General features: G+C 65.5%; 52 protein-coding genes. 24 read left to right on the top strand and 28 right to left on the bottom strand.

Annotation, left to right across the window (positions count from 1 at the left end; translation table 11 throughout):
- The 20 genes from FJY73_04505 to FJY73_04410 all read right to left on the bottom strand — a co-directional run.
- The coding region (locus FJY73_04505; protein MBM3319918.1) for a ferritin at positions 1 to 451 on the bottom strand (451 nt) is incomplete at its 3' end.
- A 93-nt stretch (positions 452 to 544) separates the two neighbouring features.
- The gene (locus tag FJY73_04500; protein ID MBM3319917.1) at positions 545 to 1225 is read right to left on the bottom strand and encodes an MBL fold metallo-hydrolase; all 681 of its coding nucleotides are present in this window, start codon (positions 1223 to 1225) and stop codon (positions 545 to 547) included.
- Positions 1226 to 1393: 168 nt separating this feature from the next.
- Complete coding sequence (locus tag FJY73_04495) at positions 1394 to 2512, bottom strand: aminopeptidase P family protein (GenBank protein ID MBM3319916.1); 1119 nt, start codon at positions 2510 to 2512, stop codon at positions 1394 to 1396.
- An 817-nt stretch (positions 2513 to 3329) separates the two neighbouring features.
- Entirely contained in the window at positions 3330 to 4442 is a 1113-nt protein-coding gene (locus FJY73_04490; protein MBM3319915.1) for an HlyC/CorC family transporter, read from the bottom strand.
- A 16-nt stretch (positions 4443 to 4458) separates the two neighbouring features.
- A complete protein-coding gene (locus tag FJY73_04485) occupies positions 4459 to 6261 on the bottom strand; it encodes an SLC13 family permease (protein ID MBM3319914.1) in 1803 nt (600 codons plus the stop codon).
- Positions 6262 to 6389: 128 nt separating this feature from the next.
- A complete protein-coding gene (locus FJY73_04480) occupies positions 6390 to 7055 on the bottom strand; it encodes an HAD-IA family hydrolase (GenBank protein ID MBM3319913.1) in 666 nt (221 codons plus the stop codon).
- The gene (locus tag FJY73_04475) at positions 7052 to 7474 is read right to left on the bottom strand and encodes a (deoxy)nucleoside triphosphate pyrophosphohydrolase (GenBank protein MBM3319912.1); all 423 of its coding nucleotides are present in this window, start codon (positions 7472 to 7474) and stop codon (positions 7052 to 7054) included. Before FJY73_04475 ends, FJY73_04480 begins: the two co-directional genes overlap by 4 nt.
- Positions 7471 to 9006: an NADH-quinone oxidoreductase subunit N gene (locus FJY73_04470; GenBank protein ID MBM3319911.1), complete on the bottom strand. Its 1536-nt coding sequence runs from the start codon at positions 9004 to 9006 to the stop codon at positions 7471 to 7473. Before FJY73_04470 ends, FJY73_04475 begins: the two co-directional genes overlap by 4 nt.
- 3 nt (positions 9007 to 9009) lie before the next feature.
- On the bottom strand, positions 9010 to 10512 hold the full coding sequence (locus tag FJY73_04465; protein MBM3319910.1) for an NADH-quinone oxidoreductase subunit M: 1503 nt from the start codon (positions 10510 to 10512) through the stop codon (positions 9010 to 9012).
- Between the two features lie 52 nt (positions 10513 to 10564).
- Positions 10565 to 12607: an NADH-quinone oxidoreductase subunit L gene (gene nuoL, locus FJY73_04460; GenBank protein ID MBM3319909.1), complete on the bottom strand. Its 2043-nt coding sequence runs from the start codon at positions 12605 to 12607 to the stop codon at positions 10565 to 10567.
- A gap of 3 nt (positions 12608 to 12610) precedes the next feature.
- Entirely contained in the window at positions 12611 to 12931 is a 321-nt protein-coding gene (gene nuoK / locus FJY73_04455) for an NADH-quinone oxidoreductase subunit NuoK (GenBank protein MBM3319908.1), read from the bottom strand.
- Complete coding sequence (locus tag FJY73_04450) at positions 12928 to 13428, bottom strand: NADH-quinone oxidoreductase subunit J (GenBank protein MBM3319907.1); 501 nt, start codon at positions 13426 to 13428, stop codon at positions 12928 to 12930. The genes nuoK and FJY73_04450 overlap by 4 nt, the downstream gene beginning before the upstream one ends.
- A complete protein-coding gene (locus FJY73_04445; GenBank protein ID MBM3319906.1) occupies positions 13425 to 14036 on the bottom strand; it encodes an NADH-quinone oxidoreductase subunit I in 612 nt (203 codons plus the stop codon). Before FJY73_04445 ends, FJY73_04450 begins: the two co-directional genes overlap by 4 nt.
- 7 nt (positions 14037 to 14043) lie before the next feature.
- Positions 14044 to 15162, bottom strand: a complete 1119-nt coding sequence (nuoH, locus tag FJY73_04440) for an NADH-quinone oxidoreductase subunit NuoH (protein ID MBM3319905.1) — start codon at positions 15160 to 15162, stop codon at positions 14044 to 14046.
- A 91-nt stretch (positions 15163 to 15253) separates the two neighbouring features.
- Entirely contained in the window at positions 15254 to 16375 is a 1122-nt protein-coding gene (locus tag FJY73_04435) for an NADH-quinone oxidoreductase subunit D (GenBank protein MBM3319904.1), read from the bottom strand.
- Between the two features lie 2 nt (positions 16376 to 16377).
- Positions 16378 to 16863: an NADH-quinone oxidoreductase subunit C gene (locus FJY73_04430; protein ID MBM3319903.1), complete on the bottom strand. Its 486-nt coding sequence runs from the start codon at positions 16861 to 16863 to the stop codon at positions 16378 to 16380.
- Positions 16864 to 16905: 42 nt separating this feature from the next.
- Entirely contained in the window at positions 16906 to 17406 is a 501-nt protein-coding gene (locus tag FJY73_04425; protein MBM3319902.1) for an NADH-quinone oxidoreductase subunit B, read from the bottom strand.
- A 20-nt stretch (positions 17407 to 17426) separates the two neighbouring features.
- Positions 17427 to 17837: an NADH-quinone oxidoreductase subunit A gene (locus tag FJY73_04420; GenBank protein ID MBM3319901.1), complete on the bottom strand. Its 411-nt coding sequence runs from the start codon at positions 17835 to 17837 to the stop codon at positions 17427 to 17429.
- 192 nt (positions 17838 to 18029) lie between these two features.
- The gene (trxB, locus tag FJY73_04415; protein MBM3319900.1) at positions 18030 to 18959 is read right to left on the bottom strand and encodes a thioredoxin-disulfide reductase; all 930 of its coding nucleotides are present in this window, start codon (positions 18957 to 18959) and stop codon (positions 18030 to 18032) included.
- Positions 18960 to 19023: 64 nt separating this feature from the next.
- Positions 19024 to 20526, bottom strand: coding sequence for a leucyl aminopeptidase (locus FJY73_04410; protein ID MBM3319899.1), 1503 nt, complete (start codon positions 20524 to 20526; stop codon positions 19024 to 19026).
- 213 nt (positions 20527 to 20739) lie between these two features.
- Here FJY73_04410 and FJY73_04405 point away from each other — a divergent pair, with 213 nt between their 5' ends.
- The 11 genes from FJY73_04405 (at position 20740) to FJY73_04355 (ending at position 31069) form a co-directional block, all read left to right on the top strand.
- Entirely contained in the window at positions 20740 to 22521 is a 1782-nt protein-coding gene (locus FJY73_04405; protein ID MBM3319898.1) for a metallophosphoesterase, read from the top strand.
- Between the two features lie 105 nt (positions 22522 to 22626).
- Positions 22627 to 23619, top strand: coding sequence for a DHH family phosphoesterase (locus tag FJY73_04400; protein MBM3319897.1), 993 nt, complete (start codon positions 22627 to 22629; stop codon positions 23617 to 23619).
- A 97-nt stretch (positions 23620 to 23716) separates the two neighbouring features.
- Complete coding sequence (locus FJY73_04395) at positions 23717 to 24136, top strand: cytochrome c maturation protein CcmE (GenBank protein MBM3319896.1); 420 nt, start codon at positions 23717 to 23719, stop codon at positions 24134 to 24136.
- Positions 24133 to 26139 (top strand): heme lyase CcmF/NrfE family subunit, encoded by a 2007-nt coding sequence (locus FJY73_04390; protein ID MBM3319895.1) that lies wholly within the window; start codon positions 24133 to 24135, stop codon positions 26137 to 26139. The genes FJY73_04395 and FJY73_04390 overlap by 4 nt, the downstream gene beginning before the upstream one ends.
- Positions 26136 to 26417: a hypothetical protein gene (locus tag FJY73_04385; protein MBM3319894.1), complete on the top strand. Its 282-nt coding sequence runs from the start codon at positions 26136 to 26138 to the stop codon at positions 26415 to 26417. The genes FJY73_04390 and FJY73_04385 overlap by 4 nt, the downstream gene beginning before the upstream one ends.
- Entirely contained in the window at positions 26410 to 27405 is a 996-nt protein-coding gene (locus tag FJY73_04380) for a hypothetical protein (GenBank protein ID MBM3319893.1), read from the top strand. Before FJY73_04385 ends, FJY73_04380 begins: the two co-directional genes overlap by 8 nt.
- Entirely contained in the window at positions 27402 to 28121 is a 720-nt protein-coding gene (ccmA, locus tag FJY73_04375; GenBank protein MBM3319892.1) for a heme ABC exporter ATP-binding protein CcmA, read from the top strand. The genes FJY73_04380 and ccmA overlap by 4 nt, the downstream gene beginning before the upstream one ends.
- Positions 28121 to 28789 (top strand): heme exporter protein CcmB, encoded by a 669-nt coding sequence (locus FJY73_04370; GenBank protein ID MBM3319891.1) that lies wholly within the window; start codon positions 28121 to 28123, stop codon positions 28787 to 28789. The genes ccmA and FJY73_04370 overlap by 1 nt, the downstream gene beginning before the upstream one ends.
- Positions 28786 to 29487, top strand: coding sequence for a cytochrome c biogenesis protein CcsA (gene ccsA, locus FJY73_04365; protein ID MBM3319890.1), 702 nt, complete (start codon positions 28786 to 28788; stop codon positions 29485 to 29487). Before FJY73_04370 ends, ccsA begins: the two co-directional genes overlap by 4 nt.
- Positions 29484 to 29744 carry a hypothetical protein gene (locus tag FJY73_04360; protein MBM3319889.1) on the top strand — a complete coding sequence of 87 codons (261 nt, stop codon included), beginning with the start codon at positions 29484 to 29486 and terminating at the stop codon, positions 29742 to 29744. Before ccsA ends, FJY73_04360 begins: the two co-directional genes overlap by 4 nt.
- Complete coding sequence (locus tag FJY73_04355; GenBank protein MBM3319888.1) at positions 29741 to 31069, top strand: hypothetical protein; 1329 nt, start codon at positions 29741 to 29743, stop codon at positions 31067 to 31069. Before FJY73_04360 ends, FJY73_04355 begins: the two co-directional genes overlap by 4 nt.
- A gap of 57 nt (positions 31070 to 31126) precedes the next feature.
- Here FJY73_04355 and FJY73_04350 read toward each other — a convergent pair whose 3' ends face one another.
- The 3 genes from FJY73_04350 to FJY73_04340 all read right to left on the bottom strand — a co-directional run bounded on the left by FJY73_04350 (position 31127) and on the right by FJY73_04340 (position 33628).
- A complete protein-coding gene (locus tag FJY73_04350; GenBank protein ID MBM3319887.1) occupies positions 31127 to 31723 on the bottom strand; it encodes a hypothetical protein in 597 nt (198 codons plus the stop codon).
- Positions 31724 to 32150: 427 nt separating this feature from the next.
- Complete coding sequence (locus tag FJY73_04345) at positions 32151 to 32774, bottom strand: hypothetical protein (protein ID MBM3319886.1); 624 nt, start codon at positions 32772 to 32774, stop codon at positions 32151 to 32153.
- 230 nt (positions 32775 to 33004) lie between these two features.
- Positions 33005 to 33628, bottom strand: coding sequence for a hypothetical protein (locus FJY73_04340; GenBank protein ID MBM3319885.1), 624 nt, complete (start codon positions 33626 to 33628; stop codon positions 33005 to 33007).
- Between the two features lie 625 nt (positions 33629 to 34253).
- Between FJY73_04340 and aqpZ the strand changes: the two genes are divergently transcribed.
- Complete coding sequence (aqpZ, locus tag FJY73_04335) at positions 34254 to 34943, top strand: aquaporin Z (GenBank protein ID MBM3319884.1); 690 nt, start codon at positions 34254 to 34256, stop codon at positions 34941 to 34943.
- Positions 34944 to 35079: 136 nt separating this feature from the next.
- On the opposite strand, the gene queF is transcribed toward aqpZ, so the two are convergent.
- The 3 genes from queF to FJY73_04320 are packed head-to-tail and all read right to left on the bottom strand — an operon-like array spanning position 35080 to position 37163.
- Positions 35080 to 35448, bottom strand: a complete 369-nt coding sequence (gene queF, locus FJY73_04330; GenBank protein MBM3319883.1) for an NADPH-dependent 7-cyano-7-deazaguanine reductase QueF — start codon at positions 35446 to 35448, stop codon at positions 35080 to 35082.
- Positions 35449 to 35505: 57 nt separating this feature from the next.
- Entirely contained in the window at positions 35506 to 36147 is a 642-nt protein-coding gene (locus FJY73_04325; protein ID MBM3319882.1) for an MBL fold metallo-hydrolase, read from the bottom strand.
- The gene (locus tag FJY73_04320; GenBank protein ID MBM3319881.1) at positions 36144 to 37163 is read right to left on the bottom strand and encodes a radical SAM protein; all 1020 of its coding nucleotides are present in this window, start codon (positions 37161 to 37163) and stop codon (positions 36144 to 36146) included. The genes FJY73_04325 and FJY73_04320 overlap by 4 nt, the downstream gene beginning before the upstream one ends.
- Positions 37164 to 37440: 277 nt before the next feature.
- Between FJY73_04320 and FJY73_04315 the strand changes: the two genes are divergently transcribed.
- The 4 genes from FJY73_04315 to FJY73_04300 all read left to right on the top strand — a co-directional run bounded on the left by FJY73_04315 (position 37441) and on the right by FJY73_04300 (position 43614).
- Positions 37441 to 39063, top strand: coding sequence for a radical SAM protein (locus FJY73_04315; GenBank protein MBM3319880.1), 1623 nt, complete (start codon positions 37441 to 37443; stop codon positions 39061 to 39063).
- Between the two features lie 11 nt (positions 39064 to 39074).
- Positions 39075 to 41600 (top strand): TIGR03960 family B12-binding radical SAM protein, encoded by a 2526-nt coding sequence (locus FJY73_04310; protein ID MBM3319879.1) that lies wholly within the window; start codon positions 39075 to 39077, stop codon positions 41598 to 41600.
- Positions 41601 to 41634: 34 nt separating this feature from the next.
- Positions 41635 to 42360, top strand: a complete 726-nt coding sequence (locus FJY73_04305) for a metallophosphoesterase family protein (protein MBM3319878.1) — start codon at positions 41635 to 41637, stop codon at positions 42358 to 42360.
- Between the two features lie 102 nt (positions 42361 to 42462).
- Positions 42463 to 43614, top strand: coding sequence for an acyl-CoA dehydrogenase (locus FJY73_04300; protein ID MBM3319877.1), 1152 nt, complete (start codon positions 42463 to 42465; stop codon positions 43612 to 43614).
- A 92-nt stretch (positions 43615 to 43706) separates the two neighbouring features.
- On the opposite strand, the gene mtgA is transcribed toward FJY73_04300, so the two are convergent.
- Complete coding sequence (gene mtgA / locus FJY73_04295; protein MBM3319876.1) at positions 43707 to 44471, bottom strand: monofunctional biosynthetic peptidoglycan transglycosylase; 765 nt, start codon at positions 44469 to 44471, stop codon at positions 43707 to 43709.
- Complete coding sequence (locus FJY73_04290) at positions 44468 to 45100, bottom strand: thiamine phosphate synthase (GenBank protein MBM3319875.1); 633 nt, start codon at positions 45098 to 45100, stop codon at positions 44468 to 44470. Before FJY73_04290 ends, mtgA begins: the two co-directional genes overlap by 4 nt.
- 76 nt (positions 45101 to 45176) lie before the next feature.
- Between FJY73_04290 and FJY73_04285 the strand changes: the two genes are divergently transcribed.
- From FJY73_04285 to FJY73_04250, 8 genes are all read left to right on the top strand, one after another.
- Positions 45177 to 45479 carry a GIY-YIG nuclease family protein gene (locus FJY73_04285; GenBank protein MBM3319874.1) on the top strand — a complete coding sequence of 101 codons (303 nt, stop codon included), beginning with the start codon at positions 45177 to 45179 and terminating at the stop codon, positions 45477 to 45479.
- Positions 45480 to 45538: 59 nt separating this feature from the next.
- Complete coding sequence (locus FJY73_04280) at positions 45539 to 46324, top strand: thiazole synthase (protein ID MBM3319873.1); 786 nt, start codon at positions 45539 to 45541, stop codon at positions 46322 to 46324.
- A complete protein-coding gene (gene thiH, locus FJY73_04275) occupies positions 46321 to 47436 on the top strand; it encodes a 2-iminoacetate synthase ThiH (GenBank protein MBM3319872.1) in 1116 nt (371 codons plus the stop codon). Before FJY73_04280 ends, thiH begins: the two co-directional genes overlap by 4 nt.
- Positions 47429 to 47632, top strand: coding sequence for a sulfur carrier protein ThiS (gene thiS, locus FJY73_04270; protein MBM3319871.1), 204 nt, complete (start codon positions 47429 to 47431; stop codon positions 47630 to 47632). The genes thiH and thiS overlap by 8 nt, the downstream gene beginning before the upstream one ends.
- Before the next feature lie 519 nt (positions 47633 to 48151).
- The gene (locus FJY73_04265; GenBank protein ID MBM3319870.1) at positions 48152 to 48826 is read left to right on the top strand and encodes a DedA family protein; all 675 of its coding nucleotides are present in this window, start codon (positions 48152 to 48154) and stop codon (positions 48824 to 48826) included.
- Between the two features lie 197 nt (positions 48827 to 49023).
- Positions 49024 to 51138, top strand: coding sequence for a T9SS type A sorting domain-containing protein (locus tag FJY73_04260; GenBank protein ID MBM3319869.1), 2115 nt, complete (start codon positions 49024 to 49026; stop codon positions 51136 to 51138).
- A gap of 326 nt (positions 51139 to 51464) precedes the next feature.
- The gene (locus tag FJY73_04255) at positions 51465 to 51776 is read left to right on the top strand and encodes a hypothetical protein (GenBank protein MBM3319868.1); all 312 of its coding nucleotides are present in this window, start codon (positions 51465 to 51467) and stop codon (positions 51774 to 51776) included.
- A gap of 595 nt (positions 51777 to 52371) precedes the next feature.
- Positions 52372 to 53743, top strand: a 1372-nt coding sequence (locus FJY73_04250; protein MBM3319867.1) for a hypothetical protein, incomplete at its 3' end; no start/stop codon positions are given.

The following is a 53743-nucleotide window of genomic DNA, read 5'->3' as shown; positions in this document are numbered from 1 at the left end:
TCCCGGGAACCATGTCGCCGATCATCTTCAGCTTCTGGACGACCTCGTCCGCCGACGCTTCCTCCTCGACCTGCTCGGCGACGAACCACTGGAGGAAGGCGTGCGCGGGGTGATCCCCTTCCTTCGCCGCGAGGTCGAGGAGCTTGTGAATCCCGGCGGTGACCTTCTGCTCGTGCGCGTAGATGGCCTGGAACGCATCGAGAGGCGACTTCCACGACGAAGGCGGGGTCTCGATCGCGTCGAGAATCGGCTTCCCGCCCCGGTCGAGAATGAAGTGGAAGAACTTCATTCCGTGTTCGGTTTCCTCTTTGGTCTGGGCGTGCATCCAGTGCCCGAAACCCTTCAGGTTGCGGTTTTCGAAGTAGGAAGCCATGGAGAGATAGAGATACGCGGATGCGAACTCGTCGTTCATCTGCTTGTTGAGCGCCTTTTCCATCGATTTCTTCAGCATCGACATCTCCTTCGCCCTTTCGGGCGTCGTGCGCGAACGGGAATCCGTTTCCCGAGTCGCGCGCTTGTTATCGCGAAACGCCCGGAAGGGCGTCTACTCGATCGTTCCCACCGACGATTCCCGGAGAAACGGGTTCGATCGTCTCTCGCGGCCGATCGTTGTGTCGGGTCCGTGCCCGCAGTGGACGATCGCTTCGTCCGGCAGCGCGAAGAGCCGCCTGCGGATCGAGCGGAGCAAAGTCCCGTGCGAACCCCCCGGGAGATCGGTTCTGCCGATCGATCCCTCGAAGAGAGTGTCCCCCACGAAGACGCGTCCGCCGGCGACGAGGCTGACGCTTCCGGGCGAGTGGCCCGGCGTGTGCAGAACCTCGAGCCGGATCCCGCCGAAGTCGAGCACGTCTCCGTCGGAGAGACGGCGGTCCACGGCGGGGACGGTCGGCTCCGCCACGCCGAAGAAGCGCGCGTGCTCGGGCGCCGAGCGAAGAAGCGGCTCGTCCGCCTCGTGAAGAAGGAGCGGGATGCCGTATTTCTCCTTGAGCTCTTGAATACCGCCGATGTGATCGAGATGGGCGTGCGTGTTCACGATCGCGACCGGCTTCCATCCCCTCTCATCGATCCGTTCCGCGATCCGGTCCGCTTCGTCGCCCGGATCGACGACGACGCATCCCGAGCCTCCGGCCTCCCGCACCAGAAAGCAGTTCTCCTGGAAGGGGCCGACCACGATCCGCGCGACCTCGATCCGATCGCCCGGCGTCTCCCGCGGTTCGTTCGCCATCCTCCGCTCCTCTCGATGCGCCGCACGTCCGGTGTCCCCTCGCGGCTCAGCGCGAAGGCCGGCTTGCCGTCTCCGCGTCCGAGAAGCGGCTTGCTCCCTCGGGATGCGCGCGCTCCCTGTTGAATCTATGGCACGCCGAGGGCCTCGTCAAGAAACGGCCGGGGCTCTCTACACCTCGAGGATCTTGGGAGCGCGCGTGAGGTTCCGGTTCCCCTGAGGCGTGACGAGCGCCACGTCCTCGAGGCGAACGCCTCCGTGTCCCTTGTAGTAGAGACCCGGCTCCACCGTCACCACGTTCCCCGTCTGAAGCTGGAGCTGCACTTTCGAGACGCGCGGGGGCTCATGGATTTCGAGTCCCAGCCCGTGTCCGGTTCCGTGGATGAACCCTTGCAGCTTGCCGCCTTGAATGCCGGTCTTGAAACCTTCCGACTGAAAGTACTCGACGATCGCCTCGTGGACCTTATCGGCGCGCACGCCGGGCCGAATCATCGAGAACGCGATTCTTTGTCCCTCGCGCACGGTGCGGAACATCTTCTTCACCGTCTCCGAAGCTTTCCCCTTGACGACCGTCCTTGTGATGTCGGCGAAGTAGTAGGTGGCCTGCGAGCGCGGGAAGATGTCGATCACGATCGGCGTGTTCGCCTTGAGCGGGCCGATCCCGATGTTGTGCGGATCGACGGCCTGGTCGCCGCAGGCGACGATCGTCGAGGCGCCGAGGCAATCCTCCTCCATCAGGTCGAGATGGATTCGCTTGCGCACCATCTCGGCGGTGAGGGGGCGGCCGCCCACGTAGAGCGTTCCGCGGCGGACCGATGCGGAGGCGATCCAGTGAATTGCGTTCTCCATCGCCTTCTCGGTCTTCCTTTGCACGTCCGTGATCATGCGGACTTCGCGAGAGGTCTTTGTCTGCCGCTCGGGGACGAACGGGTCGGGCTTCACGCGGGTTATCACCCCTAGCTTGCGGAGTTCCTCGGCCGCGCCGACCGCGAACTGCGAGGGGACCTCGACCTGGCGGATCTTCTTCCATTTGAGAAGGGCCGCGGCGGCGGAGACGAGATCGGCCTTCCCCGCCAGCTCGTGGAGGCGGGAGAAGGGGAGGACTTCGTCGGCGATCGATTCGGAGGAGGCGCGGCCGACCTCGAAGTCGGTCACTGCGATCGTCGTCTTGCCCCCGGACTGCAAATAGATGAACGGGTCGCCGCTCGGGAAACGGGTCAGGTAGAGGAGATCGGCGCTCGTCATGCTGTCGGCGATGTGCAGAACCGCGGGTTTCTTCTTCGTGCTCATCTTCGTATCCGCCTTCGTGTCTTGAGTCCGCTTCTCGGACGATCCGTGGCCGGGTCGTCGCGATCTTCGTTCGCTTGTGCCGCCCGCCGTGGCTGCGTCGTCGGACGGCGGGGCTCTCCTTCGCGCCGCATGCGCGAGGGAGCTTCCTCGCCACCCCGCCGCTCTTCGCGACGGGAAGCCCCGGCTCGGTCGTGTCCGCGCCAGCTTCCGAGAACCAGAAGGATAGCACGGGACGGGCGAAGGGACAAGGAGAGGAGTCTTCGGGTTTCCTTCATGTCTATGGTTGTTCTACTCTGCGGCGTCTCCGGAAACGAGAAGGAACGAACCGGTCGGGAGAGCGGCGGGGAGAATGCGCTCGATGGCTCGTTCGAAAACCCTCCGGTCGGGATGTGGATCGCGGTTTGCACTCGAAGATGACGAACGGGGAGATCGCGGAAGAGAGCGCGTGCGTCGTCGATCGAGTGCCAACGCGCCCCGCGATACCCTCCGCGGCCCGCGCCTCGGCCTTTCCAGAGACGGAGAAGGCCGTTTCGGTGGAGAAGGTCGATCGCAAAGCGCCGGCAAGCGACGCGCACGATCTCGCGCAAGGCTTGCCTGCATCGCGGTTCTCCGGTGAGTGCGGAGCGGGGTCCTGGCCGATGAGCAATCCTGATTTCGTCGCTCCAACGGCCGTGCCGGCGACGGTTACGGCGTCGAGCTCGCTCACCGGTGCGGGCGGAAACGCCCGGACCGTTCCTTTCCATACGCGATCAATCGTAGCGGATTCGGCAACTTGGCAGGCCGTCTCTCTCCGAGCATCCGCGGTCCGCTCTCTCGACTAGGGTTCTTCGATGATCTCCTCGTCGATTCCGAGCGCCTTGGCGCGTTCCAACCACTGCTTGCGCGCCAATGCTCTCATGTCGACCACCGAGTCGGTCTCGTCCGTGATCTCCAAGCCCATCAAGGTCTCCACCAGGTCCTCGAACGTGACCAGTCCTCGGGTACCGCCGTGTTCGTCGATCACGATCGCGATGTGTTGACGGTGTTCGAGGAAGTTGTCCAATAAGGTCGACAGCGACATGGATCCGGGGACGGCGAGGATGTTTCGCTTCAACGACGAAAGGCGCTCCTCGTCGCGCCCAGCGGCCTTCTGCATCAGGATGTCCTGCTTGAGAGCAAAGCCCGTGACCTCGTCCAGGTTGTTCCGATAGAGCAGCAGGCGCGAGAAGGGGGAGCCGGCGACAAGCTCCAACGCCTCCGAAACCTTGGCCGTCTCAGGAATCGCGGAAATCACGGTCCGAGGGGTCATGATATCCGCCGTGCGGAGAGATCCGAGGCGAAACAGATTCCGGATGATCCTCGACTCCTTGGCGTGAAGGTGCCCGGTCGCTTCGCCGACACGGGCCATCGCGATGAACTCCTCCCGACTGAAGACGTGAAGCTGCTTTCCTCGCGAGATGGATTTCGTTATCAACTCCGTGATCCGCACGATGGGATAGAGAGCGAGGGTAAGACCGTGCACGAAGAACGCGGTCGGCCGAACGAGACTCGACCAGTAGACGGCGCCGATCGTCTTCGGGATGATCTCGGTAAGAAAGAGGATTGCAAGAGTCAGGACCGCGGAGAAGAGGCCGACCCATGCGCTCCCGAACAGGATGGTCGCCTGGGCGCCTGCTCCGACGGCGCCGACGGTGTGCGCGACCGTGTTCAGGGTCAAGATGGCGGCAAGCGATCGATCTACGTCTTCCTGCTTGAGGCGCTTCACGAGACCGGCGAGCCTCGGCCGCCGAACGGCCAGGTCTTCGATGTAAGAGGGGGTAATGGAGAGTAGAACCGCCTCCGCGATGGAGCAGAGAAACGAGAAGAGCAAGGAGAACAACACGTAGGCCCACAGGAGACCCCAGGGGGCGCTCGCGTCGGTGAGAGGGGCCGAAGGCGAATCAGGGATCATGCGCGCGTCTCTCCTCTCACCTGACCGGAAGCTCCACGAACGGCAACACGATCGGCACCACGATCATCGTGACGACGAAGATCAGCAAGTTGAGAAGAGCGCCTACGCGCGGGAAGTCGGCGAACCGATAGTTCCCCACGCCGTAGACCAGCACGTTCGCCTGGTGGCCGACCGGCGTCAGGAATGTGGTGGAGGCCCCGATCGCGATCGCCATCAGGAAGGGATGAGGCTCCAGCCCCATCGCCACCGCGATCGCCACGCCGATCGGCGCGGTCAACACCGCGGCAGCGGCGTTCGACATGACTTCCGTGATCGTCGTCGTGAAGAGGAACAGGCTCGCCATCACGACCAGCGGCCCGTGCGGCCCCGTCCGACTCACCACATGCTCCGCGAGCCAGCGCGCGGTCCCCGAGTGCTCGTCGTTCATGGCGATGCCGAGCGGCATCATGCAGGCGATGAGGAAGATCACCCTCCACTCGACCGCACGATACATGGTTTGAACGCGCACGCACTTCGTGAGCGCCATGAGCAGCACCCCGAGCATTCCCGCCACCGAGATGTGAAGCAATCCCGTCGCCGCCGTCGCCACCGAGAGGGCCATGATCGCGAGGGCCAACGGCGCCTTCTTCGACTCGCGCGCCTCGTGCTCGAGGCGGTTCGCGACCAGGAAATCTGCGCTCCTCGCCACCTCGCCGATCGCCTCGGGCGATCCCTGCACGAGGAGCACATCGCCCACTCGGAGCGGCATGTAGGTGAAGCGCTCCACGAGATCGCGCCCGCGCCGGCGGAGCGCGAGAACCAATACGTTGTAGCGGGAGCGCAGTTGGCCTTGGTTGATCGATTGACCGCGCAGGGTCGCGTTCGGGGCGATGACCACCTCGGCAAGCTCGATATCGGCGCCGATGAGCGCCGAGTCCTCGAACTTCGTCTCCGCGACAATTCGAAGCGGGCCGCTGCTCTTGCTCTGAAGAAGTTCCTCGATGTTCCCTTCTACGATGAGGCAGTCACCCATCTGCAACACCGTGGTCGGCGATGGAACGAACGCATGATCGGGAGCGTCCTTGCGACGAACGCGAAGGACCGAGAGCCCGAGCGTCTTGGGTAGGCCTGCTTCCGCGAGGGACTTTCCAATGAGCGAGCTTCCCTCGGGAACCACTACTTCGGTGAGGTAGTCCTGCAAATGGAAGCGCTGCGTCAGGCTCTCGGTCTCTTTTCGCACGGGGATGAGGAACCGTCCGACGAGCGCCATGTAGAGAATGCCGGTCGCCATCACCGCGAGCCCCGTCGGCACGAAGTCGAACATCCGAAATCCGCGAAAGCCCGCTTCTTCCATCGCCGTCGAACAGAGCAGGTTGGGCGGCGTTCCGATCAGCGTCGTCAGCCCGCCGAGGAGCGACCCGAAGGAGAGCGGGATGAGCAGCTTGGTGACCGGATACTCCAGCTTTCGGGCGACGACGTACATGGAAGGGAGAAGGATGGCGACCGCGCCGATGTTGTTCATGAACGCGGACATCACGCCCACGATCGCCATCACGGCGGCGGTCAGGAATACCGGGTGTCCGCCGCCCGCTTTCGTGATGACTCCGGCGAGGTGATCGGCGACGCCCGTGCGGATCAGCCCCGAGCTCAGGATGAACATCGCCAGAACCGTGATCACGGCCGGGTTGCTGAATCCGGAGAATCCCTCCTCGATGGTTACCGTGCGGGACAAGAGGAGCACCAGAAGCACGCCGAGCCCCACGAGGTCGGGCCGCACGACCTCGAGCGCGAAGAGGACGAGCGCCGAGCCGATCAGCCCAAGGACAAGGAAGTGCTCCATGCGCGTTCTTCTCGAACCTTCTCCGACGGGATTCGTTTCCGCTTCACCCGACTCTCGACGCCGGGAGGATATCATCCCTCGCGGGGCCGTGAACAGCCGGCTCGACGCGTTTTCCCTTCGGCGATCTTCTACCCGAACCGCCGGACGAGCATGTGGAGATCGTCGAGCAGGAGGTCGGGAGAGGAGGCCTCGAGCTCCTCGCGCGTGCCGAAGCCGCCGAGAAGAGCGACCGTGTAGACGCCGGCCGCGCGGCCGGTCTCGACATCGACCGGGAGATCGCCGGCGAGAATCCCCTCATTCGGCGAGCGCCCGAGCGTCCCGAGCGCGGCGCGCACCATGAGAGGCGACGGCTTTCGTTCGGCCGTCGAGTCCCCGCCGAACATAACCTTGAAGTATGAATCGATTCCGAGCCCCTCGAGCAGCCGCCGCACGAAGCGCTCCGGCTTGTTCGAGACCACGCCGAGGTCTCTCCCCGCGAAGTATTCGAGACACTCCCGCGCGCCCGGCATGAGGCGCGATCGGTCGAGGCAGTGCGCGTCGTAGTGGGCGCGGAAGAGGTCGAGCAACCGATCCGCCTTCTCGGCGTTCTCGCTTCCGATCGCGCGAAGAACAAGATGCTGAACGCCGCGGCCGACGAACGTCCGCACCTCCTCGAGGGACCGCTCGGGAAGGCCGAGCGTGCGAAGCGCGTGGTTCACGGAAGCGGCGATATCCTCGAGCGTGTCGACGAGCGTTCCGTCTAAGTCGAAGAGGACGAAGGAAATCGGAAGCCGGGGCGGAGAGACCGGGCTCATGAAAACCGCTCCCTCACGAAGGACGGGTTCTTCATCTTCGCCAAGAACTCCTTGTCTCCCTCGAGGAACGGCGCATCGCCGGCCTCCTCCGGGGCGAACCAGCGGAGCGCGCCGACACCGATCGCGAGCGGCTCCTCCCGCCATTCTACGATCCGATAGAAGTGAAGCTCCACCGTCTTTTCCGGGTATTCGTGTGTTCGGACATCGATCTCCTCGCCGATTCGCGCCTCCACGCCGAGCTCCTCGCGAAGCTCCCGGCGGAGGGCCTCTTCGTCGGTTTCTCCCGCCTCGACCTTCCCGCCGGGGAACTCCCATCGTCCCGCGCACGGCTTTCCTTCCGGGCGAAGCGCGGCGAGAAAGCGGCCGTCTCGAAAGGCGACCCCGGCGACCACGCGGACGAACGGCTTCTCGGGCTTCATGGTCCCGCGACCAGCGACCGGGAAGCGGCGGCGACCGCGTCGAGAACTCCGAATCGGAAACCGAAGAGAATCGTCGGGACGAGGAAGAGAACGATGAGCAAGATGTGGATTCTCGAGAGAGAGGGCACGCCCGGCTCCGCCGGATCGGGCGGGTCGAGGAACATCGCCTTGATGACGCGCGCGTAGTAGTAGAGCGAGACGACGGTGTTCAGGACGCCGACCACCGCGAGCCAGTAGATCTCCTCCTCGATCAGCGCGCGCAGGATCGCGAACTTGGCCACGAAGCCGGCCGTCGGCGGCATGCCGGTGAGGGAGAGGAGAAAGACGGTCATCGAGACGCCGAGGAACGGCATCTTCCATCCGAGCCCGCGGAAGTCCGCGATCGTCTCGCGCCTCTTGTCGATCGAGATCGCGATCACCACGAGAAACGCTCCGAGGTTCATGAATGCGTAAACGACCAGATAGAACAGGATCGCGTGGACTCCGGAGCCGCCGAGGACGACCGCGCCCATCAGCATCGTTCCCGCGTGGGCGATCGAGGAGTAGGCGAGCATCCGCTTCAGGTTGTCCTGTGGGATCGCGGCGAGGTTCCCCAAGGTCATCGTGATCGCGGAGAGGATCCCAAGGACGAGAGTCCAGTCGACCGAGCCGATCACTCGGAGCGAGTCTTCGCCGCCCGCCGCGAAGACCGAATGGAAAAAGCGGATGAGCACCGCGAGTCCCGCCGCTTTCGGGCCGACAGAGAAGAACGCGGTGATCGGCGTCGCGCTTCCTTCGTAGACGTCCGGCGCCCACATATGGAACGGGACCGCGGCGATCTTGTATCCGAATCCGGCGAGAACGAGCACGATCGGGACGAGAAGGTGAACGACCGGGATCTCGCCCCCCGCGATCGCTTCGCGCATCTCGAAGAAGCCGATCGAGCCGGTCATTCCGTAGAGAAAGGAAAGGCCATAAAGCATCGCCCCCGACGCGGCCGCTCCGTAGACGGCGTATTTCAGCGCCGCCTCGCTCGACCTTCGGTCTCCGCGAAGGAAACCGGCGAGGATGTACGAGGGGAGAGAGACCATCTCGAGCGCGAGGTAGACGAGAAGGAGGTTCGTCGAGGACGCGAGAAGCATCATCCCGAACGCGGTCCCGACGACGAGAGAGACGAACTCGCCGTGGTGAAGAGAGACGAGCGGCCGGTACGGATGGGCGATAAGAAGAACCGCCGCCGCGACCGCGAGAGAGAACCAGCGGAAGAAGACCGAAAAGGGATCCCAAGCGATCGCCCCTTCGAAGAGAAGAAGAGGGCCTTCGTAGCCGAGCGAGAGGAGCGCGGCGAGGGAACCGGCGACGCCGAGAATGCCGATCGCGAGCGTCCCGTCGCACACCGGGGATCTCCGTCCGATGGCGGTGGGCGGATCCGTCGCTCGTCCCCGCCCCGCGAAAAGCTCGAAGGCGATCACCGCGAGGATCGTCCCGACGAGAACGATCTCGGGGAGGAAGTAGCGGATGCTCTCGGCGTTCCCGAGGACCGTTCCGTTCATCCTTTACCCCCAAACCGCCCGCACGAGATGGCTCATCGACGAGTGCATCATCCCGAGAATCGGGTGCGGGTAGAAACCGAGAAGAACCGCGAGCGCCGCGAGCGGAGCGAGCGTGAAGATCTCGCGTCCGTCGATCTCCGGGAGCGCCGAGTATTTCTCGTTCAGCGGTCCGAGGAAGATCCGCTGGTACGTCCAGAGCATGTACGCCGCCCCGAGCACGATCCCCGAGGCAGAGAGGATCGTGAACGCGGGGAACGTGCGGAAGCCGCCGATGAGCACGAGCGCCTCCGAGATGAAGCCGGAGAGCCCGGGGAGCCCGATCGCCGCAAAGAAGGCGAGCGCGGAGAAGGTCGCGTAAACGGGCGTGCGGCCGGCGAGCCCGCCGAAGCCCTCGATCTCCCGGTGATGCGCGCGGTCGTAGATCACCCCGACGAGGAGGAAGAGCATCGCCGTGATCGTTCCGTGGTTGAACATCTGAAGGACCGCTCCGTTCATCCCCTGGACGGTGCCCGAGGACATCCCGAGAAGAACGAAGCCCATGTGGCTGATCGAAGAGTAGGCGATCAGCTTCTTGAGGTCCTTCTGCGCCATCGCGCAGAGCGCGCCGTACACGATGTTCACGAGCGCGAGAGCGGCGAGCGCCGGCGCGAACCAGCGGGTCGCCTCTGGGAGGATGGGATAGCTGATCCGGAGCATCCCGTAGGTTCCCATCTTGAGGAGGACTCCGGCGAGGATCACCGAGATCGGAGTGGGCGCCTCGACATGCGCGTCCGGAAGCCACGTGTGGAACGGGAAGATCGGCACCTTGATCGCGAAGCCGATGAAGAGGCCGATGAAGATCGCCTTGCCGAAACCGAGGGCGGTTCCGAAGAGGCCGATCGATCCCGACTCCACCGCTCCGTTCATGAGGCGAACCATGTCGAAGGTGTGGCCGCCCTTGAAATAGAGAGCGAGAATGCAAAGAAGCATGAGCACGGAGCCGAAGAGCGTGTAGAGGAAGAATTTGATTGCCGCATAAACCTTTCGGGGTCCGCCCCAGACGCCGATCAGGAAGTACATCGGGAGGAGCATGATCTCCCAGAAGAGATAGAAGAGAAAGAAGTCGAGCGCGCAGAAGACGCCCATCATCCCGACCTCGAGAAGGAGAAACATCGAGAAATACCCGCGAAGCCCTCGATCGATGCCGAACGAAGCGAAGATGCAGAGGAACGAGAGGAGCGCCGTGAGAAGCACCATCGTGACCGACAATCCGTCGATTCCCATGTAGTACTCGATGGAGAACGACTCGATCCACGGGTTCCGAACGACGAACTGGAAAGAGCCCGGCTCGTTGATCCCCGCGAGGGTTCGATCGAACGCTCCGTAGAGATAGGCGGCGAGCGCGAGGGGAACGGCCGTCCCCGCTGCGGCGGTCCATCGGATCGCGTTCTTCCGATTCTCCGGCAAGAGGAGGAGAATCGGGATGAAGAGAAGCGGCGAGAACGTGATCCAGGTCAGGATGTCCATGCTTCTACGATCCCTCTTCTTCCTGCCGCGGGACGAGCTTCTTCCCGCGGGTTCATGCTCCTCCGCCGAGGCCCAGGTAGAGGGCGATCAGCGCGAGGATCCCGCCGAACACGGCGAGAACGTACGTTTGTACCGCGCCGGTCTGCATCCGCCGGGCGCGTCTCCCGAGATCGATGGTCCCGTTCGCGAGCGCGTTGACGAGGCCGTCCACGAAGACGAGGTCGAACCAACCCGAGACGAGCGCGACAATTCGCCCGATCCATCCGGAGAGGTTCACGAGGCCGTCGATCACGAAATCGTCGAAAACGCGGAGCACGCGCGAAAGAACCAAGACGCCGCGGACCGCAGTCGCCCCGTAGATCTCGTCCACGTAGTACTTGTTCTCCACGAGCCGGTGAAGACCGCGCGCGCGGGCCGCGAGCCGGACGGGAAGATCCGGTTTCTTGATGTAGAAATGATAGGCGAGGGCGATCCCGGAGAGCGCGAGGAGAACCGAGACGGCCATGAGCAAGAACTCGAGCGCGTGCGACCCGTGCGCTTCGTGCGCCGTGATTGCCGGCTCGAGGTAATGATGGAAATGATTGCCGCCCCCGAGAACCTTCGGAATCCCCACCCATCCTCCGGCGACGGAGAGAACCGCGAGAAGGGCGAGCGGAACGGTCATGACGCGCGGCGATTCGTGGAGGTGCCGCTTCGCCACCTCGTCCGCCCGGCACTCTCCGAAGAAGGCGAGGAAGAGGAGACGGAACATGTAGAAGGCGGTCATCCCCGCTCCGAGCACGCCCGCCAGCCAGAGCGCCCAGTGTCCGTGCGGTCCGGCATACGCGTTCCACAGGATCTCGTCCTTCGAGAAGAAGCCGGAGAAGCCGGGGATCCCCGCGATCGCGAGGGTCGAGAGGAGCATCGCGAGAAAGGTGACCGGCATCTTCTTCCGGAGGCCGCCCATCTTGCGGAGATCCTGCTCGCCACCGAGCGCGTGGATCACGCTCCCGGCCGATAGGAAGAGACACGCCTTGAAGAACGCGTGCGTCATGAGATGAAAGACGCCGGCCGCGTACGCGCCGACGCCGACGCCGAGCATCATGGTTCCGAGCTGGCTCACGGTGGAATAGGCGAGAACCTTCTTGATGTCGGTTTGCGCGAAGCCGATCGTCGCCGCGAAGAGCGCGGTCGCCGCGCCGATCACCGCCACGACGGCGAGGGCTTGCGGCGCGAGCGAGTAGAGGAAGCTCATCCGCGCGATCATGTAGACGCCCGCGGTCACCATCGTCGCCGCGTGGATGAGAGCGGAGACCGGGGTCGGACCGGCCATCGCGTCGGGGAGCCAGACATAGAGCGGGATCTGCGCGGACTTGCCCGCCGCCCCGACGAAAAGCGCGATTCCGATGAAGGCGAGCGCCGGGACGCCGAGGATCGTGTCCCCCTGGAGAAGATGGATTCCCTCCGCCATCGCGCGGAAGTCGAGCGAGAAGACGCCGTGCTTCGCGAGACTCCACCAGAGGGCGAGGATTCCGACGAGGAACCCAAGATCCCCGATCCGGTTCACGAGAAACGCCTTCATCCCCGCGGCCGCCTTCTCCCGATCGGCGAACCAGAAGCCGATGAGGAGGTACGAGCAGAGCCCGACCCCTTCCCATCCGACGAAGAGAAGGAGGATGTTGTCGCCGAGCACGAGGAGGAGCATCGCGAAAACGAAGAGGTTCAGGAACGAAAAGTATCGATAGAAACCGCGATCCCCGCGCATGTAGCCGATCGAGTAGAGATGGATGAGAGCGCTTACTCCGGTCACGACGAGAGCCATCACCGCCGAGAGCGGGTCGAGAAGGAGCGAGAACGGAACGTGAAGGTCGCCGGCCCCGAACCACAGGTAGACCCGGTCCGCCGCGGCGCCCCCCGGCGGAAGGGCGAGCACCGCGCGCAGCGAGAGGAGGAAGGAAGCCGCGACGGTGAGGCATCCGACGGCGGCGATCGCCCGTTCGCCGAAACGCATCTGGATCTTCTTCCCGAAGAAGCCGTTCCAGGCGGCCCCGAGAAGAGGAAGGAGAACGATCCACAGGAGGCTCGTCTCGGCGATTCTCGCTCCGCTTTCGTGCATCGCCTACCCCTTCAGCTCTCGCAGGCGGTCCGCGTCGATCGACTCGACCTGCCGATAGATCGCGATAATGACGGCGAGAAGAATGACTGCCTCCGCGGCGGCAAGAACGATGATGAAGATCGCGAAGATCTGCCCGTCGAGAGGGTGCGTCCCCGCCGCGTTCTTCACGAAGCGGCCGAACGCGACGAAGTTCAGGGCCGCCGCGTTCAGAAGAAGCTCGATCCCCATCAGGATCGCGACGGCGTTCCGGCGGCTCGCGATCGTGACGACGCCGAGCGCGGCGAGGATCGAGCTGATGAAAAGGTACGACTCGAGCCGGTTCATCGGAGCTCCTTCCGGGCGATCGCCACCGCTCCGATGAGCACGGTGAGAAGCACGACCGACGCCGCCTCGAACGGAAGGAGATGCCGGCTGAGGAGGAGATTCCCCAGGGTTCGGATCGTCGGCTCCGCCGGACGCTCCTCGGCGAGGGGCCAGGAGATCCCGATCCCGAGGACGACGAAGAGGACGGCGAAGAGGACCGCTCCTACGAGAAGAACCGGCGCGAACGCGAAGCGCCCGGTCGTCGCTTCGGGCGTATGCGCCTTCTGCGTGAAGAGCACGCCGAACAAGATGAGCACGAGGATTCCGCCGACATAGAGGAGGATCTGGAGGACCGCGAGGAAGTCCGCGGCGAGGAAGCCGTACAGCCCGGCCATCCCGACGAGCGTGAAGAGAAGCGCGAAGGCGGAGTGAACGAGACTCCGTGAGAAGGCGACGACGAAGGCGGGAGCGACGGTCATGAGAGCGAAAAGCACGAAGAACAGGTCGCTCGGCTTCATTCCATATCCCCTTCCTTCGATTCCTCGCCCGCGCTCGGCGGATCCACTCGCTTCCCGCCCTCCGGCTTCGCGGCCGCCTCCGCCTTCTTCCTCGCCTTCTCCGCCTGCTCCTTCTCGTATTCCTCGCTCTTTCGAAGGACGGCTTCGCGTCGTTCGGGGGTTACGAAGCGAAGATGGAGGCGCGAGAGATCGTCGGTCGCCCCCTCGAACTCCTTTGTGAAGCGGATCGCCCCCGTGGGACACGGCTCGACGCAGAGCCCGCAATACATGCACTTGTAAAGGTTGATGTCGAAACGGGTCGGCTCCTTGACGCGCGCTGTCTCCTTGCCGTCGACGCCGGTCACCGAGTCCTTCGTGATCTTGACGTCCTCGATCACGATGCACTCGATCGGACACGCCTTCTCGCACGCCCGGCAGCTGATGCAGATATCGAGATCGACCTCGAGATGTCCGCGGTAGCGGTCGGGAAGCGTCTCTTGAATCCGCCTCGGGATCCGATCCGGATACTGCACGGTGATCGGCCGGCGGAAGAGATGCGAAAACGTGACGGCCATCCCGTCGAAGATCGATGTGCAAGCCTGCCGGATGTTCCTCACGTATGCGATCATGGCCGTCCTACGCGATAGGGCTTAGGCGAGGGCGTTCGACATCCGCGTCCTTCAGGTTCCTGCGCACACGAAGGCCGAAGAGCCCCAAGAGAGAGAGACCGACGAGCACGAGAATCCAAGAGGCGATCCGGCCCGCGGCGCTCCCCTCGGGAACGATCATCATCCAAACCGCCGTCCCGAGAACATTGAGAAACGAGAGCGGGACGAGGTACTTCCAGCAAAGGAGCATCATCTGGTCGACGCGGAGGCGCGGGAGCGTCCAGCGGATCCAGATGATGACGAACACGAGAACGAGCGACTTCGCGGCGAACACGACAATCTGGAGAAGGGTACGAGCGACTCCCTCGGCGATCGGGGGCACGTTCCAGCCCCCGAGAAAGGCGACGTTCACGACGGACGCGACCACGTAGAGGTTCGCCCACTCGGCGAGCATGAAGAACGCGAAGCGCATGCCGGAGTACTCGGTCGAGTAGCCCGCGACGAGCTCCGACTCCGCCTCCGGAAGATCGAAGGGGGTCCGGTTCCCCTCCGCGAGGTTCGCGACAAAGAAATAGAAGAATCCCGTGAAGAGGAAAGGACTCCGAAAGAGAAACCAGTCGGCCGGGCTCCATCCTTGGGCGCGGATGATTCCTTGAAGACTCAATGTTCCAGCGGCGATGACCACCGCGAGGAGCGATAGAGCGCCCGGAATCTCGTACGAGATGATCTGCGCCGCCGACCGCATGCCGCCGAGGAGCGACCATTTGTTGTTCGACGCCCAGCCGGACATGATGATTCCGAGCGGCACGAGGGAGGTGATTGCCATCACGTAGAAGGCCCCCACGTCGAGGTCGGCGATCACGAGGTGCTCGGAGAAGGGAAGAACGGCGAAGGCCCCGAAGAGCCCCGAAAAGACGAGATAGGGAGCCGCCGTGAAGAGGATTCGATCCGCGTCCTCGGGAATGAGATCTTCCTTGAGGATGCACTTCAACCCGTCCGCCGCCCACTGGAGGATCCCCTGCGGCCCCACTCGATTCGGACCGACGCGCGACTGCATGCGTGCGGCGATGCGCCTCTCCGCCCACGAGACGATCCCGGTGAACGGGGTCACGACCACCAGGAGGAGAGCGACCGCGAAGAAGAGCATGCCGAGGAAGTAGACGAGCTCGATCGCCCAATCCCCCGTCCATCCCCGGCTCTCGATGAAGCGGTCGAGAAGCTGCTGCACGATCCGTCTCCTACCGGTCGATCTCGGGCGCGACCACGTCGAGGCTCGCGATGAGCGCGACAAGATCCGCGACCATGAGACCGGGCGCGATCTTCTCCACGACCGACATCGCCGTGAAGCTCCCCGTCCGGATGCGCATCCGTTCCGCCTTTTCCGTGCCGTTCGACACGATGAAGAAGCCGAGCTCCCCGCGGGGAGCCTCCGACGCGACGTACACCGAACCGACCGGCGGCTTCACCTTGCGAATGCGGGTCCGGTATTCCTTTTCCTCATGCGGGAAGCGGTCGAGGCACTGGCGCACGATCTTGAGCGACTCTTCCATCTCGCGAACGCGGACGACGAAGCGCGCGTAGCAATCGCCGATGCAGCCGATCGCATCCCCTCCGATCGGGACCTCGAACGCGAGCTCCGGGTAGATTCCGTACGGGATCTCGCGGCGGATGTCCCAGTCGATTCCCGAAGCGCGGAGGTTCGGCCCGGAGATTCCGTACGCGAGCGCCGTCTTCCGGTCGATCACGCCGACGTTCACGAGCCGCTCGAGGAAGATCTTGTTCCCGGTGATCAGGCGGTTGAACTCGGGAATCATCTTCTCGAACGAGTCGACGAAGCGGCGGACCTTGTCCAGCCAGCCGTCCGGCGCATCGAAGGCCACGCCGCCGATCCAGACGTAGTTGTGCGTGAGGCGCGCGCCGCAGATCTCCTCGAAGAGGTCGTTCACGCGTTCTCTCTCGCGGAGCGTCCAAGGGAACGGGGTGATCGCCCCGAGATCCATCGCCATCGTGCCGAGCGCGACGAGATGGCTCGAGATCCGGTTCAGCTCGCCGACGATCGCGCGGAGGAACTCCGCACGCCGCGGCACCTCGATCTTCGCGAGCTTCTCGACGGCGAGGGCGTATCCCCAGTTCGCGTTCATCGCGCAAACGTAGTCGACCCGGTCCGTGTACGGCATGAACCCGAGGTAGGTCATCATCTCACCGATCTTTTCGATCGACCGGTGGAGATATCCGACGTCCGGGCGGCACGAGTGAACGACCTCTCCGTCGGACGTCAGGATGAAGCGGAGAACGCCGTGCGTCGAGGGATGGTGCGGCCCCATGTTGAGCGTCATGTCTTCGGTGCGGAGCGGCTTCATTCCTAGATCCCGTAGTTCCTCGTGTTGTCGATGTCCTGGTAGCGGAGAGGATCGACGTAATCCTTGCGGAGCGGATGCCCTTCCCAATCCTCGGGAAGGAGGAGCCGCCGGAGATCCGCGTGGCCCCGATACCGGATGCCGAGAAGGTCGTACGATTCGCGCTCGAACCATCCGGCGGAAGCCCAGATGTCCGAGATCGTGTCGATGACCGGATCCTCGCGCGGCACGTATGCGCGCATCGCCACCGTCCGTTTGTGCAGGAGCGAAAGCACGCGATAGACCGTGCAGAGCCGTTCCCCGCAATCGAGGCCGGTGAGGTGCGTGAGATAGTCGAAGCGGAGCGCGCCGTCGTCGCGGAGGAAGAGACAGACCTCGCGGACCTTCGGCGCGTCCACCACGAGGTGGGGCGAGTAGTGGCCCTCCTGGAGCTCGAGGACTCCTCCCGGCACTCCCTCGCGAAGGCGCGCGTCGATTTCCTCGATGTTCATCGTTCGGCTGTCCGGTCTTTCGTCCGCCGGTCCGGGCGGCGGCTATTCGTTTCCGTTCGGTCCGGGCGCTTTCGCGCGGCCGAGGTACTTCTCGTTTCGGATCCTCTTCTGGATCTCGAGAAGCGCCTCGGTCAGCGCCTCGGGGCGCGGCGGGCATCCGGGGACATAGATGTCCACGGGGATCACCTTGTCGATCCCCTTGAGGACGGAATACGCGTACGCGAAGAGCCCGCCCGAGTTCGCGCAGCTTCCCATCGAGATCACGTACTTGGGCTCCGGCATCTGCTCGTAGAGACGCTTCACGCGCTTCGCCATCTTGAGCGTCACCGTCCCCGCGACAATCATGAGGTCCGCTTGTCTCGGGGTGGCGCGCGGAACCGCGCCGAAGCGGTCGAGATCCGCGCGGGGACCGCCGGTCTGCATCAGCTCGATCGCGCAGCAGGCGAGCCCGAACAGGAGATACCAGAGCGAGGAGAGACGGCCCCACGCGAGGAGCTTGTCCACGTTCGTGACGAGCACCCCGTCCGGGAGCGACTGGTACATGCTGATCTCGCCGATTCTCTTCATCGTCCTCCCGGAACGTCTTCCGCCTCCGGTTCCTCCTTGTGCCAGGACAGCTCTCCCTTCCTCCATAGATAAACCAATCCGAGAAAGAGGATCCCGATGAAGAGGAAGATCTCCAGGAAGGCCGCGGCCGCCCGTCCTGATTCGAGCCATTCGCGGAAGACGACGGCCACCGGGAAGACAAGGGCGATCTCGACCTCGAAGACGAGGAAGATGAGCGCGAGGATGTAGAAGCGGAAGTTGAACTGGATCCGGCCCGCGCCGACGGGAAGCTCCCCGCACTCGTAGGTGAGGCCCTTGTCCCCCCCGGGGACCCGAGGGTGGATGAGGCGGCTCGCGAGGAGGGTCGCCCAGACGAACCCGAGGGCCACCGCGAGAAAGACGACGATGTTGGCAAGATCAAACCGCATGGGTGCCCGTCCCGTAACTCGCGTAAAATCAACTCTTGCCGCCTATGAAATAATGCGAAGGCGGCATCCCGCGATCAAGCGGAAAAGGGGCCTGTCGGCGAGGTGGCCCGTCCATCTCGCGGTGCAATCCTGAAACTTATTGTCTTTATGGGGGTTAGGGCTGACCTCTTCGGACGGGAAGCCCCTTTGCGGCTATCCTCCGGACTCGAGGAACCGCTCCGCCTCGAGGGCCGCCATGCACCCGCTCCCCGCCGCCGTGACCGCCTGCCGGTAGACGTGGTCCTGCACGTCCCCCGCCGCGAAGACCCCTGGGACGCTTGTCCGGGTCCCCCCGCGGGTCTCAATGTAGCCGGCCTTGTCGAGCGCGAGCCGCCCCTCGAAGATCTTGGTGTTCGGATCGTGCCCGATCGCGAGGAAGAAGCCCTCGATCGGAAGCGCGCGGGTCTCGCCGCTCTTCACGTCCCGGAGCCGCACCCCCTCGACCGCGTTCTCTCCGATCACCTCCAGGACGACGGCGTTCCAAACGATCTCGATCTTCGGGTTGTCGAAAGCCCTTTGCTGCATGATTTTTGATGCCCGAAGTTGATCGCGGCGATGGATGAGATACACCTTCGAGGCGAACTTCGTGAGGAATCCCGCCTCCTCGATCGCGGAATCGCCGCCCCCCACGACGGCGATCGTCTTTCCGCGGAAGAAGAAGCCGTCGCACGTCGCGCATGCGGAGACGCCGCGCCCGCGAAGGCGAAGTTCCGACTCGAGACCGAGGTAGCGCGCGCTCGCGCCGGTGGCGACGATGACCGAGTCCGCGAGAGTCTTCTCTCTCTCCTCGACCGTCAGGGTAAACGGACGGCGGGAGAAATCGACGCCGGTCACCTCGCGCGAGACGACCTCCGCGCCGAAGCGTTCCGCCTGCTTTCGGAAGAGATCCATGAGCTCGGGCCCCTGGATCCCCTCGGGGAAGCCGGGGAAGTTCTCCACCTCCGTCGTGATCGTGAGCTGGCCGCCCGGCTGCGGCCCTTCGAGAACGAGCGGCTCGAGGTCCGCCCGGGCCGCGTAGATCGCCGCGGTGAACCCCGCAGGTCCCGAACCGATGATCGCGAGTCGATAGTGATCCTTCTTCACTGTGTTCCCTCTCCAAAGCCCTGGTGCGCGTGCGTTCGCGTGCCGACCCGTCGGCTCGTGTGGCTTACGCAGCCGCCGCTCCCCGCTTCGCGAGAAACGCGAGAAGCAGCGCCGCCCCGAACCCCGTCGGGCCGCCCGGTCCGAGATCGTGGTCCCCACCCGCCCACGCCACCCCGGCGATGTCGAGATGGGCCCACTTCGTCTTTTCTACGAAACGATGCAGGAACTTGGCGGCGAGGATCGACGCGCCTCCCGCCTCCGCCGATCGCGCGACGTTCCGAAGGTCGGCGAGATCGCTCTTCAGCTCCCGATCGTACACCTCCCAGATCGGAAGCCGCCAAACACGCTCTCCCGATTCATCCCCCGCGCGCGCGACTTCCTCGGCGAGCGAGTCGTCGTTGCTGAAGAGGCCGGCCGCGTGGCGCCCGAGCGCGATCTTGACCGCCCCGGTCAGAGTGGCCACGTCGATCAAGATGTCCGGGCGAACGTTCTTCACCGCCCACGCGAGGCCGTCCCCGAGAATGAGCCTCCCCTCCGCGTCGGTGTTGTCCACCTCAACCGCGAGGCCTCCGTACGAAGCGATCACGTCTCCCGGACGAAGCGAGTGGGGTCCGGGCATGTTTTCCGCGGAAGGGATGACCGCCGTCACGCGAAGCGGGAGACGGAGCCGCGCCGCACCTCTCGTCGCGGCGAGGACCGCAGCCGCCCCGCTCATGTCGTACTTCATGTGGACCATCCGCTCGGGTTGCTTGAGCGAGAGACCTCCCGAGTCGAACGTGATCCCCTTGCCGACGAGCCCGATCGACGGGCCGCGCCCGCCGGAGCCGTCGTACGCAACCCGAATGAACCGGGGCGGGTTCGCGCTCCCGGCCCCGACCGCGAGGAGAGAGAACAGACCTTCCTTTGCGATCTCCTTCTCGTCCATCACGCGCGCGTCGGCCCCGATCTCCGATGCGATCCGCTCCGCCTCGGAAGCGAGCGCGGCCGGAGGAAGATCGTTCGGCGGGGTCATCGCCAGGCGCCGCGCGGTGAGCACCGCCTCCGCGATGCGGAGGCCTTCCTCCGCCGCGCGCGATCCGCCGGCTTCCGAGAGGGTGCCGAAGATCGCGATCTCCTCGATCTCCGGCGCGCTTTCCTTTTCGTTTTCTTTCCATGTAAAGCGCGCCCCGAGGGTCGCTCCGTGCGCGCATGCCCTGATGCGCTGCGCCTCCGTTCCGGCCCCCGCGGGGAGCACGATCGCGAGGCGCCGCACGCGCACGCGGCGCGCTTCTCTCGCCGCGCGCGCGGCCCATCGCCGGACCCGGGCGGTCTCCGCGGGGACGGCCTTGCCGAGCCCGACGAGGAGGATTCGCTCGGGAAGATCGACTCCTCCATAGATGAGCGAGGTCTCCATCTCCTCGCCGCGGAAGTCGCCGAGGCGCGCGGGCGCCCCCGCGCCCTTGAGGAAACCGGGGAGAGAGGACGCGGGCTCTCCCTCCGCGAGGGCGGCGGCGACCAGCGGGAAGTCTTTCGGCGCCGGCAGCCCGCGCCGGTAGACGAGCTCGGGGATCGATCCGATAAGAGCCAAGTCGAGTTCTCCGTTCGAAGAGGCGGTTCCGTTCATTCCGCCGCTGCACACAGTCCTCGCATCGAATCCGTGGAACGATCGAGAGCGCGTCCGAGCGGCGCACACCATCTTACAGGACGCAGGTCCGGCGCGAAAAGGACGAAGATCGTCCGCCGGGCGGCGTTTGCGTGGTATACTCAGTCCGTCGACCCGCTTCCCGGCAAGGAGTCCCGCATGCGCGAACGAACGACCGTAGTGCCCGCTCGTTTCTTGATCGGCCTTCTCGCCGCGGCGCTCGCGGCGGGCGCCTCTCTCGCCCAGGCCGATCCGCTCGCGTCGTCGGATCTTCCGATCGGGGATACCCTCACGGTGATCCAGCGGCCTCTTCTCAACATCCCCGCGATCGTGACGTCCGGGGACACGCTCCGGATCGAGTGCGAGGCGGACCCGGCGGCGACCGGATGGTCGGCGTGCCTCCTCCGCGGGTCGATCGAGATCCCTCTCCCGGTTCTTTCCGCGTCGTACGACGCGACGACGACCTGGTGGACGATCGAAACCCTGGTCCCCCAGGTCCCGCTCCACGAGCTGTACGATCTCGAGGTCTCGGCATCGGGAGGAATCCACGACAGGACGGAGCACGCGGTTCGCGTCATCCCCGCGTTCCGTTCGGATTTCTACTTCGTTCACATCACGGACACACATCTTCCCACGCATCTTTACTACTACCAGCAGGGGGCGGACACAGACACGTCTGAGATGGCCGATCTTCACGCGGTTATCGACGACATCGCGATCATCAACCCGGAGTTCGTACTCCTCACGGGCGACCTCGTCAACGAGGGGGAGCTCGAGGATTTCCTCTCCAAGCGCTACTACACGCGCGCGCAAGAGATCCTCGCCCGCTTCGCCGTCCCCGTCTATCTGACCTCCGGCAATCACGACATCGGCGGCTGGAACGACACCCCCCCGCCCGCCGGAACCGCCCGAAGGGACTGGTGGCGCTTCTTCGGCTGGAAACGACTGAACAACCCGCCGGCCGGCGCTCCGGCGAGAACCCAGGACTACAGCTTCGACTACGGCCCGGTCCGCTTCACCGGCCTTGAGGCGTATCTCAACTACGATAGCTGGAGATACGAAATCTACGGATCGAAAAGCTTCACGTCCGCACAGATGGCGTGGCTCGCGGACGATCTCGCCTCCGCCTCGGGGAGCGCGGCGCGGGTTCTCTTCTATCACCGGGACTTCTCGGGCCAGATCAACCTGAACTCTCTCGGCGCGGAGATGGCTCTCTGGGGCCACATCCATCGGGACGAGGGGAGCGTGACCCAGGCGCCGTACAACCTCAGCACGAACAACGCGTGCGACGGAGAGCGCGCCTATCGTCTCGTGAGGTTCTCGAACGGTGCGCTCGTTCCGTCCCCCACCGTGTCCGCGGGGTCGACCGGGCAGAACCTCCGGGTCGCCTACTGGCCGGCGAACGACGGCGGCGCCGACACCGTGTCCGCGCTCGTCGTCAACAACTTGAACGAGCGCTTCGAGCACGGGCTTCTTCGTTTCCTAATGCCCGCGCGGGCCGCCTCCTACGAAGCGGACGGCGGAACGCTCCTCCAGGTGGACGACACCGATTCGGTCGCCGTCTGCTACGTCGAGGTGGACATTCCGGCGGCGGGGACGACGACGGTGACGGTCGCCGCCGCGAACAGCTCGGATGTGGCCGGCGGTACCGAGACGATCCCCTCTCGCCCGCGCCTCGCGCCGGGACGGCCGAACCCCTTCAACCCGTCGACGACCTTCTCTTACCAGATCGGCATGGACGGCGCCGCGAAGCTCGCCCTCTACGATGTCCGGGGGCGCGAGGTCGCGGTGCTCGCCGAGGGACGGCACAGACGGGGCGCGCACGAGGCCTCGTGGGACGGGCTTCTTCCCGACGGATCGAGGGCACCCTCCGGGGTCTATCTCGCGCTCCTCTCCGCGCAAGGAGAGGTCCTCAATCGAAAGGTCGTGCTCGCGCGCTGAAGGCGGGTCGCGGCCGGACGAGCGCGCACTCGCGGCGAAAACGCGTGTATAATCCAGACTGCTCGCTCGATCTCTTCGGATCGGCGCCGCCGCGCGGGAGTGCGAATGAACGCGATCGATTGGAGCCCGGTCCGCCGGGTGATCAACGAACAATCGAGCTTTCTCGTCACGAGCCACGTGAACCCCGAGGGGGACGCGATCGGTTCCGAGGTCGCTCTCGCGGGCTTTCTTCGCGAGCGGGGAAAATCGGTTCGAATCGTGAACCCGAGCCCCACCCCCGAGAACTGCCGCTTTCTCGACCCGAAGGGGGAGATCGTTCTCTTCGATGCCGATCGAGCCGGCGAGCTTCTCGCGGGGATCGAGGCGATCTTCATCGTCGACCTCTCGAGTTGGCCGCAGCTCGGACCCTTCGCGGACACCGTGCGCCGATTCCAATCGATCCGCGTCTGCATCGATCATCACCGGGCTCCGGACGCGGAGATCGCGCGGATCTCCGTGATCGACGAGACGGCGGCGGCCGCGGGGCTCCTCGTGTACGAGCTGATCCGCGACACCGGGGCGCCGATCTCCCTTCCGATCGCCGAGGCGCTCTACGCGGCGCTCCTCGTCGACACCGGCTCCTTCCGCTTCTCGAACACCGATGCGAGGGCTCTCCGCGCGGCGGCCGAGCTCGTCGGTCTCGGCGTGCGGCCCGAGCGCGCGTACCGGGACGCGTTCGAGAACCGGCGAGGTGCGTTCGTCCGCCTCCTCCCGCTTGCGTTCGCGGCGCTCGGAAGCACGAGCGGCGGAAAGATCCTCTGGGTGAGCGTGACGCGCCGGATGCTCGAGGAGGCGCGCGCCGACTTCGAGGACACCGATGGTTACATCGAGCTCCTGCGGGCGGTGCGCGGCGTCGAGGTGTGCGCGCTCTTCAAGGAGGTCGAGGAGGGCCGCGTGCGCGTCTCGCTCCGCTCCACGGGGAAGGTCGAGCTCCACCGTTTCGCCGCGTCGTTCGGCGGCGGCGGGCACGCGAAGGCGGCGGGCCTCACGGTCGAGGGGAGCCTCGAGGAAGCGGTGCGATCGGTCACCGCGGGTCTAGAAGCGCTCGTCTCCGGTTGACGCGGCCCCGCCCCGTGGGTGGTGGAAGATCGTCTTCTCCTTTGCTAGACTTCCCAAAGGGATCCCCCCAGCGCGGAGCGGAAGAACGATGAGACCCATGAGAGGGAGATTTCTGATCGGGACGGGCATCGTCCTTGCCGCGGTCCTCTGGCTCGCCTTCACCGGGTTCGACGAGGGGAAGGCCTACTATCGCACGGTGGAGGAATTGCGCGAGGAGGGAGAGGCGAGCGCCGGGAAACGCCTCAAAGTCGGCGGAAACGTCGAGGCGGGGAGCATCGTGTGGAAAGAGGACGGGCTTCATTTCCGGCTCACGCAGAACGAGGCCTCGCTCCCCGTGCGGTATCTCGGGGAAGCGCCCGTGCCGGACACCTTCAAGGACGGTTCGCAGGCGGTCGTCGAAGGGACGGTGGCGAGCGACGGAACCCTTGAAGCCGTGAAGATTCAGGCGAAATGCGCTTCGAAGTACGAGGCGGAATACGGCGGCGAATCGGCCGGCGCGGGGGATTCCCGGTCTTGAACGAGCTGGGGAGCCTCGCGCTCATCACCCTCTATCCCGTCACGCTCTTCGGCGCGGCCGCGAGCTTCCTCGGGGGGCACAATCGGCGGGAAGGTCTCGTCTCGGCGGGGGAGCGGAGCCTCGTCGTCTCGTTCCTCCTCTTGACCCTGTCCGTTCTTTCCCTCGTCGTGCTCTTTCTCAAGGACAACTTCTCGAACGCTTACGTCGCCAACCATTCGAACATCGACCTTCCGACCTTCTACAAAGTGACCGCGCTCTGGGCCGGTCAGGAGGGATCCCTCCTTTTCTGGAACTGGCTGCTTTCTCTCTACGGGATCGCGGTCCTTTGGTCGAACCGGAACCGGAATCGCGATCTCATGCCTTACGTGACGGCGATTCTCCTTGTCTCCGCCTTCTTCTTCACGAACATGAACCTCCTCGCGGCGAACCCGTTTCGTCCGCTGGTGATGGATCATGCGGGAACGCCGATCCCCTACGCGCCTCCCGACGGGAGGGGTCTGAATCCGCTCCTCCAGCATCCGGCGATGGTCGTCCATCCTCCGGTTCTCTATCTCGGTTTCGTCGGCTTCGTCGTCCCCTTCGCATTCGCTCTCGCCGCCCTCTGGACGCGCGCCCCCGGCGCGGGCTGGCTTCTCGCGACGCGGCGCTGGACTCTCTTCGCGTGGCTCTTCCTGAGCGGCGGGATTCTCCTCGGCGCGCGGTGGGCGTACGTCGAGCTCGGATGGGGCGGCTACTGGGCGTGGGACCCGGTCGAGAACGCCTCGCTCATGCCTTGGCTCACCGGGACGGCCCTTCTGCATTCGGTGATCATTCAAGAGAAGCGCGGCATGCTCAAGGTGTGGAATGCCGTGCTCGTCGTCACGACGTATCTCCTCTGCGTCTTCGGGACGTTTCTCACGCGGAGCGGGATCGTGAGCTCCGTCCACGCGTTCGCCCAAAGCCCGGTGGGACACTACTTCGTCGGCTTCCTCGCCCTCGGAGTCGTCTTCTCGTTCGGGCTCATTTGGATGCGAAGGGAATATCTCCGGAGCGACGCGACCCTCGATTCGGTTCTATCGAGGGAGTCGAGCTTCTTCTTCAACAATCTCGTCTTTCTCGTCTCCTGTTTCGCGGTTCTTTGGGGGACGCTCTTCCCCGTCCTCTCGGAGGCGGTTCGCGGCGAGCAGATATCGGTCGGCCCGCCCTACTTCAATCGGATCAACGTGCCGATCGGGCTCTTCCTGCTTTTCCTCACCGGCTTCGCGCCTCTCTTGGCGTGGAGGCGGACGTCGTGGCCGAGCCTGCGAAGGTCATTCGCTTGGCCGGCGGCGCTCATGCTCGCCGCGGGGACCATCCTCTTTCTCCTCGCGGTCCGCGCGCGCTATGCGCTCATTTGCTTCAGTTTGTCCGTCTTCGTGGCGACCACGATCCTGATGGAGTTCTATCGGGGGGGCCGCGTCCGCAGGAGGCAGCTCGGCGAGTCGTGGCCCCGCGCGCTCGCAAACCTCTTTCTCAGAAATCCCCGGCGTTACGGAGGCTATGTCGTCCACTTCGGGGTCGTCCTTCTCTTCGTCGGCTTCGCCGGTTCCTCGTTCAATCGAAGCCGCGCGGAGGAGCTTTCCCCGGGAGGCGAGATGGCGATCGCCGGCTACACGCTCCGGGTCGAGAACCTCGAGGAGGGGGAGACCCCGAACTACGATTTCGCGCGCGCGCGCGTGGTCCTGGAGCGGAGAGGGCGGCCGGTGGGCGTCTATCGTCCGGAGAGGCGGTTCTACTACGCGAGCGAGCAACCGAGCACGGAGGTGGAGATCCACTCGACCGTGCGGGAGGATATCTATCTCGTTTATGCATCAACGGGAGAGAAGGGAGGAGCGGTGATTCAGGTCTATCGGAACCCGCTCGTTCTCTGGGTGTGGGTCGGGGGGATCGTTCTCGTTCTCGGTGGGCTCATCTGCCTCGTCCCCATGAGACGCGAGGGGCCGCCCATTCCGAAGGCGAGCGAGAGCGAGGGAGGCGCGCCGTGAGCATCCTCCTCTTGTTGCTCCCGGTGCTCGTGGTCGCCGCGCTCTTGCCGCCGCTCTTCCGCCGCGGCACGGAGATGCGGGCGGAGCGAGAGGACCGGATCTGCGCGCTTCGCGAGCGGAAGCGCGTTCTTCTCGCCGCGATCCGCGAGCTCGACTTCGACCGGGAGATGGGCAAGCTCTCGGAAGCGGACCACGAGGCGGAAAGGGAACGGATGAAACGGGAAGCCGCGGAAGTCCTCATCGCGATCGACCGCGAGGAGGGGAGAAGCGATGCGTAGGATCCTTCTCCTGTCGCTTCTTCTCGTCTCGTCGGCGCTTGCGGCTTCGGAAGACGGGGTCGTCCGCGGGCGGGTCGTGAACGGGACCGGAGGACCGCTGCGGGGGCCGGTCGAGTTCCGGCTCGCCTCGTTCGGCGAGAAAGGCGGCGTCTGGGAGGCGGACGACGCGGTGTCCGGCTTCCGTTTCGACGGTTTGCCGACGGGCGAGGAAAACCCGTATCTCGTACACGCCTCCTATCTCGGCATCGTCTACAACAGCCGCTTTCATCTTCGTTCGGGAGCGGACACGACGATCGTCTTCGAGGTGTACGACACGACGAGCGCGCTCTCCGGGATCCGAGTGGATGAGATGGAGATCGATCTTTCGCTCGTCGAGAGTCGGATCCGGATCGACGAGGTCTTCCGCGTCGTGAACGAAGCCGCTCCGCCGCGGACAGTGGTCGGCGCGCGCGGAACGTTCCGCGTGTTTCTTCCCGCGCCGATGAGCGACATCTCCGATCTCGTCCTCGCCGCCTCGCGCGGGATCATGCCGGTGCGGCGCGATCCGATCCCGACGGAGCGCCCGGACGAGGCGGCGATCGACTACCCGATGAGACCGGGGATGACCGCGGTTGCGGCGAGCTTCGATCTTGCGTACCCGGGAGAGCTCGCGTTCGACGCGCGGGCGCCGTACGCGATTCCGCGCGTCCTGATCGCCGCGCCCCCCGACATGCGGATCGAGGGGGAAGGGATCTCTCCCGCCCACACCGGCGCGCGCGGGACCGGCGTCTTCACAATGGAGTCGATCGCGGCGGGCGATCGGATCGTCTTCCGCGCGGTCGGCGGATCCCCGGCCGCGCCCGCTGCCGACGCGATGCCCAAGGGGCGTATCTTCACCGGGGCGCCCCCCTTCGCCGAGATCCGTCTTCCTCTCATCGCGCTTCTCGCGTTCGTTCTTCTCGCCGCGCTCGGCATCTCGCTCCGAGCTCCTTCGGGGAGAGTTCGGTGATCTCCCCTCCGACGATTCTCGGCCGGGGGATCGTCCGGAGGTTCGGCTTTCTCCGCGCGCTCGACAGAGCGGCGCTCGAGGCGCGCGCCGGAGAGGCGGTGCTTCTCGTCGGGCCGAACGGAGCGGGGAAGACGACGCTTCTTCGGATCCTCGCCGGGCTTCTTCTCGCGAACGAGGGGGAGGTTTCGATCTGCGGATGCTCGCCGCGCGCGAACGAAGGGAACGTGCGCCGAAGGATCGGGTTCCTGTCGCACGGTCTCGCGCTCTACAGCGATCTCACCGCATCGGAGAACCTCGGCTTCTTCGCGCGACTCTACCGCGTGGAGAATCGTGCGGAGCGCGTGCGCGCGGCGCTTCGCGAGGTCGGCCTCGAGTCGTGGCGGGACGAACCGGCGCGGAGCTTCTCTCGCGGGATGAAGCAGCGACTCGCCCTCGCGCGCGTCTTTCTTCACGATCCGGACGTGCTTCTTCTCGACGAGCCGTTCACGGGGCTCGATCTCGATTCGGCGCGCGCGCTCGCGGATCGGCTCGCCTCCGCGCGCGCCCGGGGGGCGGCTCTCGTTCTCTCGAGCCACCATCTCGAGGTCGCGGCTCCGCTCGCCGACCGCGCGGTTCTTCTTCGAAAAGGACGGGTCGCGGGGGAGATGGATCTCGGCAAGCTCTCCTCTTCGGAACGCGCCCCCCGCGTTCGGGAACTCCTCGCGGAGGAATCGTGATGGACGGCCTCGCGCGCGTCGGCGCGCTTCTCGCGAAAGACCTCCTCCTCGAGCTCAGAACGCGGCAGGGACTCTTCTCGATGACGCTCTTCTCGATCCTCTCGGTTCTCCTTCTCGCCTTCGCCTTCGAGCCGACCCGCGAGGAGACGCGCCTCATCGCCCCCGGTCTTCTCTGGATCGCGTTCGCTTTCGCGGGGACGATCGGCCTCGAGCACACGCACGCGGTCGAACGCGACATGGACGGCATGGAGGGCCTTCTCCTCGCGCCGATGGATCGGGGTCTCATCTACGTCGCGAAGCTTCTCGCCGGAACGCTCTTCATGTACCTCGCGGAGCTTCTCACGCTTCCTTTCTTCGTCGTCTTTTTCAACGTCGATATTCTTCCCATGCTCCCGCGGATGCTTCTCCTGAACCTCGCGGGGACGTTCGGCTTCTGCGCGGTCGGAACCCTTCTCGTCGCGGTCACGGCGCGCACGCGCCTCAAGGGCGTGATCCTCCCGGTTCTCCTCTTCCCCGTGGCCGTGCCGGTGCTCCTCGCGGCGGTCGAGGGGACCGCGGCGATCTTCCGGGGGGAATCGCCCGCGGCCGCGCTCAAGATCCTGATCGCGTTCGACGCGATCTTCGCGAGCGTCGCCTTCCTGACGTTCGGCTTCGTGTTGGAGGAATGAACATGCACGGTGCCCGAAACCGGATCGATCGCGGGTTGATCCTCCTCGTCGGCCCGGCGATGGTCTTGAACCTCTTCCTGATCTTCTACCACGCCCCCGTTGAGCGGACGATGGGTCTCGTCCAGAAGATCTTTTACATCCACGTTCCCGCGGCGTGGGTGGCGTTCCTCGCCTTCTTCGTCGTGTTCGCCGCCTCGATCGCGTATCTCGCCTCGCGGCGCGCTTCGTACGACCGTCTCGCGGAAGCATCGGCGGCGGTCGGCGTTCTCTTCTGCACGCTCGTTCTCGCAACCGGGCCGATCTGGGCGAAACCGGTGTGGGGGATCTGGTGGACGTGGGACGCGCGCCTCACCTCGACGCTCGTGCTCTGGTTCCTCTACATCGGTTATCTCCTTCTCCGTTCGTACGTGCCGGATGCGGCGCGGCGGGCGACCCTCTCCGCGGTGCTCGGGATCGTCGGGTTTCTCGACGTCCCGATCGTCTATCTCTCGATTCGCTGGTGGCGGACGCAACATCCTTCGCCCGTCTTCGCGGGCGGAGAAGGATCGGGTCTCGATCCGAGAATGCGCGCCGCGTTTTTCTACTCCCTCGCCGTGTTCACCCTTCTCTTCGTCGTGCTTCTCCGCCTTCGCATGCGACTCCGCGCGGCGGAGGGGCGCGCCGAGGCGTTGCTCGACGAAAGGAGACGGTCGCTATGATCCGTCGTTCGGCGCGGTTCGCGCTCTTCCTGCTCGTTCTTTGGTGCTTCTCTCCGGCTGCGGGCGCGCCGGCCGAGACGCCTGCGGAGAAGCCTCCGCGCGAGTGGCGCACGGAGCGGAAGCCGGTCAACGTCTCTTTCCTCTTCTCCGCTTTCGTTCTCACGTGGGCCGCGATCTGGATCCATCTTCTCGTGGTCGATCGCGGACAGCGCCGGCTCGAGAAGATCCTCGCCCGTATGGAGGAGGAGCGGGGTTGAAACGCTTCATTTATGAACAAAAAAGGCCCTGCGGTTCCGGCCTGCGGCATCGCGCCCGGCGCGCCGGCCGAATCGCGGCGGGAGTTCTTCTCGCGGCTTTCGCGGCGGCTTCTCCGCTCGCCGCGCAATGGCCCCCGTGGCTCGCAAAGAAGGAGACGAAGCCCCCGGTCTTTCCGGAGATCGCGGTCGACGCGGCATGGCTCCGCGATCATCTCGAGGAGGTCGCGGTCTTCGACGCACGGGCCTCGGGCTTCGAGGAGGGGCACATCCCGGGAGCGCTGTCCGTTCCTACCGGGACGGCCGCCGCCGCTCTCGCCGCGGCCGGCCCGCTCCGCCTTCCGCGCGCGGGCGGAGGGAAGATCGTCTGCTCCGGCACCCGGGAGGATCCCGCGGCACCGGCCCGCCTCTTCTGGCTTCTCGAGCTCGCGGGGCGCGACGGCGTTCTCTTCCTCGACGGGGGATACGAATCGTGGGTCGAGGCGGGAGGAAGCGTCTCGCGGGGGGCTGTGGTTCCCGAGCTCGAACGCGTCTCGGAGCTCGACTCCACGCGTCTGGCGACGCTCGACTATCTGCGCGAACGCTACGGGACCGACGGCTTCGAGGTGATCGATCTTCGGGATACGGTCTCCTGGGAGGGGAAGGATCGTTCACACGCGAAGGATCTCCGTCCGGGACACATCCCGCACGCGCTGCCGTTCGATCCGCGGACGGTGATCCGGAAGGACGGGACGTTTCTTCCCGGCCCCGAGATCCGCTCCGTCTTCGCGGAGGTCGGACCGCGGCCGGCGACCCGGATCGATCTCGAGTCGGAGATCCTTCTCGCCGACGACGGGATGAGCGGCCGGGGCGCGCTCGCGTATCTTCTTCTCCGGATGGCGGGGATCGAGAAGGTGCGCTGGTTCCCGGGAGGCTACGCGGAATGGGCCGCGGACGACGCCCTCCCGGTCGTCCGGATCGTCGACGCGAAGGAGATCCGGGAGCGGCTGAAGAGGAGAGATCGCGCGCGCGGAGAACCGCGGGACGACCTTCTTCTTCTCGACGTGCGGAATGACCGCGACTACGAGATCAACCACATTCCGGGGGCGGATTGCCTCGCTTCCCATCTTTTCGCCGATTCCCTCGACGCGTATCTGGAAAGGGCGCGGCCTGGTCTCGACCGCGCGGCGACCCCGCTCGCGACCTACTGCTACGGAGAGGACTGCATCCGGAGCCGGCAGTGCGCCACGTGGGCTGCGCGCGCCGGTTTCCGCGAGCTTCTCTGGTTCCGCGGAGGGATTCGGGAGTGGAAGGAGCGCGGCTTTTCCGTGGAAGGGAAGTTCAAGTAGAAAGAACGCCGCCCGGTCGGCCCTGACCGGGCGGCAAAACGCGCGCGTCTTGTCCGACTAGAAGAGATCGCGGAACAGCTTCTTCACCTGCCCCCAGGTGCTCTCCTCCGTGCCCGTCGGCTCCGGCACCACGATGATGTCGAGACCGACCCGATCGATGTGGACCCACGAGCCGTCGATCAGCACGTGGTCGCAATCGCCTAGGACGCCGTCGTAGTTGTCGTCCCAGTCATCGACGTGGGCGACGTGGCAGTAGACCGGGTAGACCATGTGCCAGTCTTGACAGATCGGGCTGCCGCTCGGATCGCCGACCGGCTCCCACACATGGCCGTCGTCGGTGAAGTAGGTCGGCCCGACCCAGATGATGTGGTACCGGATTCCGTCGAGGATGATGTAATCGCAGACCGAGACCACGCCGTCCCCGTTGTCTTGGTACGCGTCCTGGTGGTGGGGGATGCAGTAGTTCGGATAGAGCTCGTGCCAGGTGGCGCAGTCCCCCGGAATTCCTTGGAGCAACTCGCCGCCCACCTCGAGGTCGAGGTGCATCTCCGTCGGTGTTGCCCGCACGGGGTTCATCTCCCTTCCGGTCGCGAGGAAGAGCGCGATCGGGAAGAGGAGCACGATCAGCGGAACGATCAGGTACCTACGCTTCATGGTATTCCCTCCATCTGCCTGGTTGAATGTCCCGCCGGCCCTGCCGCGGAGAGGCCGCCCGAGCGGATCGGAGAGCGCCGCGCTCCGTTCCCGCACACGCGGCCGACCTCGCGGAACTCGGCGACCACCCTCGAAGCTGGATCGGCAGGCTGTCGTTAGGTGGGAGGCACCGGTTCGGCCGGCACGCACCGGACCCTCACCTTGCGTGAGGTTCCAGCCGCAGCATCAACGTAGCATCCGCAAAGGAAGGCGGCAAGCCGATTTTCCGCAGCTCCCGCGGGAAGACCCGGCGTGTAACCGAATGCAAATAAGAAGGTTGTGGTCCGGACAGCCCGGCTACCCGATGGGCCCGACTCCCGGCCCGGCGCGGGATCCGCTCGGAGCCGGGACGAAACTCCGGCGCCCGACCGCGGACCGGGGATCCGCTTCAGCGAAAGACCCTTCGAAAGAGGTTCTTGATCCCTCCCCACGATTCCTGTTCGGTCCCCGACGGGAGAGGCTCGGCGGTGATGTTCAGCTCGATCCGCTCGATGTGGCAAGGGACCTCGTTCATCCAGACGATATCGCAGACGCTCAAGACCCCGTCCTGATTGTCCTCCCACGCATCGATGTGATGCGGCGTGCAGAAGAACGGATAGACCTCGTGCCACGTCTCGCACGTCGGGTTCTCTCCGGTCGGCTGGATCTCCGGCTCGAGGGCGACCTGCTCTTGCAGACGCCTCACCCAGTAGGTCGGGCCGACCCACTTGACGTGATAAGCAAGCTGATCGAGGTAGATGATGTCGCAGGGGGACAGAAGACCGTCGCTGTTGTCGTCGAACCTGCTCTGATGGCGGAGAGTTCCGGGATTCGGGTGGATCTCGCGCCAGACCGAGCAGTTGGGCGGGATTGCGTAGCCGGGCGGTCCTCCCTTCGTCACGAGGAGCTCCAAGTAGAGCTCGCCCACCGGCGCCCGCGCCTCCGGGCGGTTCGCGCCGATCGCGAGGACGAGCAGAATCGCGAGAAGACCCGCGGCGAGCGCGAAGAAGAACGGGCGTTTCTTCTGCTTCATCGACGACCTCCTTCCCGGGAGTCCGTTCTCTCTCTCCCGATTGCCCCGTTACACGCGGAATGCGGCCGATCGACCCGAGGAGAGCTCTCCGCCGGGATCGACTGGCGGCAGATGCGCGTTCTTCCCTTTTCCGTCTCTCTCGATACGCCCCTACGAGCGCGCTCGTCAAGACGAAAGTAGGCCCGCCCGGCCCGAGAGCCGGACGGGCTTCTCATGTGAACCCAATAGGTCTAAAGGACCTTGCGGAAGAGCCCCTTCACCTTCCCCCAGGATCCCTGCTCGGTCGCGGTCCCGCCGCCGTCGGGGACGACCGTGATGTTGAGACGGACATCGACGATGTGGCAAGGGTGGCCGCTGATCCATACATAATCGCAGGCCGAGACCACGCCGTCTCCGTTGTCCTGCCAATTGTCGACGTGCGACTCCTGACAATACTGGGACGGCGGATAGATCGTGTGCCAGATCTCGCAGGTCGGGTTCCCGGGCCGCGGGTCGATCGGCTCGAGCGCGGTTTCGAAGCCGGAGCAATTCAGCCAGTAGGTCGGCCCGGCCCAGATGATGTGGTACCGGATCCCATTCAGCTCGATGATGTCGCAGGGAGAGACCTCGCCGTCGCCGTTGTCTTCGTATCCGCTCTGGTGGTGCGGTGTGCAGTAGGCGGGGTAGATCTCGTGCCAGGTGGTGCAGTTCCCTGGAATCCCCTGCGTGGTCTTTCCGGGTTCTGGGACGAGCTCCAGGTGAAGCTCGACCTGGTCGGCGCGAACGGGCGGCGCCTCGCGGCCGAAGGCCAAGAGGAGAACTGCCGGAAGCACCAAGACCAGCGTGATGAGAATGTTCCGTTTGCGATGCGTCATCGCCAAACCTCCTTCCCGACGGCCGTGGCCTCGGGATGCGCGGGTTTCACGGAGACGTCGGTCAACGGGGGGAAGCCGGCGCTCAGGTCGGGGGGAACGACGAACGGGAACGACCCCGGCGGGGCCGCTCGCGTCTCGATCGCTCGTCTTCTTTCCCGGGGGGTAGGCTTGCAAAGAGCAACAATCCTTATTGAAATCATTAGGAATGCTACATGAATTCCGGGGGACGGGTCAAACGAGAAAACCTCCCCATTCGGGCGGCCTTGAAGTAGAGACATTACTTGAGGTCTCACTCAATCCCCGCGCTTGCGCCGCGGTTCGACGGGAGGCAGGATGGTGAGGAGGAGGCCGCTCGATGAACCTCGGCGCGCACCAGTCGATCGCGGGGGGCGTGGGTAGGACCTGGGGACAGTCACCTATTTCGCCTCTTTCGCGCGAACGACAAGAAGACCGGGTCTTTTCATGCTTCGAAATAGGTGACTGTCCCTAGTTTCAACGTGGTAGAAGTCAGCCGGCGGGTGGAGCCGGCGTCGCGGAACGGCCCCGGGGCGAGAAGTCCCCGCCCCGCGATCGAGCGGCCGCTTTTCCGGACGGCGGCGATCCCACTGCTCGCGAGGAGTAGAACATGAAACAGTACGGCGCGGAGTTCTTCGGGACCTTCTGGTTGGTTCTCGGCGGATGCGGCAGCGCGGTGCTCGCCGCGGCGTTTCCCCAGGTGGGGATCGGTCTTCTTGGCGTCTCGCTCGCTTTCGGTCTGACCGTGCTGACGATGGCCTTCGCGATCGGGCATATCTCCGGATGCCATCTGAACCCTGCGGTCTCCGTCGGCTTGTGGGCGGGAGGACGTTTCCCGTCGAAGCAGCTTCTTCCGTACATCGTCGCGCAGGTGCTCGGGGGGATCGTCGCCGGCGCGGTCCTGTACATCATCGCAAGCGGAAAGGCGGGGTTCGATGCGTCGGCCGGGTTCGCCTCGAACGGCTACGGCGAGCATTCGCCCGGCGGGTACTCCTTCGGATCGGCTCTCGTTTGCGAGATCGTGATGACCATGATGTTCCTCATCGTCATCCTCGGCGCGACGGACAAGAGGGCCCCGCAAGGTTTCGCGCCGATCGCGATCGGGCTTTGCCTCACGCTGATCCACCTCGTCAGCATCCCGGTGACGAACACCTCGGTGAACCCCGCGCGGAGCACGGGCGTCGCGGTGTTCGCGGGCGGCTTGGCGTTGTCGCAGCTCTGGCTCTTCTGGGTGGCTCCGATCATCGGCGGGGTGATCGGCGCGGGCGTGTATCGCTTCGTCGGCGGATCGAAAGACTGACGCGCGATCGCGCTCCGGGAAACCGGGGACAGTCACCTCTCCTGGAGTCGGGACGGTCGTCTGCTTCACGCGGCCGCGAAGAAGACCGGGCCTTCTCGCGCTTCGCAGTAGGTTCGAAACAGGCGGCTGTCTCTGCTTAAGTTTCCGCGGGCAGGGTGCCGTGCTCGGCGATGACCGTGGTCCCGATGCCGCCGCGCACGTTGAACTCTCCGACGACCCGCATCCAGCGCGGTTTCACCGCCGCGACGAGGTCGTCGAGGATCCGGTTCGTCACGGTCTCGTGGAAGATCCCCTCGTCCCGATACGACCAGAGGTAGAGCTTGAGTGACTTGAGCTCGAGGCAGAGGCTGTCCGGGACGTACTCGATGCGGAACGAGGCGAAGTCGGGCTGCCCGGTCATCGGGCAGACGCAGGTGAACTCGGGACAGTCGAAGTGGATCCGGTAGGGGCGGTCGGGATGTTCGTTCGGCCAGGTGACCAGCTCGCGGCTCGGCTTCGTCGGCATGGCGCTCCTCCGGAACGATTATAGACGATTGGGCGGTTGTCCGCGCAACGGGAGCGTCTACTTGATCCCGTGCTCTTTCTTGTACTGGAGCCAGTTCTTCTTGAGGGCGACGAACGACGCGAAATCGGGCTGGAGGAGAAACGGGTTCGTGCGGCGCTCGTCGCCGATCGTCGAGGAGGGACGCACACCGTAATCGTGCCCCGGCCACACCTCGGTCTCATCCGTAAGGACGAGGAGTTTTTCGTGCAGACTCTCGTACTCGGCGCGGGCGTCGTCGCCGGTTCCGGTTCCCCCGACCTTCCCGACGAAGAGCGTGTCTCCCGAAAGGAGCTTCCCGCCGACCAGGAAGCAGACCGAGTCGGGCGTGTGTCCCGGCGTGTGGATCGCGCGCACCTCGAGGTCGCCCACGCGGAAGACCTCGCCGTCGGCAACCCCCTTCGCTCTCTGCCCGGAGGCGGACGGGTGGATGCGCACGTCCGCGCCGGTGAGCGCCCGCAGCTCCTCGTTTCCGTTCGTGTGGTCGGGGTGGTCGTGCGTGCAGAGAATCGCTCGGATCGTGAGGTTTCGTTCCCTCGCGAGATCGAAGACGCGCCGCGGGCTGTAGGACGGATCGACCGCGAAGGCCGATCCGCCCGGGCGGTCGCCGACAAGGTAAGCGAAATTCCGGTCGCCCCCGACCGGGATCTGCTCGAAGATCATCGAGGCTCTTCCTCCCGCGCCTCGAGCTCGAACTTCCCGAGGTGAGCCGCCGTCTTGTTCTTCGCGATCCACCGGGCGACTTGCCCCGCGTTTCGTTTCATGTCGGCGCGCGCCGTGCAGATCATCCAGCACCGGAGCTCGCACGCGCGCACCTCGTCCCGGATCTTCTCGGCCTCGGCCGACTCCCAGATCTCCTCGAAGGATTTCTCCCGCACGTTGCCGAGCACCCGGTCGAGGACGTTGCACGGATAGACGTTCCCATTCGGCCCGACGAAGAAGAAGTCCTCTGCGGCGTTGCAGACGAACGGCCGGCCAGCCCCCGCGGCGTAGCGGAAGAGGCCATGGGCGAAGAACGCGCGGAGCCAGTTCTTGGGCCGGCTCGATCGGAGCAAATCCTCGACGATCGGGCCGAGCCGCTCGCGGAGCTTCTCGACCAGGCTGAAGGCGTTTTCTTCGGTCATAAAGTAATGCGACGAGTTCTGCGCGACCGCCATCGTGAACTGGATCCCCATCTTCTTCGTGAGCCGGTAGACCTCGGGAAGATCGTCCACGTTATCGTCGACCACGGTGAAGGCGAGGCGGATGTTCGTCATGCCGAGCTTCTTCAGGCGCTCCGCCGTGTCCATGCACTTGTCGAAGCCTCGCGGGATGCCGCGCACCTTGTTGTGGAGCTCCCCGGCCCCGTCGATCGAGATGCCGACCCCGGCCGTCGGATCGATCTTCAGCGTCTCCTTCATCGCGCGCTCGATCCGGTCCGGCAAGAAGCCGTTCGTCGAGAGGACGATCTCGGCGCGCGGGGCCCGCTCCTTCACGACCCGCACGATCTCGGGGATGTCGTCCCGAAGGAACGGCTCGCCTCCGGAGATGTTCACGTAGCGGAGCGACGACGGGAGGAAACGGTATTCCTCGGCGGTGAGGTCGTTCTCCGACGGGTTCTTCCAGATGTTGCACATGATGCAGCGCGCGTTGCACCGATAGGTGACGGCGAGAACGACGTCGATCGGCCGGTAGACCAAGAGAGACTCCTTGCTGCGGCTTGCGGGGGTCCGGCGGCCGCCTTCCGAAACGCTACGCGATCCGCCGCGCGCGGGTCAACCGCGTCCGGTTGCGCGGCTCCCGAGAGCGGCTCCCTGCCTTCGAGGCCGGGCCGCGTTGACTTCCCGTTCGCACGACCATAAGATAAGGAGAACGGGCATCGCCCGTACGGCGAATTCTCCCCGATCTTGAATCTTCCCGCCCCTTCCGGGCGGCGTATCCCCACGACGAGAATCGGCGGGCGGAAGCGGAAGCGTGATGGAGAGACGGAAGACTGCGATCGAGGACCGGGCCGCCCTGCTTCGGGGAGAGACCCTCTACGACGGCGTCCGGCCCCGATCCGGAGAGCTCGAGGTCGCGCTCGCCTATCCGAACCGTTACTCGGTCGGCATGTCGAACCTCGGCTTCCAGACGATCCTCGGACGGATGCGCCGGAGCGGCCGGTTCGCCGCCGAGCGGGTCTTTCTTCCGGAGGAGGATTCCGGTCCGCTTCGAACCCTGGAGAGCAGCCGGCCCGCCGGCGGGGCGCACGTTCTCGCGTTCTCGATCTCGTTCGAGAACGACTATGTGAACTTTCTCCGCATGCTCCTGGCCGCGCGCGTTCCTCTTCGGCGCGAGGAGAGGGAGGACCGCCATCCGATCGTCGTCGTCGGGGGGGCGTGTACCTACTTGAACCCCGAACCTCTCCGGCCGTTCGTCGACGTCTTCCTTCTGGGGGACGGCGAGGAGATCGTCCTCGAGTACCTCGATCTTCGTCTCCAGGATCTCCGCCTGCCGCGAAGGGCGCATCTGGAGCGGGCGGCGCGCATCGAGGGGGCTTACGTTCCGGCCGTCCACGGGAGAAGCGGAGATCTTCCGCGGCGAAGTTACGAGGCGATCGCCTCCGATCCGGCCGTCTCGCGCATTCTCTCTCCGCGCGCGGAGTTCGCAAGCACCCTTCTCGTCGAGATCTCGCGCGGCTGTCCGCGCCGCTGCCGCTTCTGCACCGTCGGCGCCGCGTTCCCGAGGTTTCGCCAGGTCCCCGCCGACGTCGTCTTCGCTCTCGCCGACCGCTTCCGCGAGGAGGATGAGAGGCTCGGTCGCGAGCCGGCCCGCGCGATCGGGCTCGTGACGGCGGCCCTTTTCGATCATTGGGAAGCGGAGGCGATCGCCGCCGGCCTCCTCCGGCGTGGATGGCTGGTCACCGCTTCCTCGGTGCGCGTCGACCAGCTCACCGATCCGGTCCTGGATGCGCTCCGGCGGAGCGGGCTTCGCACGCTCACGATCGCTCCCGAGGCGGGGACCCCTGCTCTCCGCGCGCGGATCGGCAAGAACGCGAGCGACGAGGCGATCCTCTCCGGCGTCGAGCGGGCGGGACGGGCCGGCTTCCGAAACCTTCGCATCTATTTCATGCTCGGGCTCCCCCGCGAGACGGAGGAGGACCGCGAGGGGATTCTTCGTCTCGCGCAAGCGATCCGCGCCCGATTCCGCTCCGCCGGCGCGAGGACGGGAACGGTGTCGATCTCGCTCCACCCCTTCGTCCCAAAACCCCGGACCCCTTTCCAGTGGAGCCGGATGTTGAGACCTGAAGAGATGAAGACGGCACTCGCGCGGGAAAGGCGTCGTCTCGCCGGTTTTCGGGTCAAAGCGCCCGATCTCCGCGAGGTCTACATCGAAGCGATTCTCGCCCTCGGGGGAAAGGAGATCGCCCCCTTCCTTCTCCGACTAGCGGACGGCGAGCGCTGGAATCGGGCGGTGCGCGAGGCGGGGATCGATCTTGACGCGCTTCTCTTCGAAGATCGATCGCCCGAATCGAGGGCGCCGTGGGAGGGAGAGGCGACGAGCCGCCGGGACGAGGCGAACCGCCGGGAATGGGAACGAACCGCCGCGGATCAGCCGTGAGGAGGGAGATCGTGCGTTCCGTGCAAGACGCGCTCGAAGCGATCCTGCCGCACATCGAGAAGCCGAGCCGCTATCTGCCGCCCGTCCGGAACGGATACCGCCCGCGGATCGACGAGGCGGAGGTGTCGTGGGCACTTCTCTTCCCGGACGTCGCCGAGGTCGGCTATCCGCATCACGGGCTCGAGATTCTTTATCATTTGATCAATTGCCGCAAAGGTTCGGCCGCAGAGCGCGCCTTCCTTCCCTGGATCGACATGGAGGAGGAGATGCGGAGAAGCGGAATCCCGCTCTTCTCATCTGAATCGTTCCGGCCGGTTCGCGAGTTCGATCTCTTCGGCATCACGCTTCAGCATGAGCTCTCCTACACGAATGTTCTCGCCGCGATCGATCTCTCAGGGGTCCGCCTCCGCGCGGAGGAGCGGGAAGAGCCCCTTCCCCTCGTCGTCGGGGGCGGCCCGTGCGCGCTGAACCCGGAACCGCTCGCGCCTTTCTTCGATCTCTTCCTTCTCGGCGATGGGGAGGAGGGGGTGCTCGCGATCGACGAGGCGGTGCGCCGGTGGAAGAGAGAGGGGGACGGGAGGAAGGAGAGCCTTCTCGATCGTCTCGATGCGGTCGACGGCGTCTACGTTCCCTCGCGCGCGGGGCGTTCCGGGCGCGCCGCTCCTCGCCGTCTCGCGGTGGCGGACCTCGCGGTGTTTCCGCCGCCGCTCACGCCGCTCGTCCCCGCCGTCCAACCGGTTCACGACCGCGTGTACGCGGAGATCGCCAGGGGGTGCGGGGTCGGGTGCCGCTTCTGCCAGGCGGGGATGATCTACCGCCCGCTTCGCGAGCGGTCCGCGCGCGACGTCGTCGAGTCGGCCTGCCGCGCGCTCCGGAGCACCGGCCACGACGACATCTCCCTCGCCTCGCTCTCGACGGGGGATCACGCGGAGATCCTCCCGATGCTCCGCGCGCTGAACCGCGCCCTCGCGAACGATCAGGCCGGGATCTCGCTCCCCTCGCTTCGCGCGTGCACCCTCACGAGCGAGATGGTCCGCGAGATCTCCCGCTATCGAAAGACCGGTTTCACGATCGCGCCCGAGGCCGGTTCGGAGAGGATGCTCCGGCTCGTCAACAAGGGGATCGCGCGCGACGACGTGATTCGAACGGCGGAGCGGGCGGTCCGAAGCGGCTGGGATCTTCTCAAGCTCTACTTCCTGATCGGGCTCCCCGCCGAGGAGGACGAGGACGTGGACGCGGTCGCCTCACTCGTCTCCGAAGTGTGGCGAGCCGGGAGAAAGGGGGCGCCGAGGGGATTCCGCTTGAACGTGAGCGTGTCGAGCCTCGTGCCGAAGCCGCACACGCCGTTCCAGTGGGAAGCGCAGCTATCCGTAGAGGAGATCGAAAGACGACAGGCGAGGATTCGAGAACGACTCCCGAGGACGCGCGCTTTAACGCTCAAGTGTCACGACACGCGCCAGACCCGCATCGAAGGGGTTCTCTCCCGCGGCGATCGGAGGGTCGCGCCCGTTCTGGAGGAGGTCTTTCGAGCCGGCGCGCGCTTCGACGAGTGGCGCGAGGTCTTCTCGTACGAGAGGTGGCTTCGCGCGTTCGAAAGAACCGGGGTCGATCCCGATTCCTATCTTCGGGAGCGCCATCCGTACGAGAGCCTCCCTTGGGATTCTCTCGATAGCGGGCTTTCGAAGAAGTTCCTCCTCCGCGAAAGGGAGCGGGCAATGCGGGGGCGCGCGACGCCGTTCTGCCGGGAGGAATGCCGCGTCTGTCGCGCGTGCGGAGACCGACTTCATGTCGTTCGGGAGCGGATCGGGGAGAAGAACGCGCCGGCCGCCGAGGAGCCGGTCGTTCCGCCGCCCCCCGAGGCTCGTGCGCGTCTTCGTTTTCGCTACACGAAGCAGGGCGCGCTTCGGTTCCTCTCGCACCTCGAGGTCGTCCGTCTCTTTCGAATGGCGCTTCGCCGGAGCGGCCTTCCGATCGCCTACACGCAAGGATTTCACCCGCAGGTGCGCGTCGCGTTCGGGCCGGCGCTTCCGGTCGGGTACGCGGGGATGGAAGAGCCGATCGACCTCTTCTTCCGCGCGCCGGTTGCTATCGAGGACGCAGAGGCCGCGTTGAACGGGGAGCTGCCGGAGGGGGTTCGCGTCTTCGCCGGGAAGACCCTCTCTCTCCGCGACGCCGCGCCGGACGCGACGGAGAGAGCGCTCGAGTACGAGGCGGTCCTCCCGCCCGATCTCGACGCGGACGTTCTCCGCGAGGCGATCGATCGGTTCACGCGCGCGGACGTTGTTCTCGGCGAGAAGACCACGAAGGGGAAGACGCGAAGCGTGAACCTTCGCGAGGGGATTCTTTCCGTCGATCTCTTACGGGACGGCCGCCTGCTGGTCCTTCGGACCGACGGAAAGGGCCGCGCGGCGGAAGTCCTCCGGCATCTCGCCGAGGACCCGAGGAGCGCGCGCGCCTTCGTCGTTTCCCGGAAGCGATTCCGCCTTCTCGAAAAAGAAGCCGACAACGGGATTGCAGCGGAGGGAGGCATCCGGTAATCTGGCGCATACACGCGGATTCCGGGAGTCTTCGATGATCCTCGCGATTCTCTCCGACATCCACGGGAACCTCGAGGCTCTCGAGACCGCTCTCCGATGCATCGACGAGGAGAATGCGGACGAGGTTCTCTGTCTGGGGGACATCGTCGGATACGGAGCGAATCCGAACGAATGCGTTGAGCGCGTGCGCGCGCGCTGCGCGCATGTCCTCCTCGGGAACCACGACGCCGCCGCGATCGGGACGACCTCTATCGAGACCTTCAACACCCACGCACGGCGCTCCGCGCTCTGGACGGGCGAGACGCTCGCGCCGGCGAACGGCGAATACCTCCGCACGCTTCCGATGGACTACCGGACCGTCGATTTCTACGCCGTGCATGCCTCGCCGAACGAGCGGGAAGAATGGCACTACATCGTGAACCAATCGATCGCCGAGGAGGCGTTCCTCGCGTTTCCCGACGAGATCTGCTTCATCGGGCACTCGCACCTCCCCATGTTCTTTCGCGAGGGGGGGGCGCGGGGGGTGCGCATCCCCGAGGGCTCCGTTCCTTTCCCGAGGGACGGACGCTACATCATCAACGTGGGATCCGTCGGCCAGCCGAGGGACAACGATCCGCGCTTGTCGTTCGGGATCTACGACACCTCCGAGAGGAAACTGAAGCTCCGTCGCGAAGTGTATGACGTCGCCGCCGCGTCGGCGAAGATCTTGAAGGCGGGTCTTCCCGAGATGCTGGCCACGAGGCTTCGGCTCGGCGTTTGACCGGCCGGGCCTTTCGCTCGAATGGAAGACAAGAGAACGGGACGCCGATCTGGAACTCGGCCCCGCGGTTGCTCGAGGCCCCTCACCCGGAGACGGACCGACATGTATCTCACCGAAGAACATCGGGCGATTCGGAACATGGTTCGGGATTTCGCGCGGAAGGAGATCGCGCCGATCGCTGCGGAGATCGATCGGAGCGGGGCGTTCCCGCACGAGACGATCCGCAAGCTCGGCGAGCTCGGCTTGATGGGAATCCCCTTCCCGGAGGAGTACGGAGGCGCGGGACTTGATTACATGAGCTACGCGCTCGTCGTCGAGGAGCTCGCGAAGGTCGACGCCTCCCACGCGCTCACGCTCCTCACGCACACGTCGAACTCCCTCTCGCCGATTTGGGATTTCGGAAACGAGGAACAAAAGCGGAAGTACATCACACCGTGCGCGCGGGGGGAGAAGCTCGCCGCGTACTGCCTGACCGAGCCGAACGCCGGCTCCGACGCGAAGGCGATCGAGTCGAGCGCCGTCGACAAGGGGGATCATTTCGTCCTCAACGGAACGAAGGTCTTCATCACGAACGGATCGGTGGCGGATGTCTTCGTCGTGCTCGCCCGAACCGATCCGGAGAAGGGGACGAAGGGGATCACGATGTTCGCTCTCGAGAAGGGGATGAAGGGGCTGAAGGCGGGGAAGAAGGAAGACAAGATGGGATGGCGCGCCTCGGACACGAGCGAGGTGATCTTCGAGGACGTTCGCGTGCCGAAGGAGAATGTCCTCGGCGAGCGGGGCCAGGGGTTCGCCCAGGCGATGAAGCAGCTCGCGGGGGGACGGATCTCGATCGCGGCTCTCTCGCTCGGCATCGCGGAGGGAGCGTTCGAGGAGGCGCTGAAGTACTCCCAGCAAAGAGAGCAGTTCGGACAGCCGATCGCGAACTTCCAGGCGGTGCAGCACATGCTCGCCGACATGGGGACGGGGATCGCGTGCGGGAAGCATCTCACGTACACGGCGGCGCGCCTCCGGGACGAGAAGAAGGACATCATGACCGCGGCGGCGATGGCCAAGCTCTTCTGCTCCGAGCTCGCGATGAAGGCGACGCTCGACGCGGTTCAGATTCACGGGGGCTACGGGTACACCAAGGACTATGCGGTCGAGCGTTACATGCGCGACGCGAAGGCGTGCACGATCGGCGAGGGGACGAGCGAGATCCAGAGGATCATCATCGCTCGCCAGCTCCTGAAGGGCGACTTCGGCTGGGAGTAGGAATTCGGTACCCGATACCCTATTTCCCCGCAGGGAGCATTCCCAACAGTCGACTCATGGCCCGGAAATAGGGTATCAGGTCCCGAATTCCTTCACGGCTCCCGAGGGAGCATGCCGCGGGCGCGCATCCGCTCGAGCGTGATCTCGGCGCGCTTCCGGAGATAGGGCCCGGGGTCGGCGGGGTTCATACGGCGAGGCGAGGGGATGGCGCTCGCCAGAAGCGCCGCCTGCCGCGGTGTGAGATCGCTCGCGGAGAGGCCGAAGGAATGGCGGGCGGCCGCTTCGGCGCCGTAAACGCCCGGTCCCCACTCGATCACGTTGAGGTAGAGCTCGAGGATGCGGTCTTTCGTGAGCGTCCGTTCGAGCCGGACCGTCGTGACCGCCTCGAGAGCCTTTCGCCGGAGGCTCTTTTCGCTCCCGAAGTAGAGGTTCTTCGCGAGCTGCTGGGTGATCGTGCTCGCCCCGCGGGCGAAGCGCTTCTCCCTCCAGTTCTTCCGGATCGATTCCTTGAGTTCATGAACATCGAATCCTCGATGTTCGTAGAAGGTCGCGTCCTCGTTCACGATCACCGCGTTCACGAGATGCGGGCTGATCTGACGGAGCGGGACCCATCGCTGTTCCTTTCGAAACGGACGCCCGGCGCGGATCGCCTCGTCCGCTCGCTCCTTCTGAAGCGCCGTCGATTGCGGGTTCTCGGAGCGGAGGCTCTCCACATCGGGCGAGAAGAGTGTGAGGTAGCCGATGGGGGAGAGGAAGGTCGCCGCGATCGCGAGAAATACCGCGTAGAGGAAGATCCGCCGCCGGGAGCGCCGATCCTCAGCCCGGGATCCGCGGGAGGAACGGTTCTTCCGTTTCACGAGAGATGCGCCTCGAGGAGCGCGCGAAGGCGCCGCGCGGCCGCTTCGGGATCAGCCGCGGAGGCGATCGCCCGAACGACCGCGATCGCGCGGAACCCGGCCCGGCGGATCTCGGGAACGCGCGCCTCGTCGATGCCGCCGATCGGGATCGCTGGAATGCCGAGGGCCGCTCGGAGCTCGGCCGCCCCGCGAACCCCGAGAAGACGCTCCTTCCCCGGGGTCGCGAAGACAGGCCCCGCGAGCACGAAATCCGCGCCCCGCCTCTCCGCCTCGCGCGCTCCGGCCGGATCGTGAACGCTTCGCCCGATCCGCCCCTCGGGTCCGAGGAGCCGCCGAGTCTCTTCGGGTGTGAAAGAGTTCTCGGGAAGCTGAACGCCATCCGCGCCGGAGGCGAGGGCCACGTCGATTCGGTCGGAGACGAAGAAGAGGGCTCCCGCGCGCGCGGTCCTCTTCCTCGCCTCCCGGGCGAGCGAGAGGAGCGGCCCGCCCGGCATCGATTTCTCCCGAAGGAGAAACGCGTCGACGCCCCCTCGAAGGGCCGCCTCGAGGATGTCCAGCAGCCGATCGGCGCCGCAGGAGGCGCTGCTCCCGACGAAGAGAAGACGGAACGGACATGCAAGGGTATTCATGCGCACCTCTCGAGGGCCGATCATAGCGGACGACTTCGCCGTTGCCAACGAGGGGTGTCCGGCTAGAATGAGCGCGATGAAACGCAAGAAGACCTCGTGGTCGGTCTACATCGTCGAGTGTGCCGACGCGACTCTCTATACCGGCGTGGCCCTTTCCGTCGCCGATCGAATCGCGGCGCACAACGCGGGGCGCGGCGCCCGCTACACCCGCGGGCGTCTTCCGGTTGTGCTTCGCTTCCGAAAGAGCGGTCTTACGCGCGGCGAGGCGCTTCGCCGCGAACGGGCGATCAAACGCCTCACGCGTGCAGAGAAGATCCTTCTCATCGAGCAGCGCCGGATGCACGAGGCGAAGATTCGGCGGGCCCGGACGTCCGTTTGACACCGCTGGTCGCGGTTTCTATACTGAGAGCGGGATGTAGGGTGAAAGGGGAAACCCGCTTGGCCGACGCGACCGATCTCCTCGTCATCGCCGGACGCTCCTTCCGCTCCCGTCTTCTCGTTGGGACGGGGAAGTTCCCTTCGCTCGAGTGCATGGCGAAGGCGGTGGAGGCGAGCGGCTCCGAGATCGTCACCGTCTCGCTCCGCCGCGCGGAGAAGGGGGCCGCGTCGGGGAACATCCTCGACTACCTTGACCCGTCGCGCGTTCTCATCCTTCCGAACACGTCGGGCGCGCGCGACGCCGAGGAGGCGATTCGGCTCGCCCGTCTTTCTCGCGCCGGGGGCCTCTCGGACTGGATCAAGCTTGAGGTGACGCCGCACCCGATGCACCTTCTGCCCGACCCGGTGGAGACGCTGAAGGCGGCGGAAGTGCTCGTCAAGGAGGGTTTCGTCGTCCTCCCGTATATCCACGCGGATCCGGTGCTCGCTCGCCGCTTGGCCGAAGCCGGCACTGCGACAGTCATGCCGCTCGGCTCGCCGATCGGGTCCAACCGCGGGCTCCGGACCGGCGATGCGATCCGTCTCATCGTCGAGGAGGCGACCGTCCCGGTTGTCGTAGACGCGGGGCTCGGCGCCCCTTCGCACGCGGCCGCCGCGCTCGAGATGGGAGCGGATGCGGTGCTCGTCAACACGGCGATCGCCACCGCGGAAGACCCGGTCGCGATGGCGGAAGCGTTCCGCCTCGGTGTGGAGGCGGGAAGAAGGGCGTTTCGAGCGGGCGTTCCCTCGGAGAAGGACCGGGCGGAAGCGTCCTCTCCCCTCACCGGTTTTCTCGGGAGACCATGAACGACCTTGCCCGTACGTTGGAGTCGATCCCGGCGGGGGATCTTCTCGATCGCGCCGACCGCGCGGACGAGCCGGCAGTGCGCGCCGTCCTCGCGAAAGAAGGTCGAGACCTCAAGGATTTGGCGATTCTTCTTTCTCCCGCCGCGGACCGCCTGCTCGAGGAGATCGCCGCCGCCTCCGCGCAGCTCACCGCGCAGCGTTTCGGCCGCACGATCCTTCTTTACGCGCCCGTCTACCTCTCGAACGAGTGCGTGAACGTCTGCACCTACTGCGGGTTCCGGAGGGACATCGACGTCCGCCGCGCCACGCTCGGCCTTGCGGAGATCGAGGCGGAGATCCGTTTCCTCGCGAGGCAGGGATTCCGGCACCTGCTTCTCGTGACGGGCGAGCACCCGAAGAACGTCGATCTCGAGTACCTCGATGCGGCGGTGCGCCTCGCGCGTTCCCTTGTCCCCTCCGTCGCGATCGAGGTGGAGCCGCTGGATGTCGGGGGGTATCGAAGGCTGATCGAGGCGGGGATCGACGGCGTCACGCTCTACCAGGAGACGTACGATCGCGAGCTCTACGCCCGCTACCACACGCACGGACCCAAGAAGCGTTTCGATTGGCGTCTGGGGGCGCCGAGCCGCGCCGCGGAGGCGGGAATCCGCCGGGTCGGGATCGGAGCGCTTCTCGGCCTCGCGGACTGGCGGATGGAAACGATACGTCTCGCCGCGCACGCGCGCTGGCTCTTGAAGCAGTATTGGAGAACGCATGTATCGATCAGCTTCCCGAGGATCCGAGAGGCGGCGAGCCACTTCGCGCCGCCGTTTCCGGTCTCCGATCGGGAGCTCGCCCGCATGGTCGCGGCGCTCCGGCTGATCCTTCCGGACGCGGGGCTCGTTCTTTCGACGCGCGAGGGTCCCGGCATGAGGGACGGGCTCGCGCGCATCGGCATCACGCAGATGAGCGCGGGTTCGCGCACCGAGCCGGGAGGCTACGGCCGCCCGGACGACGCGGAGAAGCAATTCATGGTCGAGGACACGCGAAGCCCGGCCGAGGTCGCCGAGCGTCTCGCCGCTCTCGGGCTCGATCCGGTTTGGAAGGACTGGGAGGAGGCGCTTCATGGGTGAAATTGTCGTGAACGGAGAAGCGCGGGCGCTCGACGGTCCGATCTCCCTCCCTCTCCTTCTCGAGGAGATGGGGATTCGATCCCGATGGGCGATCGTCGAGCGGAACGGGGAGCCGGTCCCGCGGGAGCTCTATCAGGAGACGATGGTCCTCCCCGGCGACCGGATCGAGATCGCCACGCCAATGGCGGGCGGGTAGCCGGCGAACCCCCCAAGCGATCGCAGCACGTGAGTAAAACCGGCTGCCCGCCGCGGTCACCCGCCGTGGTGGCGATGTCGGACGGCTGGTCCCAGGCGCCCAGGTTTGTCTTGCTCCGGAGACGGGGGGGAGGCAGAGCGGCGAGTTGCCGCGCGCCGCGCGCGGCATGTTTGAGCAAGCGAGCCTCACCCCCGGCTCCGGGGCTCTCCGTTCCCACCATCGCCACCCGCCGTGGTTGCGTCTTCTGTCGTCGGACGGCGGGTCACTCCTTCGCGCCGCATGCGCGAAGGAGCTTCCTCGCCACCCCGTCGCTCTTCGCGACGGGGAGCCCCGGCTCGGTCGTGTCGGCCACAGCCCGCTCGCGCTCCGGCCAGTCGCGCCTACGCACTTGGTGGCCTGCGCGCGAGCAGGCGCCCGTGGCCGCCACCCGCGCGTGGTGGCGTCGTCGGATGGGTGGGATCCGCGAACTGATTGCGCCGTGCCGGCGGGCGGACTTCCGCTCGTGTGAGAGGAGAGGAGATGGATTTCCTTCAGACGGTGATCGACATCTTCTTGCATATCGATCAACACTTGAATCATTGGGCCGGAGTCCTGGGACCGTGGCTGTATGTGCTCCTTTTCGCGATCATCTTCTTCGAAACGGGGCTCGTCGTGACCCCCTTTCTTCCCGGCGATTCGCTCCTCTTCGCGATCGGGGCGCTTTCCGCGCGGCCCGGCTCCCCGATTGAAGTCCACTTGGTCGCCGCGCTTCTCATCGTCGCGGCGATTCTTGGGGACGCGGTCAACTACTCGATCGGTCACTTCGTCGGTCCGAAGGTGTTTCACAAGGAGCGCTCGCGTCTCTTCAACAAGAAACACCTGGATCAGGCGCATGCGTTCTACGAGAAGCACGGCGGGAAGACGATCTTTCTCGCGCGCTTCGTGCCGATCATTCGGACGTTCGCTCCGTTCGTCGCGGGGATCGGCAAGATGAGCTACCCGCGGTTCGCCATGTACAACGTGACCGGAGCGATCACGTGGGTGCTCGTGTTCGTTCTCGGGGGACATTACTTCGCCGACCTTCCGATCGTGAAGACTCATTTTCATTACGTGATCGTCGCGATCGTCGCGATCTCCGTTCTCCCGATCGTGATCGAGTGGGTTCGGAGCCGGCGCCGGAGCGCGGCGCCGGAGCCACCGGGGGAACGACCCTGACGGGATCCGTCCGTCTTTTCGGATTCCTCGATCATTGAAACGGCCGGCGTTCCGTGATACAATCATTCAGCAATCCTGCAGCGTCCGCGCCGGCCGAAGCCGCATGTCCATCGCCGTTCTCCGATTAGGAGACGCGAGCCGCCCGCCGGGGATACGCTCCGACGAGCGTCCCGCTTGAACGGAAGGAGGATCCCTCCATGCGCCGATTGATTTCGCTTGTCGCCGCAGTTCTCGTCGCTTCGTTCCTGCTCGCCTCGCCGGGAAAGGCCGCCTACGATTGGACGTTCACCGAAGGCCCCGAGGGGGCCATCGTGACCTGCATCGCCGCGACCTCGCGCGGCGCCCTGCTCGTCGGGACCGAAAGCGGCGGTCTCTATCGATCGACCGACGGAGGCGAGACGTGGATCTCCGTGGAGTTCCCGTGGCCTTGCTGCAACTACAGCGTCGGCTCTCTCGCCGCGGGGGAGGCGGCGGTCTACGCGGGGACGTGGGGCGGGGGCGTTGCGCGCTCCGACGATGACGGAGAGACCTGGTACACGACCGGATCGATTCCGGACGAAAGCTACCCGATCGTTCTCGGGCTCGCGGTCTGCCGCTACGGAGAGACGGTCTATGCGGGCGGGCAGTTCGGCGTGGCGCGCTCCGACGACGGAGGCGCTTCCTGGACGCTCATGAGCGACGGCCTCCCTTCCGAGTGGGTGCAGACGCTCGCCCTTCGCGGAACGGTTCTCTACGCGCGTCTCGGCGACAGCGGCGTCTATCGCTTCGATCCGGAGAGCGGCGCGTGGAGCGCATGGAACGAAGGGCTCTACTCGACGCTCGGCATGCAGTCGATCGCCGCGACCGCGGACGCGCTCCTTCTCTCGACGCACGAGGGGGGCGTCTACCATCTCGATTGCGGGGACAGCGCGTGGGTCGCGATGAACGACGGTCTCTACGACGACAACGTGGACGCGGTCGTCGAGGTGGACCGCACGCTCTACGCCGGGCTCATGGGAGGCGGCGTGTGGCGGTGGAATCCGGGCGTCTGGGCGTGGGAAGAGGTGAACGACGGTCTCTGGAACGGGGATGTGCGGAAGATGGGGAAGCTCGGGCTCTCGCCGTTCGCGGGAACATGGGGCGCGGGCGTCTTCCGGCTCGATCCGTCGACCGACACGTGGACCGCCGAGACGGATGGGATGACCGGCGCGCCGATTATCGCTCTCCTGGCCGACGGGGAGGATGTGTACGCGGGGACCGAAGGCGGGGGCGTTTCGTTCTCGAGCGATCAGGGAGACAACTGGGATCGCTCCATCGAAGGGCTCGGCAATATCTGGGTGTGGGTGTTGGCGCGGGACGCGGAGGGGGTGTACGCCGGGACGTGGAACGGCGTCTTCAAGACGACGAATCAAGGACAGACATGGAGCGGGTCCGGCCTTCAGGGGAACGGCGTCTTCTCGATGATCGCCTCGGGCTCCGCGTTGATCGCGGGGACGTATGGGGGAAAGGTGTACTCCTCGGCGAACGGAGGAACTTCGTGGAACGAGGTCGGCACCGGTCTTCCGAACGGGAACGTCTCGGGGCTCGCGCGCGTCGGAGCGACGCTCTACGCGGCGGTCTGGGACAACGGCGTCTACAAGCTTCCGGACGGGCAGACGGTTTGGACCTCAATCAGCGCGGGGCTTCCCGATCTTCACCCGCGCTCGATGGCGGAGCATGCGGGAACGCTCTTCCTCGGAACCGAGTCGAAGGGCGTGTACAAATGGAACGAGGCGGCCGCGAGTTGGGACTCGTGCGGACCGTGGGACATGACGGTCTGGTCTCTTCTCTCGGTCGGGGATCGGCTTCTCGCGGGCGGTTGGGGGACGCTCCACGCGTCGGCGGACACCGGAGGGACGTGGAGCGACGAGCACGCCGGTCTCGGGGAGTGGTACGCGGTTCGGGCGCTCGCGGCCGGAAGCGAGAATCTGTTCGCGGGTCTTTGGGGGAGCGGAGTCTGGCGCGCGCCGATCGCGATCAGCGCGGTCGACGAGGGGACCGGCGCCGGCGCCGAAGCGTCCCTTCGCGCGCTGAAGGTCAACCCGAACCCCTTCGCCTCGGGCGCGCGCATCTCCTTCCGTCTCGATCAGCGGACGGAGGTCGATCTCGCGGTCTACGATCCTTCGGGCCGGAGGGTCGCGACGCTCGCCTCGGGGACGCTTCTCGCGGGCCCGCACGAGAGGATGTGGAATGGAACGTCGTCCTCCGGCGAACAAGCGGCGGCCGGCGTCTACTTCATCCGCTTGAAAACGGACGGAAAGACCCTCACGACGAAGACCGTTCATCTGCGGTGATATGGCACGACCGTTGTCAAGCGCGGCCACCTCTCTGTGGGGGGAGGTGGCCGTTTCTTCTTGTATGGAGGAGAGGGCGGGGATGATCGGGCGCTTCGACGACGAGTCACGCGGATCTTCGCGGGTTGCGCCGGCGTCCCGGGCCTATCCGCATGACTGGACTCCGTCGGGAGAGAGTGCTCTCTAGCCGCGCGAGTTGGGGAAGGGATCTTCCCGGGTCGCATACCGAACCCGCACGTTCTCCGGATCGTGCCGATCATCCTCCGCCTCACTCTTGCTTAGACTCCTTCCTCGTGCGTGCGTCGTTGGGCCTGGATTCCTTCGGGGTGGAGGACGACCCAGAGGAACCCGGCGAGTTCTCGTGCGACGGCGACGACCGCTTTCTGGGTCGGCTTACCTCGGAGGGTGAGACGCACGAAGCGTTGGTGGAGGCGAACGTGGGCGCGATCGGCGAGGGCGAGGACTCGAGTGGGTTGTCCTTCGCGCCGCCGGCGGAGCGGGAGGCTGATCGTGGGCCGATGGCGGTGATGCCAGGCGGCCTCGACGAGGAGGTGTCTGGCATGAGAGTTCCCAGCCCGGGTGATGGATCCGCGCTGCTTCGTCTCCCCTGTCGGTCCTACAAATTCCGTCCGCGCTGAAACCCTGGAGGTTTCGGATCGGCCCTGCCGCGCGCGTTTCTGCTTTCCATGGTGGGGTCCGTGACTGGAGCCGCGTGTTGTGAGGAGTGTGGCCAGCGAGATCTCCGCCCGGTTCCGTCCTGCGCACGCCGCTGTTTCTCACAGTTCTGCACCCGACTTGCGGGTGCGGGTTTCTGAGGCCCGGCGGGCCAACGTGAGGCCCGGAAGCAGTTGCGCAGGCGGTTGGTCTCTGGTCCCCCGCAGAGAGCGCCATTTCGGGGTGCAGGAACCGCCGGGAACCTTGTCACTTAGCGACTGGCCCGAGAGTTCGCGGAAGTGACAAGCTGGGGAGCCAGCTTGAACCCCCTCTCGTAACCTCAGCAATACCAATCGGTTAGAGCCTGCGTACCAACCGGCACCCTGGGAGGGACTCGAACCTGCTACCAGGCGCTTGACAGACTTGGCCACGCCCCCTATCGACGCTTCAAGAAGCCGCGGCTATCCTGAGAACAGAAAGCCGAGCTGCTCGCCCACCGTGGAAACCCGTCCCTGCATCGACCCGGCGTGGGTGGCTCTCGTCTCACGCTCCGGTCCACGAGCCGGAAGGGGACTCTCGATGCGCCTGCTCCCGCCACCCCTCGCCTGCGTCGCTCTCCTCCTCGGACTCACCTTCACCGTGGCCCTCGCCGATCCGTCGATCGTCGCGGACCTCGATTCCAACGCGACGAACGGACCGGACACCTTAGAGGTGGAACCGGGCGACACCGTTCTCGTTCGGATCTGGATCACGGGGAGCAGCGATTCCTTGTTCGGTTTCGGCATCACGGTCGGGGACACGAGCGGGGTTCTCGACTGGCTCGAAGACTCGGCGAGCGCGGTCTTCGTGACGCCGGTTGCGTGGACCGATTTCGCCATCCTCGAGGATGACGTCGGGTTCCTTCTTCTCCAACCGTACGACTTCTCGTTCAGCCAGCCGTTGCATCTGCCGGCGGAGGTGGCGCGGCTCCGGTTCGTGGCGACCGCGGGCGGAGAATGCGCGCCGCTCGCCTGGGACTCCACGATGTGCGGCTGGCAGAACACGGAGTTCGCGGAGGGGACGTTCGCAGGCTTCGAGGGAGCGGTCGTCTGTGTGTCAGGGGAGCAGGACGAAGGGGACGGAGACGACGACGAGAGCGAGAGCGGAAGCGAGGCCCCTGACTCTCCGGCCAACGAGTGCGATTCTCTTCCTTGCTGCACGTATGTCGCCGAGAAGCCTGCGACCGGGCGAGTCTGGGTGGTCAACGATAACGGCGACATCGGGACGGACTGCGACTGCAATCAGATCCAGGCGTGCATCGACAGCGCCGCGGCAGGAGATACGGTCTGTGTGAATCCGGGGACCTATGACACGCTCATCACTCGTCCCTATGAGATGACTTCCGCGGGACCTCCTCCGAAGTATCGCGCGTGCGTGACAACCTTCTCTGTCGACAAGGACAGCATCGTGGTCCTTGGCGTGGCAGGAGCGGGGTATACTTTCGTGGGGAAGGACACGTTGACCCCCCACGCCTGCGCGTTGGTCTGTGATACCTCTGCGATCGATGCCTCGCTGGTTGCGGTCGAGATCCGAGGCTTCACCTTCCAGCACGGGTATTCAGAGGCGATCTTCGAAGGGCAGGCCTTCGGGGCAGGCGGAATGCTCTGCACGAAGGCCGTGACCGGCTCGGTCACGGTCAGGGATTGCATCTTCCAGCACAACCGAGGTCGTCACGGAGGGGCGATGCGGACTTTCGGATCACCGAACATCGTGAACAACCTCTTCCGGAACAACAAGTGCACGACGGGTGGCGGTACTGGCCCCCCGCGAGGCGGCGCGGTATTTGTATCTCACCAGACGTCCCCGACGATCGAGAACAACGTATTCTCCTGGAACGGATGCGCACCCGGCGACACGATTCGCTACCCGGGCGGAGCCCTGATGTTTGAGGGGGGCGGTGGGATCGTTCGGG

Source organism: Candidatus Eisenbacteria bacterium (assembly GCA_016867715.1).
Taxonomy (GTDB): Bacteria; Orphanbacterota; Orphanbacteria; order Orphanbacterales; family Orphanbacteraceae; genus VGIW01.
Note: the sequence above shows the minus strand (reverse complement) of the source record. Positions and strands in the feature narration are given on the sequence as shown.

Bases quoted from the DNA above. Each gene is read 5' to 3' on its own strand.
- FJY73_04500 (MBM3319917.1), bottom strand. From the start codon at position 1,225: ATGGCGAACGAACCGCGGGAGACGCCGGGCGATCGGATCGAGGTCGCG.
- FJY73_04495 (MBM3319916.1), bottom strand. From the start codon at position 2,512: ATGAGCACGAAGAAGAAACCCGCGGTTCTGCACATCGCCGACAGCATG.
- FJY73_04490 (MBM3319915.1), bottom strand. From the start codon at position 4,442: ATGATCCCTGATTCGCCTTCGGCCCCTCTCACCGACGCGAGCGCCCCC.
- FJY73_04485 (MBM3319914.1), bottom strand. From the start codon at position 6,261: ATGGAGCACTTCCTTGTCCTTGGGCTGATCGGCTCGGCGCTCGTCCTC.
- FJY73_04480 (MBM3319913.1), bottom strand. From the start codon at position 7,055: ATGAGCCCGGTCTCTCCGCCCCGGCTTCCGATTTCCTTCGTCCTCTTC.
- FJY73_04475 (MBM3319912.1), bottom strand. From the start codon at position 7,474: ATGAAGCCCGAGAAGCCGTTCGTCCGCGTGGTCGCCGGGGTCGCCTTT.
- FJY73_04470 (MBM3319911.1), bottom strand. From the start codon at position 9,006: ATGAACGGAACGGTCCTCGGGAACGCCGAGAGCATCCGCTACTTCCTC.
- FJY73_04465 (MBM3319910.1), bottom strand. From the start codon at position 10,512: ATGGACATCCTGACCTGGATCACGTTCTCGCCGCTTCTCTTCATCCCG.
- nuoL (MBM3319909.1), bottom strand. From the start codon at position 12,607: ATGCACGAAAGCGGAGCGAGAATCGCCGAGACGAGCCTCCTGTGGATC.
- nuoK (MBM3319908.1), bottom strand. From the start codon at position 12,931: ATGAACCGGCTCGAGTCGTACCTTTTCATCAGCTCGATCCTCGCCGCG.
- FJY73_04450 (MBM3319907.1), bottom strand. From the start codon at position 13,428: ATGAAGCCGAGCGACCTGTTCTTCGTGCTTTTCGCTCTCATGACCGTC.
- FJY73_04445 (MBM3319906.1), bottom strand. From the start codon at position 14,036: ATGATCGCATACGTGAGGAACATCCGGCAGGCTTGCACATCGATCTTC.
- nuoH (MBM3319905.1), bottom strand. From the start codon at position 15,162: ATGCTCTTCTTCGCGGTCGCTCTCCTCCTGGTGGTCGTGACCCCGTTC.
- FJY73_04435 (MBM3319904.1), bottom strand. From the start codon at position 16,375: ATGAAGCCGCTCCGCACCGAAGACATGACGCTCAACATGGGGCCGCAC.
- FJY73_04430 (MBM3319903.1), bottom strand. From the start codon at position 16,863: ATGAACATCGAGGAAATCGACGCGCGCCTTCGCGAGGGAGTGCCGGGA.
- FJY73_04425 (MBM3319902.1), bottom strand. From the start codon at position 17,406: ATGTACCAGTCGCTCCCGGACGGGGTGCTCGTCACGAACGTGGACAAG.
- FJY73_04420 (MBM3319901.1), bottom strand. From the start codon at position 17,837: ATGCGGTTTGATCTTGCCAACATCGTCGTCTTTCTCGCGGTGGCCCTC.
- FJY73_04405 (MBM3319898.1), top strand. From the start codon at position 20,740: ATGCGCGAACGAACGACCGTAGTGCCCGCTCGTTTCTTGATCGGCCTT.
- FJY73_04400 (MBM3319897.1), top strand. From the start codon at position 22,627: ATGAACGCGATCGATTGGAGCCCGGTCCGCCGGGTGATCAACGAACAA.
- FJY73_04395 (MBM3319896.1), top strand. From the start codon at position 23,717: ATGAGAGGGAGATTTCTGATCGGGACGGGCATCGTCCTTGCCGCGGTC.
- FJY73_04380 (MBM3319893.1), top strand. From the start codon at position 26,410: ATGCGTAGGATCCTTCTCCTGTCGCTTCTTCTCGTCTCGTCGGCGCTT.
- FJY73_04370 (MBM3319891.1), top strand. From the start codon at position 28,121: ATGGACGGCCTCGCGCGCGTCGGCGCGCTTCTCGCGAAAGACCTCCTC.
- ccsA (MBM3319890.1), top strand. From the start codon at position 28,786: ATGAACATGCACGGTGCCCGAAACCGGATCGATCGCGGGTTGATCCTC.
- FJY73_04360 (MBM3319889.1), top strand. From the start codon at position 29,484: ATGATCCGTCGTTCGGCGCGGTTCGCGCTCTTCCTGCTCGTTCTTTGG.
- FJY73_04350 (MBM3319887.1), bottom strand. From the start codon at position 31,723: ATGAAGCGTAGGTACCTGATCGTTCCGCTGATCGTGCTCCTCTTCCCG.
- FJY73_04345 (MBM3319886.1), bottom strand. From the start codon at position 32,774: ATGAAGCAGAAGAAACGCCCGTTCTTCTTCGCGCTCGCCGCGGGTCTT.
- FJY73_04340 (MBM3319885.1), bottom strand. From the start codon at position 33,628: ATGACGCATCGCAAACGGAACATTCTCATCACGCTGGTCTTGGTGCTT.
- aqpZ (MBM3319884.1), top strand. From the start codon at position 34,254: ATGAAACAGTACGGCGCGGAGTTCTTCGGGACCTTCTGGTTGGTTCTC.
- queF (MBM3319883.1), bottom strand. From the start codon at position 35,448: ATGCCGACGAAGCCGAGCCGCGAGCTGGTCACCTGGCCGAACGAACAT.
- FJY73_04325 (MBM3319882.1), bottom strand. From the start codon at position 36,147: ATGATCTTCGAGCAGATCCCGGTCGGGGGCGACCGGAATTTCGCTTAC.
- FJY73_04315 (MBM3319880.1), top strand. From the start codon at position 37,441: ATGGAGAGACGGAAGACTGCGATCGAGGACCGGGCCGCCCTGCTTCGG.
- FJY73_04305 (MBM3319878.1), top strand. From the start codon at position 41,635: ATGATCCTCGCGATTCTCTCCGACATCCACGGGAACCTCGAGGCTCTC.
- FJY73_04300 (MBM3319877.1), top strand. From the start codon at position 42,463: ATGTATCTCACCGAAGAACATCGGGCGATTCGGAACATGGTTCGGGAT.
- FJY73_04290 (MBM3319875.1), bottom strand. From the start codon at position 45,100: ATGAATACCCTTGCATGTCCGTTCCGTCTTCTCTTCGTCGGGAGCAGC.
- FJY73_04285 (MBM3319874.1), top strand. From the start codon at position 45,177: ATGAAACGCAAGAAGACCTCGTGGTCGGTCTACATCGTCGAGTGTGCC.
- thiH (MBM3319872.1), top strand. From the start codon at position 46,321: ATGAACGACCTTGCCCGTACGTTGGAGTCGATCCCGGCGGGGGATCTT.
- thiS (MBM3319871.1), top strand. From the start codon at position 47,429: ATGGGTGAAATTGTCGTGAACGGAGAAGCGCGGGCGCTCGACGGTCCG.
- FJY73_04265 (MBM3319870.1), top strand. From the start codon at position 48,152: ATGGATTTCCTTCAGACGGTGATCGACATCTTCTTGCATATCGATCAA.
- FJY73_04260 (MBM3319869.1), top strand. From the start codon at position 49,024: ATGCGCCGATTGATTTCGCTTGTCGCCGCAGTTCTCGTCGCTTCGTTC.